This is a genomic window from Halorubrum luteum (genome assembly GCF_054652935.1).
The window spans coordinates 2,713,457-2,768,138 of the sequence record NZ_BAAIGT010000002.1 but is presented as its reverse complement, the minus strand read 5'-3'; the positions used below and the strand labels follow the sequence as shown (position 1 = coordinate 2,768,138).

59 protein-coding genes, 4 tRNA genes and 1 pseudogene (2 of these 64 cut by a window edge) are annotated in these 54,682 nt (G+C 64.3%); 26 read left to right on the top strand and 38 right to left on the bottom strand.

Going from position 1 to position 54,682, the window contains the following annotated elements:
* The 4 genes in view from ACYQ0R_RS13775 to ACYQ0R_RS13760 are tightly spaced (at most 1 nt apart) and all read right to left on the bottom strand, a layout consistent with a single transcriptional unit that may run on beyond the window.
* Positions 1-537 carry the 5' portion of a DNA-directed RNA polymerase subunit A' gene (locus ACYQ0R_RS13775; protein WP_459824825.1) on the bottom strand. It extends 2,397 nt beyond the left edge of the window, so 537 of the gene's 2,934 nt are visible here — the first part of the coding sequence; the start codon lies at positions 535-537; its stop codon lies beyond the left edge, outside the window.
* A complete protein-coding gene (gene rpoB / locus ACYQ0R_RS13770) occupies positions 538-2,367 on the bottom strand; it encodes a DNA-directed RNA polymerase subunit B (protein ID WP_459824822.1) in 1,830 nt (609 codons plus the stop codon).
* A gap of 1 nt (position 2,368) precedes the next feature.
* Complete coding sequence (locus ACYQ0R_RS13765) at positions 2,369-3,934, bottom strand: DNA-directed RNA polymerase subunit B'' (RefSeq protein ID WP_459824820.1); 1,566 nt, start codon at positions 3,932-3,934, stop codon at positions 2,369-2,371.
* Positions 3,931-4,161 (bottom strand): DNA-directed RNA polymerase subunit H, encoded by a 231-nt coding sequence (locus ACYQ0R_RS13760; protein WP_459824818.1) that lies wholly within the window; start codon positions 4,159-4,161, stop codon positions 3,931-3,933. The genes ACYQ0R_RS13765 and ACYQ0R_RS13760 overlap by 4 nt, the downstream gene beginning before the upstream one ends.
* Positions 4,162-4,396: 235 nt before the next feature.
* Here ACYQ0R_RS13760 and ACYQ0R_RS13755 point away from each other — a divergent pair.
* The 3 genes from ACYQ0R_RS13755 (at position 4,397) to recJ (ending at position 6,218) form a co-directional block, all read left to right on the top strand.
* A tRNA-Asp gene (locus tag ACYQ0R_RS13755) sits at positions 4,397-4,469 on the top strand.
* Positions 4,470-4,499: 30 nt separating this feature from the next.
* Positions 4,500-4,572: transfer RNA gene (locus tag ACYQ0R_RS13750), tRNA-Asp, on the top strand.
* 224 nt (positions 4,573-4,796) lie between these two features.
* A complete protein-coding gene (recJ, locus tag ACYQ0R_RS13745) occupies positions 4,797-6,218 on the top strand; it encodes a RecJ family nuclease (protein ID WP_459824816.1) in 1,422 nt (473 codons plus the stop codon).
* Between the two features lie 77 nt (positions 6,219-6,295).
* On the opposite strand, the gene ACYQ0R_RS13740 is transcribed toward recJ, so the two are convergent.
* The gene (locus ACYQ0R_RS13740; RefSeq protein ID WP_459824813.1) at positions 6,296-6,859 is read right to left on the bottom strand and encodes a HalX domain-containing protein; all 564 of its coding nucleotides are present in this window, start codon (positions 6,857-6,859) and stop codon (positions 6,296-6,298) included.
* 199 nt (positions 6,860-7,058) lie between these two features.
* Here ACYQ0R_RS13740 and ACYQ0R_RS13735 point away from each other — a divergent pair, with 199 nt between their 5' ends.
* The gene (locus ACYQ0R_RS13735) at positions 7,059-7,787 is read left to right on the top strand and encodes an RAD55 family ATPase (protein ID WP_459824811.1); all 729 of its coding nucleotides are present in this window, start codon (positions 7,059-7,061) and stop codon (positions 7,785-7,787) included.
* Between the two features lie 70 nt (positions 7,788-7,857).
* Here ACYQ0R_RS13735 and ACYQ0R_RS13730 read toward each other — a convergent pair whose 3' ends face one another.
* A complete protein-coding gene (locus ACYQ0R_RS13730) occupies positions 7,858-8,130 on the bottom strand; it encodes a DUF5789 family protein (RefSeq protein ID WP_459824808.1) in 273 nt (90 codons plus the stop codon).
* 180 nt (positions 8,131-8,310) lie between these two features.
* Between ACYQ0R_RS13730 and ACYQ0R_RS13725 the strand changes: the two genes are divergently transcribed.
* Positions 8,311-9,147 (top strand): PHP domain-containing protein, encoded by an 837-nt coding sequence (locus ACYQ0R_RS13725; RefSeq protein ID WP_459824805.1) that lies wholly within the window; start codon positions 8,311-8,313, stop codon positions 9,145-9,147.
* 89 nt (positions 9,148-9,236) lie between these two features.
* On the opposite strand, the gene ACYQ0R_RS13720 is transcribed toward ACYQ0R_RS13725, so the two are convergent.
* The 6 genes from ACYQ0R_RS13720 to serB form a co-directional block, all read right to left on the bottom strand.
* On the bottom strand, positions 9,237-10,124 hold the full coding sequence (locus ACYQ0R_RS13720; RefSeq protein ID WP_459824803.1) for a YkgJ family cysteine cluster protein: 888 nt from the start codon (positions 10,122-10,124) through the stop codon (positions 9,237-9,239).
* 128 nt (positions 10,125-10,252) lie between these two features.
* Positions 10,253-10,477 (bottom strand): DUF7569 family protein, encoded by a 225-nt coding sequence (locus ACYQ0R_RS13715; protein WP_459824801.1) that lies wholly within the window; start codon positions 10,475-10,477, stop codon positions 10,253-10,255.
* A 47-nt stretch (positions 10,478-10,524) separates the two neighbouring features.
* Positions 10,525-11,202 (bottom strand): uracil phosphoribosyltransferase, encoded by a 678-nt coding sequence (gene upp / locus ACYQ0R_RS13710; protein ID WP_459824799.1) that lies wholly within the window; start codon positions 11,200-11,202, stop codon positions 10,525-10,527.
* Positions 11,203-11,228: 26 nt separating this feature from the next.
* Entirely contained in the window at positions 11,229-12,320 is a 1,092-nt protein-coding gene (locus ACYQ0R_RS13705; RefSeq protein ID WP_459824796.1) for a Brp/Blh family beta-carotene 15,15'-dioxygenase, read from the bottom strand.
* Positions 12,313-13,131, bottom strand: a complete 819-nt coding sequence (locus ACYQ0R_RS13700; protein ID WP_459824793.1) for a lycopene cyclase domain-containing protein — start codon at positions 13,129-13,131, stop codon at positions 12,313-12,315. The genes ACYQ0R_RS13705 and ACYQ0R_RS13700 overlap by 8 nt, the downstream gene beginning before the upstream one ends.
* A gap of 257 nt (positions 13,132-13,388) precedes the next feature.
* Positions 13,389-14,033 carry a phosphoserine phosphatase SerB gene (gene serB, locus ACYQ0R_RS13695; protein WP_459824791.1) on the bottom strand — a complete coding sequence of 215 codons (645 nt, stop codon included), beginning with the start codon at positions 14,031-14,033 and terminating at the stop codon, positions 13,389-13,391.
* A gap of 108 nt (positions 14,034-14,141) precedes the next feature.
* Here serB and ACYQ0R_RS13690 point away from each other — a divergent pair, with 108 nt between their 5' ends.
* Both ACYQ0R_RS13690 and ACYQ0R_RS13685 read left to right on the top strand, forming a co-directional pair.
* Positions 14,142-14,240, top strand: a complete 99-nt coding sequence (locus ACYQ0R_RS13690) for a DUF7554 family protein (RefSeq protein WP_459824788.1) — start codon at positions 14,142-14,144, stop codon at positions 14,238-14,240.
* Between the two features lie 3 nt (positions 14,241-14,243).
* Complete coding sequence (locus tag ACYQ0R_RS13685) at positions 14,244-14,777, top strand: 2'-5' RNA ligase family protein (RefSeq protein WP_459824786.1); 534 nt, start codon at positions 14,244-14,246, stop codon at positions 14,775-14,777.
* Positions 14,778-14,840: 63 nt separating this feature from the next.
* On the opposite strand, the gene ACYQ0R_RS13680 is transcribed toward ACYQ0R_RS13685, so the two are convergent.
* Positions 14,841-16,235, bottom strand: a complete 1,395-nt coding sequence (locus ACYQ0R_RS13680; RefSeq protein ID WP_459824783.1) for a cytochrome P450 — start codon at positions 16,233-16,235, stop codon at positions 14,841-14,843.
* Between the two features lie 95 nt (positions 16,236-16,330).
* Here ACYQ0R_RS13680 and ACYQ0R_RS13675 point away from each other — a divergent pair, with 95 nt between their 5' ends.
* Positions 16,331-18,127: an excinuclease ABC subunit C gene (locus ACYQ0R_RS13675; RefSeq protein ID WP_459824781.1), complete on the top strand. Its 1,797-nt coding sequence runs from the start codon at positions 16,331-16,333 to the stop codon at positions 18,125-18,127.
* A gap of 64 nt (positions 18,128-18,191) precedes the next feature.
* Here ACYQ0R_RS13675 and mdh read toward each other — a convergent pair whose 3' ends face one another.
* The gene (mdh, locus tag ACYQ0R_RS13670; protein ID WP_459824778.1) at positions 18,192-19,106 is read right to left on the bottom strand and encodes a malate dehydrogenase; all 915 of its coding nucleotides are present in this window, start codon (positions 19,104-19,106) and stop codon (positions 18,192-18,194) included.
* 161 nt (positions 19,107-19,267) lie between these two features.
* On the opposite strand from mdh, the gene ACYQ0R_RS13665 reads away from it, so the two are divergent.
* Positions 19,268-19,861, top strand: coding sequence for a DUF7474 family protein (locus tag ACYQ0R_RS13665; protein ID WP_459824777.1), 594 nt, complete (start codon positions 19,268-19,270; stop codon positions 19,859-19,861).
* A 105-nt stretch (positions 19,862-19,966) separates the two neighbouring features.
* Here ACYQ0R_RS13665 and ACYQ0R_RS13660 read toward each other — a convergent pair whose 3' ends face one another.
* The gene (locus ACYQ0R_RS13660; RefSeq protein ID WP_459824775.1) at positions 19,967-20,710 is read right to left on the bottom strand and encodes a DNA polymerase sliding clamp; all 744 of its coding nucleotides are present in this window, start codon (positions 20,708-20,710) and stop codon (positions 19,967-19,969) included.
* A 306-nt stretch (positions 20,711-21,016) separates the two neighbouring features.
* Entirely contained in the window at positions 21,017-21,355 is a 339-nt protein-coding gene (locus ACYQ0R_RS13655) for a helix-turn-helix domain-containing protein (RefSeq protein WP_459824773.1), read from the bottom strand.
* A gap of 194 nt (positions 21,356-21,549) precedes the next feature.
* On the opposite strand from ACYQ0R_RS13655, the gene ACYQ0R_RS13650 reads away from it, so the two are divergent.
* From ACYQ0R_RS13650 to ahbB, 6 genes and pseudogenes are all read left to right on the top strand, one after another.
* Complete coding sequence (locus tag ACYQ0R_RS13650) at positions 21,550-21,885, top strand: hypothetical protein (protein ID WP_459824771.1); 336 nt, start codon at positions 21,550-21,552, stop codon at positions 21,883-21,885.
* A 181-nt stretch (positions 21,886-22,066) separates the two neighbouring features.
* Positions 22,067-22,675 (top strand): flagellin, encoded by a 609-nt coding sequence (locus ACYQ0R_RS13645; RefSeq protein ID WP_459824769.1) that lies wholly within the window; start codon positions 22,067-22,069, stop codon positions 22,673-22,675.
* 2 nt (positions 22,676-22,677) lie between these two features.
* Positions 22,678-23,175: pseudogene (locus ACYQ0R_RS13640) on the top strand (flagellin); the annotation flags it as partial.
* Positions 23,176-23,992: 817 nt separating this feature from the next.
* The gene (locus ACYQ0R_RS13635; protein ID WP_459824767.1) at positions 23,993-24,634 is read left to right on the top strand and encodes a DUF7500 family protein; all 642 of its coding nucleotides are present in this window, start codon (positions 23,993-23,995) and stop codon (positions 24,632-24,634) included.
* Positions 24,635-24,893: 259 nt separating this feature from the next.
* Positions 24,894-25,052 carry a DUF7317 family protein gene (locus tag ACYQ0R_RS13630; protein WP_459824765.1) on the top strand — a complete coding sequence of 53 codons (159 nt, stop codon included), beginning with the start codon at positions 24,894-24,896 and terminating at the stop codon, positions 25,050-25,052.
* Between the two features lie 73 nt (positions 25,053-25,125).
* Entirely contained in the window at positions 25,126-26,193 is a 1,068-nt protein-coding gene (gene ahbB / locus ACYQ0R_RS13625; protein WP_459824762.1) for a siroheme decarboxylase subunit beta, read from the top strand.
* Between the two features lie 44 nt (positions 26,194-26,237).
* Here ahbB and ACYQ0R_RS13620 read toward each other — a convergent pair whose 3' ends face one another.
* The 5 genes from ACYQ0R_RS13620 to ACYQ0R_RS13600 form a co-directional block, all read right to left on the bottom strand.
* A complete protein-coding gene (locus tag ACYQ0R_RS13620) occupies positions 26,238-26,678 on the bottom strand; it encodes a phosphate-starvation-inducible PsiE family protein (RefSeq protein ID WP_459824759.1) in 441 nt (146 codons plus the stop codon).
* Positions 26,679-26,775: 97 nt separating this feature from the next.
* Positions 26,776-27,579, bottom strand: coding sequence for a M14 family metallopeptidase (locus ACYQ0R_RS13615; protein ID WP_459824756.1), 804 nt, complete (start codon positions 27,577-27,579; stop codon positions 26,776-26,778).
* A 139-nt stretch (positions 27,580-27,718) separates the two neighbouring features.
* Positions 27,719-28,225, bottom strand: a complete 507-nt coding sequence (locus tag ACYQ0R_RS13610; RefSeq protein ID WP_459824753.1) for a DUF309 domain-containing protein — start codon at positions 28,223-28,225, stop codon at positions 27,719-27,721.
* 57 nt (positions 28,226-28,282) lie between these two features.
* Positions 28,283-28,609, bottom strand: coding sequence for a NifU family protein (locus ACYQ0R_RS13605; protein WP_459824751.1), 327 nt, complete (start codon positions 28,607-28,609; stop codon positions 28,283-28,285).
* The gene (locus tag ACYQ0R_RS13600) at positions 28,599-28,943 is read right to left on the bottom strand and encodes a hypothetical protein (protein ID WP_459824748.1); all 345 of its coding nucleotides are present in this window, start codon (positions 28,941-28,943) and stop codon (positions 28,599-28,601) included. Before ACYQ0R_RS13600 ends, ACYQ0R_RS13605 begins: the two co-directional genes overlap by 11 nt.
* 99 nt (positions 28,944-29,042) lie before the next feature.
* On the opposite strand from ACYQ0R_RS13600, the gene ACYQ0R_RS13595 reads away from it, so the two are divergent.
* Both ACYQ0R_RS13595 and ACYQ0R_RS13590 read left to right on the top strand, forming a co-directional pair.
* On the top strand, positions 29,043-29,291 hold the full coding sequence (locus tag ACYQ0R_RS13595; RefSeq protein WP_459824746.1) for a DUF8001 family protein: 249 nt from the start codon (positions 29,043-29,045) through the stop codon (positions 29,289-29,291).
* A 603-nt stretch (positions 29,292-29,894) separates the two neighbouring features.
* The gene (locus ACYQ0R_RS13590) at positions 29,895-31,007 is read left to right on the top strand and encodes an IS630 family transposase (RefSeq protein ID WP_459822340.1); all 1,113 of its coding nucleotides are present in this window, start codon (positions 29,895-29,897) and stop codon (positions 31,005-31,007) included.
* 873 nt (positions 31,008-31,880) lie between these two features.
* On the opposite strand, the gene ACYQ0R_RS13585 is transcribed toward ACYQ0R_RS13590, so the two are convergent.
* A complete protein-coding gene (locus tag ACYQ0R_RS13585) occupies positions 31,881-32,459 on the bottom strand; it encodes a magnesium transporter (RefSeq protein WP_459824744.1) in 579 nt (192 codons plus the stop codon).
* 16 nt (positions 32,460-32,475) lie between these two features.
* Positions 32,476-33,045, bottom strand: a complete 570-nt coding sequence (locus ACYQ0R_RS13580) for a magnesium transporter (protein WP_459824741.1) — start codon at positions 33,043-33,045, stop codon at positions 32,476-32,478.
* Between the two features lie 148 nt (positions 33,046-33,193).
* On the opposite strand from ACYQ0R_RS13580, the gene ACYQ0R_RS13575 reads away from it, so the two are divergent.
* Positions 33,194-33,826, top strand: coding sequence for a carboxymuconolactone decarboxylase family protein (locus tag ACYQ0R_RS13575; protein WP_459824738.1), 633 nt, complete (start codon positions 33,194-33,196; stop codon positions 33,824-33,826).
* Between the two features lie 388 nt (positions 33,827-34,214).
* Here ACYQ0R_RS13575 and ACYQ0R_RS13570 read toward each other — a convergent pair whose 3' ends face one another.
* A complete protein-coding gene (locus ACYQ0R_RS13570) occupies positions 34,215-35,186 on the bottom strand; it encodes a DUF7983 family protein (RefSeq protein WP_459824735.1) in 972 nt (323 codons plus the stop codon).
* Between the two features lie 135 nt (positions 35,187-35,321).
* Positions 35,322-35,537 carry a hypothetical protein gene (locus ACYQ0R_RS13565; protein ID WP_459824732.1) on the bottom strand — a complete coding sequence of 72 codons (216 nt, stop codon included), beginning with the start codon at positions 35,535-35,537 and terminating at the stop codon, positions 35,322-35,324.
* 143 nt (positions 35,538-35,680) lie between these two features.
* On the opposite strand from ACYQ0R_RS13565, the gene ACYQ0R_RS13560 reads away from it, so the two are divergent.
* The 3 genes from ACYQ0R_RS13560 to ACYQ0R_RS13550 all read left to right on the top strand — a co-directional run bounded on the left by ACYQ0R_RS13560 (position 35,681) and on the right by ACYQ0R_RS13550 (position 37,250).
* Complete coding sequence (locus tag ACYQ0R_RS13560; RefSeq protein WP_459824729.1) at positions 35,681-35,833, top strand: hypothetical protein; 153 nt, start codon at positions 35,681-35,683, stop codon at positions 35,831-35,833.
* 131 nt (positions 35,834-35,964) lie between these two features.
* Positions 35,965-36,513: a Zn-binding domain-containing protein gene (locus ACYQ0R_RS13555; RefSeq protein WP_459824727.1), complete on the top strand. Its 549-nt coding sequence runs from the start codon at positions 35,965-35,967 to the stop codon at positions 36,511-36,513.
* A gap of 17 nt (positions 36,514-36,530) precedes the next feature.
* Positions 36,531-37,250, top strand: a complete 720-nt coding sequence (locus tag ACYQ0R_RS13550) for a hypothetical protein (protein WP_459824724.1) — start codon at positions 36,531-36,533, stop codon at positions 37,248-37,250.
* Here the strand turns inward: ACYQ0R_RS13550 and tnpC are convergent.
* Positions 37,217-38,653 carry an IS66 family transposase gene (gene tnpC / locus ACYQ0R_RS13545; RefSeq protein ID WP_459820898.1) on the bottom strand — a complete coding sequence of 479 codons (1,437 nt, stop codon included), beginning with the start codon at positions 38,651-38,653 and terminating at the stop codon, positions 37,217-37,219. The two genes, ACYQ0R_RS13550 and tnpC, sit on opposite strands and share 34 nt — an antisense overlap.
* 427 nt (positions 38,654-39,080) lie before the next feature.
* Between tnpC and ACYQ0R_RS13540 the strand changes: the two genes are divergently transcribed.
* The 3 genes from ACYQ0R_RS13540 to ACYQ0R_RS13530 all read left to right on the top strand — a co-directional run bounded on the left by ACYQ0R_RS13540 (position 39,081) and on the right by ACYQ0R_RS13530 (position 42,094).
* On the top strand, positions 39,081-39,449 hold the full coding sequence (locus ACYQ0R_RS13540; RefSeq protein ID WP_459824721.1) for a calcium-binding protein: 369 nt from the start codon (positions 39,081-39,083) through the stop codon (positions 39,447-39,449).
* A 54-nt stretch (positions 39,450-39,503) separates the two neighbouring features.
* Positions 39,504-41,507, top strand: coding sequence for an SWIM zinc finger family protein (locus ACYQ0R_RS13535; RefSeq protein WP_459824718.1), 2,004 nt, complete (start codon positions 39,504-39,506; stop codon positions 41,505-41,507).
* A gap of 74 nt (positions 41,508-41,581) precedes the next feature.
* Positions 41,582-42,094, top strand: coding sequence for an ERCC4 domain-containing protein (locus tag ACYQ0R_RS13530; protein WP_459824715.1), 513 nt, complete (start codon positions 41,582-41,584; stop codon positions 42,092-42,094).
* On the opposite strand, the gene ACYQ0R_RS13525 is transcribed toward ACYQ0R_RS13530, so the two are convergent.
* From ACYQ0R_RS13525 to ACYQ0R_RS13485, 9 genes are all read right to left on the bottom strand, one after another.
* On the bottom strand, positions 42,095-43,492 hold the full coding sequence (locus tag ACYQ0R_RS13525; RefSeq protein ID WP_459824712.1) for an ATP-binding protein: 1,398 nt from the start codon (positions 43,490-43,492) through the stop codon (positions 42,095-42,097).
* 305 nt (positions 43,493-43,797) lie between these two features.
* A tRNA-Phe gene (locus tag ACYQ0R_RS13520) sits at positions 43,798-43,871 on the bottom strand.
* Positions 43,872-44,009: 138 nt separating this feature from the next.
* Positions 44,010-45,359, bottom strand: a complete 1,350-nt coding sequence (locus ACYQ0R_RS13515) for an ABC transporter ATP-binding protein (protein ID WP_459824709.1) — start codon at positions 45,357-45,359, stop codon at positions 44,010-44,012.
* Positions 45,352-46,398, bottom strand: coding sequence for an ABC transporter ATP-binding protein (locus tag ACYQ0R_RS13510; RefSeq protein WP_459825781.1), 1,047 nt, complete (start codon positions 46,396-46,398; stop codon positions 45,352-45,354). Before ACYQ0R_RS13510 ends, ACYQ0R_RS13515 begins: the two co-directional genes overlap by 8 nt.
* Before the next feature lie 95 nt (positions 46,399-46,493).
* Positions 46,494-47,720, bottom strand: a complete 1,227-nt coding sequence (locus ACYQ0R_RS13505; RefSeq protein ID WP_459824707.1) for an ABC transporter permease — start codon at positions 47,718-47,720, stop codon at positions 46,494-46,496.
* Between the two features lie 3 nt (positions 47,721-47,723).
* Positions 47,724-48,698, bottom strand: coding sequence for an ABC transporter permease (locus ACYQ0R_RS13500; protein WP_459824704.1), 975 nt, complete (start codon positions 48,696-48,698; stop codon positions 47,724-47,726).
* Positions 48,699-48,772: 74 nt separating this feature from the next.
* Positions 48,773-50,725, bottom strand: a complete 1,953-nt coding sequence (locus tag ACYQ0R_RS13495; RefSeq protein ID WP_459824701.1) for an ABC transporter substrate-binding protein — start codon at positions 50,723-50,725, stop codon at positions 48,773-48,775.
* Positions 50,726-50,736: 11 nt separating this feature from the next.
* Positions 50,737-50,985: a hypothetical protein gene (locus tag ACYQ0R_RS13490; protein WP_459824699.1), complete on the bottom strand. Its 249-nt coding sequence runs from the start codon at positions 50,983-50,985 to the stop codon at positions 50,737-50,739.
* A gap of 75 nt (positions 50,986-51,060) precedes the next feature.
* Positions 51,061-51,131 (bottom strand) — tRNA-Pro (locus tag ACYQ0R_RS13485).
* A 220-nt stretch (positions 51,132-51,351) separates the two neighbouring features.
* Between ACYQ0R_RS13485 and ACYQ0R_RS13480 the strand changes: the two genes are divergently transcribed.
* Positions 51,352-51,705, top strand: a complete 354-nt coding sequence (locus ACYQ0R_RS13480) for a cell division protein SepF (RefSeq protein ID WP_459824696.1) — start codon at positions 51,352-51,354, stop codon at positions 51,703-51,705.
* Positions 51,706-51,815: 110 nt separating this feature from the next.
* Positions 51,816-52,703 (top strand): NAD-dependent glucose-6-phosphate dehydrogenase Azf, encoded by an 888-nt coding sequence (azf, locus tag ACYQ0R_RS13475; protein ID WP_459824693.1) that lies wholly within the window; start codon positions 51,816-51,818, stop codon positions 52,701-52,703.
* Between the two features lie 11 nt (positions 52,704-52,714).
* On the opposite strand, the gene ACYQ0R_RS13470 is transcribed toward azf, so the two are convergent.
* From ACYQ0R_RS13470 to ACYQ0R_RS13460, 3 genes are all read right to left on the bottom strand, one after another.
* Positions 52,715-53,461, bottom strand: coding sequence for a DUF309 domain-containing protein (locus ACYQ0R_RS13470; protein ID WP_459824690.1), 747 nt, complete (start codon positions 53,459-53,461; stop codon positions 52,715-52,717).
* A 43-nt stretch (positions 53,462-53,504) separates the two neighbouring features.
* The gene (locus tag ACYQ0R_RS13465) at positions 53,505-54,383 is read right to left on the bottom strand and encodes a TIGR01548 family HAD-type hydrolase (protein ID WP_459824687.1); all 879 of its coding nucleotides are present in this window, start codon (positions 54,381-54,383) and stop codon (positions 53,505-53,507) included.
* A gap of 167 nt (positions 54,384-54,550) precedes the next feature.
* Positions 54,551-54,682, bottom strand: the 3' portion of a protein-coding gene (locus ACYQ0R_RS13460) for a UPF0146 family protein (RefSeq protein ID WP_459824685.1). 420 nt of this gene lie beyond the right edge of the window; only the last 132 of its 552 coding nucleotides appear in the window; its start codon lies beyond the right edge, outside the window; its stop codon occupies positions 54,551-54,553.

Here is a 54,682-nt window from a genome sequence, read left to right as displayed (position 1 = left end):
CTCGGAGTAGTCGCCAGAGAGGACGTCCTGTACCTCGTAGTACGTCGTCGGCTTCTCGTGTTTGATGTCCGCCTGCGGCTCGCCACAGAACGGACAGGTGCTCGCCTTCCGTGCCTGCCGGACGGCCGCCTTCAGCACGTCGTGGGGGTCGTCGCCGAGCTCCTTGGCGCGCTCGTATCGCTCTCGGAACTCCTCGCGCTGTCGCTCGTCGAGCGCAAGCCGTCCGCACTCGCGACACGTCGACCGGAGCAGTCGCCGAATGAGCTTCGTGAACCCGACGTGGATCACGGGTGCGGCCAGTTCGATGTGGCCGAAGTGACCGTTACAGGAGCCGGAGTGTGAGCCACAGGTCCGACACTCCAGTCCGGGATCGATGACGCCGAGCCGCGGATCCATCAACCCCATATCGATCGGATAGCCGTCGTCGTCGTACGTGTCCGCGGTGATAACCTTCGTCGCCGACATGTCCCGGTACGTCTCCGGGTCCATGAGGCCGAAGTCGATGCCGCCGAGCACTTTCGGTGTTTGTAGTGACATTTAAATCGCGTCCTCCAGTTCGAGTCGCGGTCGAATTCCTAAGGCGATCATCTCGTCGAGGAGCAGCTTGAACGCGTAGCTCACCTCGAGCTCGTGGATGTCGTCCTCGTCCCCGGTGACCGGGTCGTACACGCGGCGCTGCTCGCGGTCCTCGACGGCGACGAGCCCCGTCTTCGCGGAGACGTGGACCGTTTCGGCGTCCGACGACTCCAGGAGCCGCTCGTTGAGCACCATCGACGCGCCGTGGCCGATGATCGTGTCGCGCTCCATCTCCCCGACACGAAGGCCGCCCTCCCGGGCTCGCCCCTCGGTCGGCTGGCGCGTGAGCACCTGCACCGGACCGCGCGACCGGGCGTGGAGCTTGTTCGACACCATGTGGTACAGCTTGTGGTAAAAGATCGTCCCGACGAAGATCTCCGCGTCGATCTTCTCGCCGGTGACGCCGGAGTACATCACCTCCTTGCCGGAGGATTTGAACCCGTGCTCCTCTAGTCCGTCGCGGAGCTCCGCCTCGTCTTCGCCCTGGAACGGGGTGCCGTCGACCCGCGACCCGCGCAGCGAGCCGACCTTCCCGCCGAGCATCTCCAGGACGTGGCCGACGGTCATCCGCGAGGGGAGCGCGTGCGGATTGAGCACGAGGTCCGGGACGACGCCCTCCTCGGTGAACGGCATGTCCTCCTGGGGCGCGAGGTGGCCGACGACCCCCTTCTGTCCGTGGCGGGACGCGAACTTGTCGCCCAGCTCCGGCACGCGCTGATCGCGCACCTTCACCTTCGAGAGCTTCGAGCCGTCCTCACCCTCCATCAGCGTGACGGTGTCGACGACGCCGGACTCGCCCGAGCGCATCGTCACCGACGTCTCGCGACGCTTCTGCGGGGAGAGTCCGCCCATGTCGTCTGGCTCCTCGAGGAAGCGCGGCGGGCTCGTCTTCCCCAGCAGCACCGACGACTCGTCGACCTTCGTCTCCGGGTTGACGAGCCCGTCCTCGTCGAGATGGGTGTACGCGTCCTCGCCGCGTGCGCCGCGGACGTCCTGTGAGGGGATCTCGAAGCGGTCCTCCTGACCGCCGGGGTAGCGTCGCTCCTCACCCTCGTACGTTCGGAAGAAATGCGAGCGCGCGAGCGCGCGGTCGACCGACCCCTGGTTCATCACCAGCGCGTCCTCGATGTTGAACCCCTCGTAGGACATGACGGCGACGACGAAGTTCTGTGCCGCCGGTCGCTCGTCGAAGTTGATCTGTTCGGTCGTCTGGGTTTTCACCATCGCCAGCTGCGGGTAGTGCATCAGATGCTGGCGCGTGTCGGGCCGGATCCGGTAGTTCGCGGACGGTAGCCCCAGCGACTGCTTCATCATCCCCGCACCCATCGTGATCCGGGGGCTCGCGTTGTGCTCGGGGTACGGGATCATCCCCGCGCCGATGCCGAACACGAGCTGCGGGTCGATCTCGAGGTGGGTGTGGTCGTCGGTGACGTCCGCCTCGTCGACGGCGACGTAGATGTCTTCTTCCTCCTCGGCGTCGATGAACTCGACGTAGCCGCGCTCGACGAGGTCCTCGAACTCGATCTCGCCGCGCTCGACGGCGCCGATCTCCTCGTCGCCGAGAAGCGGTTCGCCGTTCTCGACGACGATGAGTGGACGCCGCGCTCGCCCGGCGTCCGCGTTGACGATCACTTCGCGGGTGCGTTCCTTCACCGAGACGTTCACCATCTCGGAGACGTCGCCGCGGCGGCGCGCCTCCCGGATCTGTGCCGCGAGCTCGTTCGGGTCCGGATGGGTCCCGACGAGACTCCCGTTGACGTACACTTTCGCTTCGCGTTCTGCTGTAGCCATGTTAATCGTCCGCCGTCTGTCGTTCGACGCCCTCGATGCCGGGGATCCCCTCGACACCCATCGACGCCAGTTCTCGTTTCAGCCCCTGTTCGTCCTCGATGTTCTGTGACAGCTCCATCGCCTGTGCGAAGTTCTTCACGAGTCCGCAGTTCGGTCCCTCCGGCGTTTCGGAGGGGCAGATACGACCCCACTGGGTCGCGTGGAGGTCACGCGCCTCGAAATGCGGCTGCGAGCGCGACAACGGCGACCGCAGACGACGCAGGTGTGAGAGAACGCCCATGTAGTCCGTCCGATCGACGAGCTGTGAGACGCCGGAACGCCCGCCGACCCAGTTACCCGTCGCGATCGGGTGTTCGAGCCGCTCGGTCAACACGTCGGAGCGAACCACCGTGTTGACCGTGAGCTGCCGGTTGCGCATGTTGGCGCGCTCGAGCTGGTATTTCACGTCGCGTGCCAGCTTGTTCAACGCGGTGCGGAACAGGTCACGCATCAGGTCGCCGGACACCTTCAGACGCTTGTTCGCGTAGTGGTCCTTGTCGTCCGCCTCGCGGCGCTCCAGGGCGAGCTCGAAACACGCCTCGGCCATCCGACAGAGGTAGTACGCCTTGTTGATCCGGACGTCCTCCTCGTCGACGCCCTCCTCGTGGAGGTGCGGGAGGAGGTAGCGGTCGATCACGTAGTTCGCCCGCTTCAGCTGGTAGTTTTTCCCTTGGCCGGAGGCGACGCGTTCGCCGAGCGTCTCGATCGCCTCCTCGGTGGTCTGCACCGACGCCTCCTCTAAGTTCTCCAGCATGAACTTCACGATCTCGGGGTCGTCGCTCACGCGGTGGACGATCTCCTCATCGGACTCGAGCCCGAGCGCGCGCACGAGCGTGACGAAGTCGATCGAGCCGGAGACGGAGGGGAACGACACCTCCAGTAGCCCCTCGCGGTTGCGCTCACACAGCACCAGTGCCCGATAGCCACGACGCTGGGAGAACGTCTTCGCGACCTGGATCTCGTCGCCGTACTTCGAGTCGTACTCGGCGAGGATCTTGTTCGGCGCGAGGTCCTCGCTGGTCATCAGCACGCGCTCGGAGCCGTTGACGATGAAGTAGCCGCCGGGGTCGACGGGGTCCTCGCCGATGTCGATCAGCTCCTCGTCGGAGAAGCCGGCCATGTTGCACTTGTTCGAGCCGACCATGATCGGCATTCGGCCGACCTTCGTCTCCGTGGAGTCGACGACGGTCTCCGGCTCCTCCTCGCCGCCGCGGACGATGGACATCTCCATGAACACGGGTGCCGAGTAGGTGATGTTCCGGAGCCGCGCCTCCTGGGGATACAACAGCTCCTCGGAGCCGTCGGCCTCACGGACGCGGGGCGTGACCATCCGCACGTCGCCGAGTTCGACGTACACTGGCTCTTGGCCCTCCTTGTCGCCGATGTCCGTGTCTATCGTCTCCTTCTCGTCGACGACTTCCTGCATGCCGCGGTCCAGGAAGTTGTTGAACGAGCGGAAATGGTGTTCTGCGAGCCGGTCATCCGAGAAGTACTCGCGTGATACCACGCGTCGGTCTTGCCTGTTCATGAGACGACGAGTCGGAACACGACCGCCTGATCGGTCGTTCGGGAGTTTCGTACGATCTTCACGACGTCGCCGACTTCGGCCGCATCGGGGACGGCGGGGTCCGTACGCTTGATCTTCGGCAGGTTCGTTTTCGTCACGTTGTACTCCGCCAGAACCTCCTCGACCTCCTCGGGATCGTCAAGGAGGATGTGGTCCGGGACGAGTTCGTGTTGGCTTACGTCTACCATGGGTGGTGGTGATTGAAAGAAGCTATCACGAGATACTACAGCCGATTAGCGAGGCCACCCAAATAAGGCTTGTCAAGCGCGTCCGCCGCGCACGGCTGTCGGTACCGGCAGGGCGTGCGTCATCGTAGCCCACGATATCCGAACCCAAAAGCGTATCGGGACTGTGACCGGCTCACATCCTCGCCGACGATGACAAGCCTTATTTGCCAGACACGGGTACGAACGATTGCAGTCAGCCCGGATGGTGTAGTGGCCCATCATACGACCCTGTCACGGTCGTGACGCGGGTTCAAATCCCGCTCCGGGCGTCCCCGATTTCGGGGCCGACGCTGCTGTCTGCCCGGATGGTGTAGTGGCCCATCATACGACCCTGTCACGGTCGTGACGCGGGTTCAAATCCCGCTCCGGGCGCTTCCGTCGACGCCGACTACGAACGAGGAGCGATGGCGACGAGTGAGTCCGGCGTCGACGAACGCAGACGAAGGGATTTGAATCAGGGAGTGAAGCGAGTGGAACGAGCGGAACGACCGGGGTTCAAATCCCGCTCCGGGCGTTTTCGACGAACAACTCGGCGACGGATGCTGACGCCGACCCGAAGCGTGGGTTTAACCGCGATGACGCGCCACGTTCCCGTGATGGCCGTCGCCGATCCACCGGTTCCCGACCTCGCCGATCGTGCGCGTGCGTGTGCGAACCGCCTTCGTGACGCCGACCGGGTACTGCTCGCGTCCCACATCGACGCCGACGGGCTCACGAGCGCCGCGATCGCGTCGAGCGCACTCGCGCGGGCCGGGATCGACCACGAGGTCGTCTTCGAAAAACAGCTCGACGACGAGGCGATCGCCGGGATCGCCGCCCGCGAGTACGAGACGGTGCTTTTCACCGACTTCGGCTCCGGGCAGCTCGACGCGATCGCCGCCCGCGAGGCCGCCGGCGACTTCGTCCCCGTCATCGCCGACCATCACCAGCCCGCGGACGCCGACACCGAGTTCCACCTCAACCCCCTGCTCGAGGGGATCAACGGCGCGAGCGAGCTCTCCGGCGCGGGCGCGAGCTACGTGCTCGCGCGAGCGCTCGAGGGGTCTGGCGATGACAATCGCGATCTGGCGGGGCTCGCGGTCGTCGGCGCGGTCGGCGACATGCAGGACTCCGGCGGTGGGCTCGTCGGCGCGAACGAGGCGATCGTCGCCGACGGCGTCGCGGTCGACGTGCTCGAAAGCCGGACGGATCTGGATCTCTACGGCCGACAGACGCGGCCGCTTCCGAAGCTCCTAGAGTACGCCTCCGACGTACAGATACCTGGAATATCAAACGACGAAGCCGGCGCGGTCCGCTTCCTGTCGGATCTCGATCTCGAGTTGAAAACCGACGGCGACTGGCGACGGTGGGTCGATCTGGACGCCGAGGAGCGTCGGACCCTCGTCTCGGCGCTGATGCAACGCGCAGTCGCGTCCGGCGTTCCCGCCGACCGGATCGAGGCGCTCGTCGGCACGTCGTACACGCTCGTCGACGAGGAGCCGGGAACCGAGCTTCGCGACGTCAGCGAGTTCTCGACGCTGTTGAACGCCACCGCAAGATACGAGCGGGCGGACGTCGGACTCGCGGTGTGTCTCGGCGAGCGGGACGTCGCGCTCGCGGAGGCTCGTAGCCTCCTCCGAAACCATCGTCGAAACCTCTCGGAGGGGCTACAGTGGGTCAAAAACGAGGGCGTCACCCACGAGACACACCTCCAGTGGTTCGACGCCGGATCGCGGATCCGCGAGACGATCGTCGGGATCGTCGCCGGCATGGCGATCGGCTCGCCAGCAGTCGACCGGTCGAAACCCGTGATCGCGTTCGCCGAGGAGAACGCGACGGAGCTGAAGGTGTCCGCACGCGGCTCCCATCGACTCGTTCGTCAGGGGCTCGATCTGTCCGTCGTGATGGGCGAAGCGAGCCGCGCCGTCGGCGGCGACGGCGGCGGTCACGACGTCGCGGCGGGCGCGACGATCCCCCGTGCCGAACGGGACGCGTTTCTCGCGGCGGCCGACGAACTCGTCGGAAAGCAGCTATCGTGAGGCGCTCTCGTCACGGTCCGGGCCGTCGTCTCGGCGCTACGGGCCGTCGTCTCGGCGCTACGGGCCGTCGTCGAGCGCTACACCTCGCCGATGTCGCGGAACATCGCGCGATAGTCGTCCGCCGAGAACGCCTCGCCGAGGTCGTCGATGTCGGCGTCGAGCTCGTCGAGCCGTTCGAGTAGCTCCTCGTACGACTCGTTGTTCTCGAGATGGGCGGTCGGCTTCTCCGATTCGAGCACCGCGCGCTTGCTGGCGAGCGACGCGGCTCGCTGGAGAAGATCGTCGTACTCGGTGCGCGTCAACAGCGTTTCCATGGCGGTGAGCAGGCCGTCTCTGCTCACGGGTTTGGTCAGATACAGATCGAACCCCATATCGATGATGTCGTAGTCCGGCTCGACCGCCGTCACCATCGCGACGCGGCAGTCGAACCCCTCCTCGCGGATGTATTCGAGCACGTCATCGCCGCTCCCGTCGGGGAGACGACGGTCGAGCAGCACTGCATCGAGCGTTTCGTCGGCGAGTTCGACTGCCTCAGTCGTCGTCTCGGCGACGAGGACGTCGTACCGCTCTTCGAGGAAGCCGGCGTACAGCGCAGCGATGTCCGGCTCATCCTCGACGATGAGTACGGTAGTCTCACTCACCGCCGATCACCGTCTGTTCGACGGACGACGCTTCACCGCGCATACGAACGACTTCCGGCGTGTTGATGAATAAAGCTATCGACGCACGACAATGACGGTGGTACGACGCCGTCGCGTCACAGCTACGTCGACGTGTCGCCGTCCGTCGTCACCGGAACGGCTGGTCTTTTATATACCATCGCTGCTAAACGTCGGACGAATGTCAACGCTCGTCTCTACGGGGGTCGAGGGCCTCGATTCGATCCTCTCCGGCGGAATCACGAAGCAGTCGACGGTGCTCGTTTCGGGCAATCCGGGAACCGGAAAAAGCATCTTCGGAATCCAGTATCTGTACACCGGCGTCACAGAGCACGACGAACAAGGGGTGTACGTCTCCTTCGAGGAGGATGAGGCTGATATCCGTGCGGCTGCCGAGTCGGTCGGATTCGAGGAGTTCGGCCAGCTCGTTGACGACGGACGGATCGCGATCCTCGACAAGCGACAGATGCTTCGGGAGGCTGATTTCTCGACGGCTGTCGATCGGCTACTCGACACGATCGAGGACGGCGATTTCGACCGGCTCGTTCTCGACTCGCTGTCGATGTTTCAGCTGTTCTTCGAGGACGAACAGGAGGAGCGGACGTATCTGCTGAAGTTCTCCGACATTCTCAAGGCGAACGGGCTCACCTCGCTGCTGATAAACGAACAGGGTGCGGTGTTTCCGGATACTGAAGTGGGCCTCGAGAACTTCCTCACGGACGGGAACATCTACTTCATCCAGACGCCGACGGACTCCGGTGTCAACCGGTACGTCTGGGTCGCGAAGATGCGCAAACAGGAGATCGACGCGGATATTTTTCCCATGGAGATCGGAGACGGGGGGATCACCGTCCACGAGCGGGCCGGCGGCTTCTCGATGATGGGACGATCGGACGAGCCGTCCTTCTAATCCGTCGACGATCTCGAACCGACGAGCTGCTCGTCGGTTGTGGTAGCCGAAAGCAGATCCGAGTCCGCCGTCAGAACGAGACGGGCTGGGCGTCGGTCGTCGGATCTCGGTCCGAGTAGAACCGGCGGCCGATCGCACGGTGGCAGACGCCGGCTCGGACGGTGTCGAACACCTCGTCCGGACGGTCGAAGGTCTGCTCGCCGAACCGCGCCAGCACGTCGCCGAGGCGCTCGGATCCGTCCGCGAGCTCTACGGTCGCGTTCCCGTGAGCCGCGATTATCTCGTCCGAAGTTGCCGGGTACTGGTGCCGTTCGAGCCGGTCGTCAATGCCGTTCAAGCGCATCATCGGTATGGAACCGCCGCAGGTTCTTAATGATTGTCCATGTATGACCTTAGCCGGAGCATATGCCTTATAGGTCCTTAATTGACGATCGTTTCCACATCACACTCCGGTTGCCCCTGCGGGTCGCGGCACCGCCGCTCGAACCGTCGGCGATTTGTGCGAGCCGCTCCGCCAACGCGTATGGACACCCGCTCGCCGTCCGACGGGATTGACGGGAACGGATCGATCGTGGCGGATCTCCACACACACACGACCGTCTCCGACGGAACCGCCACGATCGACGAACTCCCCTCGGCCGCTCGCGAGGCCGGGATCGACTGGATCGCCGTCACCGACCACGACCGGATCCATCCGGGCCTCGATGCGCCGGTCGTTACCCGTGACGGTGTCCGGATCGTACGGGGTATCGAGCTCCGCGTCGACGCGGGATTCGAGCGGATCGACCTCCTCGGGTACGCCGTTCGACACACCGACCCGCTGGACGCGGAGCTCGCTCGCCTCCAGGCGGACCGTCGGGAGCGTGGTGCGCGAATACTCTCCCGCGTCGAGGCGCGACTCGGCATCGACCTCGACGTCGAGCCGCGTCCCGGGCTCGGCCGACCGCACATCGCTCGCGCGATCGACGACTCCTCGGCTCCGTACGACTACGAGGACGCCTTCGACGAGCTGATCGGCGACGACGGTCCCTGTTACGTCGCCCGCCAGGTGACGCCGCTGGATCAGGGCGTCGAACTCCTCCGTGAGGCGTCTGCGATCGTCGGTCTCGCGCATCCGTTCCGCTACGCCGACGTCGACGCCGCCCTCGAGGTCGCCACGCGTCTGGATGCGGTCGAACGCTGGTACCCGTACGGCCGAGACGTCGACGCCGAGCGCGTCGACCGAGCCGCCGACGCAGCCGACCTTCTCCGCACGGGCGGGAGCGATGCCCACGACCGGACGCTCGGAACGGCGGGACTGACACGAGAGGCGCTTCGCCCGGTGCGTGCGCGGCTTCCGGACCCGGTCGACACGCCCTGAGCCGGTCGGCACGCCCTGAGCCGGTCGGCACGCCCCGACCAGTCTACAGATACGCAAGGCGAGTGCCTCGGGGCTTGTCCCGAGGTAGTTCACCATCCCGGCGTTCCGGGGGCACCCGCGTCGTCCTCGAGTCGGTGGACGAGTCGTTCGCGGTCAGGGGGGTCGAGATCAACAGACTCACCTTTCGACCCCGCGCGCTCGCGCCACGCGGCGGTCGCCCGGCCTCCCCACGAGTCCGCGTTTCGTGCGCGCTCGCGGGCGGTCGACATTCGCTCGCGGTCGACCGCCGACGAGCCCGGGCGTGAACCGACGGCCGCCCCCACGAACCGTGCCCGGTCGTCATCGCTCGCGCGGGCGGCGCGGAGTCGGTCGACGACGCCGTCGAGTTCGTCCGGGTCGGGATACGCGAACACTGTCGCCCCGATCGCCTGCGGGCCGAACGCCGGTGGCGGTAGATCCTCCGGGACTGCGGCGTCAAGCAGTCGGTCGCCGCCACCGGCCGCCTCGACCCGCTCGCACTCCGTTTCGACGCCGAGCTCCAGGTTTCGTCCGGGATACACCGCACAGCTCCGTGGGTACTCCTCGTCGCCGTAGATTCGACACTGCAGCGTCGTCGGATCGAGAAAGACGCAGGTGTCGAGCCAGCGGGCGGTTTCGGTACCGACCGGTGCGACCGGCTTCGGCGGCTTGCACAATCCGACGACGAACACCGGCCGCCCGCGGAGCGCTGCGAGCTCGACTCCATCGATCGTCACCGCGTCGTCGTCGGGTGCCGCCTCGAACAGGCGAGGGACGAGCACGTCGCCGAGGCCGCGGTCCAGCAAGTCGGCGATCTCGTCGCAAGTCAGGGGAACGAGGTCGTACGTGTCGTCCAGCGCCGGCCGTCGACCCGTTCGGTCTCCCGATCCGGCGGCTTCCGGGTCGACCGGTCGCCAGTCGACACAACATCCCGCACAGCCCTCACACCGAAGCTCCATCGTGTGATCCATGGGCACGAACGCTAAAAAGAGACACCCGCGAGGCGTCTACGCCCCTCGACGTTTCTCCACTGGCGACGGGTCGGTATCGTCGACGGCAGTTTCGACGACGTGGCCGTCGTCACCGATCAGTCGACGATGATCTCGGAGTCCGACCCGCCGCTCGTCTCGTCGTCGGTTCCGGTACCCATCTCCGTCTGATACCGCTGGATCCAGTCGGCGAAACACTCGGGGCAGAGCCGCTGTGTGTCGATGTTCGCTCGGTCGACGCTCAGCCTGACGGTTCTCGCGAGCGCGTCCGTCGTCGGCTCCCCGCAGGCGTCACAGGGCTCGTTCGTCGCCGCCTCGCTCATACCGACTCGTCGCGGCGGCGGCTCTTAAAAGTACGCGGACGTCGACGTCACGTCGTCCGAAACGCACGGTCGCCCGCGTCGCCGAGTCCGGGAACGATGAACCCCTCCTCGTTGAGATGGTCGTCAATGGCGACGGTGAGCAGGTCGGCATCCGGGAACGCCTCGCCGACTCGGACGAGACCGTCGGGGGCTGATACGGCCGAAAGCACGAACAGGTTCTCGTAGGTGGTCGCTTCGTCGACGATGTGGTCCAGGACGGCACAGATCGTCGAGCCGGTCGCAAGCATCGGATCGGCGACGATGACGGTGTCTTCCTCGCGGATCTCCGGCAGCTTCACGTAGTCGATGGTGATCGGAAACTCGCCGTCCGCGTTCATCCCTGCCTCCTCGTCCCGACCGGCGGAGATGACACCCTGTTTCGCTCGCGGGAACGCTTTTAAAAGCCCCTCGACGAACGGCGTCGCCGCGCGAAGCACGTTGACGATGACGACGTCGTCGAGCCCCTTCACGCGCTCGCCGGTCGTCTCCTCGAGCGGCGTTTCGACGGGGACGTACTCCGTCTCCATCGCGCCGTCGATGATCTCGTAGCCGCAGATCCGGCCGAGCTTGACAAGCCCCTTTCTGAACGCGACCTGCTCGGTTTCGACGTCCCGGAGTCGCGAGAGCGTGTCCTTCGCCAGCGCGTGCGTGATCAGATACGCGTCGTCGCGGTCTTCGATCGTCATCGTCACAGAGGCGGTCCGCCGCTGACTTAAAACCGGACGGAGCGGGCGTCGCGACTCTCCGCGGAGCCTTCCGACCGCCACACCCCCTGTCGCAGGTCGAGCCACGCGACGACGGCGACGTGCGGGAGGGTCATCGCCGCGATGGCGACGAGCGAGGCCGCGAGCAGGTCGCCCGCCTCGGCGACGCCGGCCGGTGCTATCGCTGCCACTGCGGCCACCACGGCGAACCCCCCAAGCGTCAGCGGTGCGGCGTCGCGAGCGAATCGTCGGAGCGCGACTCCGGTCTCTCGGTTCGCAAGGGCGATCGTGGCGCGGTCGTCGACGAGCAGGAGTCGCCCGACGTGTCGAAGCGCGTGCCAGCCCGCGAAGTACACGCCGATCGCGAACACGGGGGCCGCGAGCAGAAACCACGCCCACAGGACCCCGATCTCGCCCGTGTCCCGAAGCCATCCACGTCGATCGGCACCCTGTCGGCGAACTCGAAGTCCGCCGACACCGACCGCAGCGAGAGTCGCAACGCCCATGGCGATTCCGACGCCCGCACGCGTCGTCGGTGTGAACACCGGATCGACGGCCGCGGCCGCGGCCGTGGCGTCGGCGACGAACAGCCCCACGATCCACTCCGCGACGAGCCGATACTCGCCGGGATGTGACAGCAACGGGACACCCATCGGTAAGCCGCCGCGGACGAACAGCGCAAGCAGTCGGTCGCCGACGGTCCGCAGGTGGTCGACGCCGGCGACGCGAAGCGCGGCGACGTCACCCTGCCCCCAGTGGATCCAGGTGAGAGCGATGAATCCGACGAACGCCGCGACCGGGTCGAGAAAGAACGCGGCGACGACTGCCCCGCCGAGCACGGCATAGATGACGGAGACGACGACGACCGAGCGTCGCAGCGAGACCTCGCTCGCACGCAGGGGGACGAGATGGTCGACCGCACCGTGTGCCATCCCGATCACCAGCGTTCCGAGCGCGAACACCACGACGCCGAGCTCCACCGGAAACAGAGGGGTTACCGCACCGATCGGGAGCAACAGGGCGAGCGCGACCGCCGGATACAGCGCGAACAGTCGGTCGACCCGTCCTGCCGCTGCGGAGACGGGCGACTGCTCATCCATCACTGGCCTCGACCCCACTTTCCGTCGGCTCGGCAGTCGTCGGGTCGAGCGAGTCGACGAGGGACGTCCCCTCCGCGCGTCGCCGATCGTTCCAGTCGAGCACCCACTCGAACAGAACGAGTCCGTTGATCGTCATCAGGCTCGCCGACGCGAAAAACAGAGCCTCCTCGATCGGGAGGCCGAGCGGCGTGACTCCCGTAGTGAACTCCGGGGATATCACCCACGTTCCCATCTCGATCGCGATCCGATCGACGACCCAGAAGTACGCTGACGGCACGAGCGTCGCCGTCACCCATACCCGTGGCGTTCGGATCAGGTATCCGCCGCCGACCGCCCACTGCAGCGCCAGCACGGGCCCAACCCACGCGATGAGTCCGCCGAGATACAGATAGGAGGCGTCGAGCGAGACCAACCACAGCCCGACCGCGACGAGCGCGAGCCCGACGACAACACCGCCGATCCTCGGTCCGCGGGCGAAGTCCCCCTCGCGATACGTCGGATCGAAGCCGATTCGGTGCAGCGCGAACGCGACGATGAGCGTCTGGATGGCGAAGTACAGATACTCGCCGAGCGGGATCGATAGCGCTCGGACCAACACCGCCCCGTCGGCATACCACCACGTGCCCCGCTGGATCATGTAGCTGATCCACGGCGTGGTGTACGTGTATGCGATCGCGACGAGTATCGCGATCCCTGCGGTCGCTCTCCGCCGTCGCGTCCGGTCGTATCGGGGAGCGACGTACCAGAGCAACGCGAGCGGCGGCAGGCTAAAAACGAGATGAAACTGCAGATACGTCAACGTCGGTAGCATTGTATCACCCCATCTCCCGTCGCCATACTCCATCCTTCGCTCGCCCATCGATTAAGGATTGACCCGACGCTGTCAGGTGCTGCCGGTCGCTCCAACGTCGACCGACCTTGCCGGCTGGCACCGATATCGGGCGTTGCTCGGCCGCATCCGGGCGTTGCTCGGCCGCATCCGGGCGTTGCTCGGCCGCATCCGGGCGTTGCTCGGCCGCATCCGGACGTTGCTCGGCCGCATCCGGCCGACCCGTCACGGCCGTGTTGCTACGCTCGGGAGAGCACACGGTACCCTTCCAGCACCTTCCCGAGTCGGAACATGGAGGCGACGACGGCGTCACACGCCGACCGAACCGCTGGTTTCGGCATGAATCCGACGGAAAGCCCGGCGACCTCGAGCATCGGGAGATCGTTCGCCCCGTCGCCGACCGCGACCGTCAGGTCCATCGGCACGTCCAGCTCCGCCGCGAGCTCCTCGAGCGCGTCGTCCTTCGTGCCTTCGATAAGCGGTCCGTCGACGTTGCCCGTGAGCGTTCCATCCTCGATCGGTAGCCGGTTGGCGACGACCGTGTCGGCTTCGACGCCCTCCTTCGCGAGTGCGCGTTCGACTCCCCGTTCGAATCCACCGGTAAGGATGGCGACGTAGTGGCCGTCCGCCTGTAGCCGCTCGATCAGCCGAGCCGCTCCGGGTCTGACCGTCACGTCGTCGTACGCCGCCATCGCGTCCTCCTCGGAGAGTCCACCCAGAAGCTCCGCACGGCGGTAGAGGCTCTCCGCGTAGCTCAACTCGTCGTTCATCGCCCGTTCGGTGATCCTCGCTACTTCGTCGGCGACGCCGGCTCGCTCCGCGAGCAGCACCGTCATCTCCGAGTCCGAGAGCGTTCCGTCGAAATCGAACGCGATCAGTCGCATAGGTGACGTTCGGCCGACGATCCCTTTTAATCAGTCGTTCCGCGTGCCGGCCGATCGGGGGTGGTCCCGAGCGGAGCGTTTTTGCGACTGCCCCGTGGACGCGTACACGTGCTACGAGCCACCCTCGATGTCGACGATCTGTTGAAGATCGTCCTTGCGCTCGTGAACGTCGTCCTGATCGTGTTGTGGCTCACCGATCGGATCTGACCGATGTTCAGTCTCAACGTTCCGCTTCCACCGGCGGTCGATCGTCTCGCGGCGGATCTCCACCCGAAACTTGCGGGGTTCGATCGTATTCGAGAGCGACACACGCTCGTCGCGAAGCGCTTCGGCGCTGAGGACATCGGTGATCGAGGCCGCGGACCAGCGACGAAAGACGTCGCGCTCGCGGCGCTCCGTGACGATCTACGACCGCTTCTCGCGGAAACCGGTTCGTTCGACGTCACGATATCGGAGATAGCCACGTTCGAGACGCCCGCCCGGGGTCCCGGTCCGGTCGTGTACCTCGCCGTCGAAAGCGACGTGCTCGTTCGGCTCCACCACCGGCTGTGCGCGGCGTTCGATCCCGTACAGGGGATCGAAGGAGACGAGTACGAACCCCACGTCACGCTCGCGCGAGGCGGGGATCCGTCGACGGTCGACGCCCTCCTCGCGACCGACATCGATCCTATCGAGTGGCGGGTCCACGAGCTCGAGCTGTACGACTCGGAGTTCCGTGAGGTCGCCGGACGAATCGACCTCTGAGCGAGCGCTGCACCGTCTCCGCTCGTCCGACCGTCTCCCGTCCGACAGCTCGATCCGGGCTGCTCACCGTTCGTGAATACGCATCGGGACGGGATGGTCCGGATGCATCGTCAGTGATCCGCGCAAACTGATCTCGGGGCCCTCGTACTCCAGTCGATACGCCGAACAGACGCACGCGAGGATGATCTTCGCCTCCAACAACGAGAACGACTTTCCAATGCAGTGACGGGGGCCTCCACCGAACGGGAAGAAGGCGAACCGGGGGCGCGAGCGTCGCCGCTCGGAACGCCAGCGTTTCGGGTCGAACGTCTCCGGATCGTCGTACCAGCGGGGTGAACGGTGGATCACCCACTGGGGAAGCATCAGGGCCGCTCCCTCCGGGATCCGATATCCACCGAGCTTGACGTCGAGCTTCGGCTCGCGGAACATCGTGTACACCGGCGGATACAGCCGCATCGCCTCGTCGAGGACTCGCTCCGTCGCCGTCATCTCGCGGACGTCCTCCGTGGTCGGCTGCCCGTCCGCCGTCGCCGCGTCGGCTTCCTGCTCGACGCGGTCGCGAGCATCCGGGTGGTTCGCGAGGAGATAGAACGTGTACGTGAGCGTGAGTGCTGTCGTGTCGTGTCCGGCAAGCAACATCGTCACCAGCTCGTCGCGGAGGTTCTTCTCCGTCTGCTCGCCCCGGTCGCGCGCTCGAAGTAGGACGGACAACAGATCCATGGGTACGTCGGCGTCGGGATCGCCCGGCGGCCCACGGACGGTGACGCCGTCCGACCCCGCCAGATCCGCCGCGGGGTCCCGTTCGCTTCCGCGCCGTCTGGAAACGATCCCGTCGATCACGTCCTCGAGCGTCTCGATCGCGTCGTCGAACGCCCGGTTCTCCCGGGTCGGCACCCAGTTCGGAATCAGGAATCGTCGCGGATCCGGCTCGAAGCGTGCGCCGAGCGGTTCCAGATTCTCCTGTACCGTTCGGATCTCCTTCTCGGTAGCGTCCGCACCGAACATCGCTGAGACGATGATCCGGACTGTCAACCGAGCGATCTCCAGCTGGACATCGACGACGTCACCGTCTTCCCATCCATCGATCTGTCCCGCCGTATGCTCGACCATCGGGCCGGCGAGCGCGCCGATCCGCTGCGGATGAAACGCGGGATTTGCAAGGGACCGCTGCCGCTCCCACACCTCGCCCTCGCTCATCAGGAGGCCATCTCCGAGCAGCGTCCGGATGGCGTCGTCTCCGAACGACGGTTTACGGTATCGCTCCGCATCCTTGACGAGCACGCGTTGGATGTCGCCCGGGTTCGTGAGCATGTACGTCTCTCGTGGCCCGAGATCGAATCTGACGACATCACCGTAGCTCTCCGCGCAGCTCCGCATGAACGAGAACGGGTCGTCTGCGTACTGGCGAGCGTTACCGAACAGCGGGTCCCCGATCGGTCCCGGGGGCGTGACGGACATGTGAGCGCTGAGGGTTCAGCGAGGTTAAACGTTCGGCGGCGGCGAACGCTGTCGGGCCACAGCGTTCAAACGCGTCGGGCGACTATCCGAGCGCGATGGACGCCATGGCAGTTCGGGACCGTGCGGCAGACCTCCCGACAGAACCGGGCGTCTACCAGTTCCGAGACGGCGAGACGACGCTGTACGTTGGCAAGGCCGTCGACCTCCGCGCCCGAGTTCGGTCGTACGCTGACCCCCGATCGGCTCGAATTCGAGGGATGGTCGACCGCGCGGACGACATCGAGTTCGCGGTTACCGACACGGAGACTCAGGCGCTGTTGCTCGAGGCGAACCTGATCAAGCGCCGTCAGCCGCGGTACAACGTCCGGCTGAAGGACGACAAATCGTATCCGCTGGTCGCGTTTACCGACCACGAACTTCCCCGGATAGAGATAACCCGCGACCCCGAGGAAGGAGCGGTCGCCTACGGTCCGTTCACGAACAAGGGTCGGGTCGAAACGGTCGTGAAGGCGATCCGCGACGAGTACCGACTCCGGGGGTGTTCGGACCACAAATACGAGAACCGCGACAGACCCTGTCTCGACTACGAGATGGGGATCTGCTCGGCTCCGTGTACCGGCGAAATCGGCGTCGAGTCATACGCCGAGGACGTGCGATCGGCTCGGCGATTTTTCGAGGGAGAAACCGGGACGCTCGCGGACCCGCTTCGGCGTCGGATGGAAACGGCGGCCGAGAACGCCGAGTTCGAGCGTGCAGCGAACCTTCGCGACCGGCTGGAGGCGGTCGAGACGTTCCACGAGGAGGGGGGCTCTGCCGTCTCCGACCGCGCGGACGATCGCACCGTGGACGTGCTTGCGGCCGCGATCGAGGGGGACGTCGCCCGCGTCGCTCGGCTTCACAGCGAACGCGGACAGCTCGTCGACCGGAGCCGGCACCGGCTGGACGCGGCCGCGGTCGACGCCACGAGCTCCGCTCCGGATCGATCGGACGAAGCCGGTCAGGATACGACTACGGCGGAGCCCAACACCCCGGCTGCGGTGCTGTCGGCGTTTTGTACTCAGTACTACGCCGAGCGGGAGTTCCCGGATGCGGTGCTGCTCGCCGAGCGACCGTCGGATCCGGACGTGGTCGACTGGCTCGAGCGCGAAGGCGTCTCCGTTCGCGTCCCTGGTGCGGGCCGGGAGGCAAAGCTCGTCGAGCTTGCCCTGAAGAACGCCCGCCAGCGCGACGGCCGGGATGATCCGGTGGCGGCGCTCGGTAACCGGCTTGGGGTCGACAGACCGGATCGGGTCGAAGGGTTCGACGTGAGTCACGCCGGAGGTCGGGATGTCGTCGGCTCCGACGTTTGTTTCGTCGATGGAACCGCCGAGACGGCGGCGTATCGACGGAAGAAGCTCACGGAGCAAAACGACGACTATGCGAACATGCGTGAGCTCGTCCGATGGCGTGCCACGCGGGCCGTCGAGGGGAGAGACGATCGTCCGGATCCGGATCTCCTCCTGATCGACGGTGGTGAAGGACAGCTCTCCGCGGCGCGGGACGCGCTCGCTGAGACCGGATGGGACGTTCCGGTCGTCGCGCTCGCGAAGGCGGAGGAGTTGGTCGTGACGCCGACCGGACCGCTTCGGATCCCGGACGACGCGCCGGAGCTACATCTCCTCCAGCGCGTGCGCGACGAGGCACATCGATTCGCTGTGCAGTACCACCAGACGGTTCGCGACGAGGTGCGGACGGTTCTGGACGACGTGCCGGGAGTCGGACCGGAGACGCGTCGGCGACTGCTGCGGCGCTTCGGTTCGGTCGGAAACGTTCGCGAGGCGTCCGTCGACGATCTCACTGACGTCGACGGGATCGGGACGACGACGGCCGAACGGATTCGCGACCGGCTGTAAAAAGCGGGTGGAGATGGACCGGGACGGCTCCGGCGTGCGGTCGTCGAAGCGGTCGTGAGCGGAGTTACGCTATCTTCTCGTACTGCTCGGAGAGCTTCTCGGCGGCCGCATCGAGCAGCTCGGACTCGTACTCGTCGAGCTCCCACTCGACGATCGCCTCGACGCCGTTGGAGCCGAGCTTCGCGGGGACGCCGATCGCGGTGTCGTCGTAGCCGTACTCACCGTCGAGCACGAGCGAGCAGGGGAGCACCTCGCCGGTGTCGTTGAGGACGGCCTCGACCGTGTGCGCGACGCCAGTCGCGGGCCCCCACTGCGTTGCGCCCTTGCGACTGATGACGTCCATCGCGGACTCCTGTAGATCCGAGAGGATCTCCTCTTTCTCGTCGGCGTCGAACTCGGGATCGCGGCCGTTGACGCGGACCTTCGAGAACACCGGCGCCTGTGCGTCGCCGTGCTCGCCGAGGATCGTCGCCTCGACGTTGTTCACGGGCGCGTCGAACCGCTCGGCCAGCACGTAGCGGAACCGTGCGGAGTCGAGCCGACCGCCGAAGCCGATCACCGTGTGTCGGTCGCGGTCGCCCGCCTCGTACAGGTGTCGGTTGAGCAGATCGACCGGGTTCGAGGTGGTGACCGTGATGAAGTCGTCGTTGTACTCGGCCAGTTGGGAGCCGATATCCTCCATGATCGGGGCGTTGTCGCCGGCCAGATCGATACGGGTCTGTCCCTCCTTCCGGGGGATGCCGGCCGTGATCACCACGACGTCCGAGCCCGCGGTGTCCTCGTACTCGCCCTGCCGGACGGTGGTGTTCGAGTCGTACGCGACACCGTGGTTCGTGTCCGCCGCCTGACCGATCGTCGTCTCCCGCTGGTCCGGGATGTCGACGAACACGAGCTCGTCCGCCACGTCACGCAGTGCGAGGTTGTAGCCGGCCGCGGCACCGACGGTGCCCGCGGCTCCGACCACGCTAACTTTCGTCATGCCACGTGGAATCGCGACCGGCCGCCGAGTAAACGTTTCGGAACGGACGACACACTGCCTCGTGCGTCGATATTCGATTCGTCAAGCGTCGAATACAGCGGGGCTGGTGGCGTCCGATCGTCGCGAAAACCCTAACTCCCGGGACCGCGGACGTTCATCTCGTGCCGAGGTTTCGCTACCCGTGTCCCGGCTGTCGGACGACAAACAGTCTCCACGACGTCGACTGCGAGTTCGAGGGCGTGAACTGGCCGACGATCGAGAAGGCGTACGTGGATCTCCTCACGGTGCTCACCGCGGACCGGGACGGCGTCTCGGAGTCGACGCTTCGCGACGCGGTCGACGGGGAGTGGAGCGGTCTCCACAAGGCGGCGCTCGACACGCTCGAGCGCGAACAGCGGGTCGTCCGCGAGGACGGGACGCTTCGGCTGCTGACGGCTGCGGAGTTCAAAGAGCTCGTCTCGGAGCCGACCCGCGAGCCGATGCGAACCGTGTACGAGCACGGCTCCGTCCCCGGCTGTCACGACAACGCCGTTTTCGCGATGATCGCGTGGTACGAGATGGTCGGGCTCTCCTGGCCGGAAACGCGAGAGAACGTCATCGAATGGCTCCGTACGTCCGGCGCGTGGGACCGAGGTGGGTTCGAGGAGTCCTCGCCGGCGGAGCTCGTCGACAAGAAACGCCACGTGTACGATCAGGGATACGGCTGGAAGGAGAAGGGACAGGCGGCCAAGCGAGTCATCGAACGGCATCGCTGAGGCGGATCCGACGACGCGAGCAGTTGACCGCGAGCCGGGATGGATGATCGACTCGTGTGGGTGACGGCGCGCCAAAAGGGATCACCCCCGAGTGGAGAGACCCCGCTAGTCGCTCTGGATACGTGGCGCGAGCATGTACGTTACGCTCCCTAACCCCTCGCCGAAGCCGTAGTGGAGTTTGACGGGGAACTCCTCGCCGAGCTCGACCGTGACCTCGGCATCGCCGGGGATCGCCTTGTTCATATCTTTGAGATAATCGAGCGAGAACAGCGAGTTGGCGGGCCCGGCGGTGAGCGCGATCAGGTCCTCGCGGGTGAGCTTCAGGTCGACGTCGTCGGTGTCACCCTCGGCTTCGATGTAGAACGCCTCGTCGCTTTCGTCGACGCGGAGGCGGATGTGGTCCGAAACCATGTCGGCGGCTTTCACGCCGCGGTTGAGCTGTGCGCCCTCGACGACCATCTCCGCCGGGAGGTCGAGGTCGGGGATGTCGGGTTCCTGTCTGATCGAGTCGGGGTCGATGAGCGCGAGCGTGTACGAGAGCCCGTCGATCTCGATGTGGAGCTTGCGCGTCTCCTCGTCGAGTTCGAGGTGGATCAGGTCGCCGGAGTTGGCCATGCCGGCGATATCCTCGAGGCGGGCGAGGTTGACGCCGATGACGCCGCCATCGGCCTCGTACGATTCGAACGCGGCCGCCTCGAGCGCGAGGTCGACCATGCCGACGTTGGCGGGGTCGACGGCCCGGATGGAGAGCTCCTCCTCGTTTAAGCGGATCTTACACTCGTCGACCAGCACGCTCACCGAATCGAGCGCGTCCTGCAGCGTCGACGCGCCCACGATGGCCTTGAACATATACGACGGGATACGGCGGTATGCCCTAAAAAGGCACCCGATCCCGCTGACGAACGCGGGTGCCGTATCTTATCCGGAATGCGGATGCCGTGTCCCATCCGGCTTCACGTCGTGCGCGCACGCGAGAAGACCCATCGCCGGCTCCGCCCGGCTGCTCGGCGGTTCCGATCTTCGGTGTCTCCGGCGGACCGTCGCGGTGCTGTGGCAGTGCTGGCGGACCGTCGCGGTGCTTTGCGGTACGGTGGGCTCTCTCGCTGTTTTTTGTAGGAGGCGGGGGAGCGCCCGGTCGCTGCGTCGGGCGGGGTGTTACTGGCTCGACGAGAGATTTCGCCAGACGTCGTCGAGGCGGTTCTTCACGGCGGAGCGCTCCTCGACCTCGATCGTGACCCCCTCGCGGAAGTCGACTTCGACGCCGTCGACCTTCCGGCGGTACACTTTCACGCGGCGGTGCTCGTCCGACAGCGGGCGGTCGTGAAGCTCCAGCAGGTCGGCCTCCTCGAGCTCGTTGATCCGGCGGTAGCAGGTCGCGATCGGGACGTCGAGCTCGTCGCTCAGGTCCTGGGCGGATTTCGCCTCGCCCGTCGCGCTCAAAATGTCCGTGTTGTACTTGTTGCCGAGCACCGTGATCAGGTCGTCCCCCGCCATTCTCGTTATCGTATTTGATTGTTAGACCTAAAAGTATATCGGAGCGCGGACGCCGGGGCAGACGCTCGGTGAGTCCGCGTCAGACGCCGCCTGCGCGATCCGTTTTCGGTCATCCGTCGTCGTGGATCGGTCGTCCTTATCGTTGCTGATACTCAAGGGGAGAGGTTTATGAGCCATCTATCGTGAGGTGGTGTATGGAGCTGATCGAGGGGTTGTATCTGTTGACGACGACGGTTCTCGCCGCTGCGGGGTTGACGCTGCTCGCGTTCGCGCTGTCGGCGTATCACGACTCCGGGCGGACGTCGATGGCGTGGCTCGCGGTCGGGTTCGGGCTGCTCGTCGTCGCCGCGGTGACGACACCGATCGCGGCGTTTCGGACGGGGTTCGCGAACCCGGAGGCGCTGCTGCTGGTAAACACCGGGCTGTATGCGGCATCGACCGTGCTCGTTGCCGGGAGCCTTGCCGTCTACGAACCCGGAACGCGGGAGTTCGTGATCTCGGATACGGATCTCACCGAGTTTCAGAACTGATAACGAGATCGAGAGAACGCGGTTTCTATCGAAATTTTTGATTGTGAAATAAACGCCAAAATCGCCAGACGACAGCTTGTTATCAGTTCGGATATTTGGCCCCGAGCCGTTAAGTAGGAAATGGCCATCTCATCTGGTAACGCCCGCCGGGCAGGCCGGGGGCCGAAGCAGAACGAAACCAATGTTCGAACGCATACTCGACGAGGAAGAGCGCGGTCAGGTTGGTATCGGCACGCTCATCGTGTTCATCGCGATGGTGCTGGTGGCGGCGATCGCCGCCGGCGTGCTGATCAACACCGCCGGGTTCCTCCAGACACAGGCGGAGGCAACGGGCGAAGAGAGTACGGCGCAAGTGAGCGAGCGGCTCGACGTCGTGAGCCAGTCGGGCGTCATCGCGGATGACGCTGCCGGCTCCGGCGAGAAGGGCATCGGCACGCTCGAGTTCGTCGTTGCGTCCGCGGCCGGCGCGAACAACGTCGACCTCGACGAGGTAACCGTCGAGTTGGTCGGCGCTGACGGCCAGGAGACGTTCGAGCTCGGCGACGACGACCCGGCCGACGTGAACATCTTCACGAATGGGAACGACAACGTCCTCACCGACAACAGCGACCGCGCGGAAGTGACGGTCGATCTCGAGGACGCCGGTGTGTTCGACGACGCCGGCTACGAGCTCAACGAGGGCGAGGACCTCACCGTGACGTTCACCACTGCGGCCAGCGCATCGACGACGACCGAGATCCGCGTCCCGACGACGCTCGTCGGTGACGACGGCGACTCAGTGAGGCTATAACAATGTTCGAGTTCATAACTAACGACGACCGCGGTCAGGTGGGCATCGGTACCCTCATCGTGTTCATCGCGATGGTGCTCGTCGCCGCTATCGCCGCGGGCGTCCTGATCAACACGGCAGGGTTCCTGCAGTCGCAGGCGGAGGCAACGGGCGAGGAGAGTACGGATCTGGTGTCCGAGCGGATCGAAGTGATGAGTTCGGTCGGGATCGTCAGCGGTGATACGGAAACGCTCGATGAGATGCGCATTACCGTGACTGGCGCGCCCGGCGCGGACGACATCGACCTGACCGACACGACGATTCAGGCGGTTGGCCCCGGCGGACAGGAGAACTTGGTGTTCACTGATAGGGCGTTTGAGTTGGATCGGTCTGATGGGCCTAACGAGGCCCGTCTGCAGCAGACCATCCCAGACGATGTCGAAAGCGTTCAGGTGTACATTACCAATATTGATGATGTGGATACCGTTGGCGAGCTAACTGTGAGCACTGATGGCACAGGTGATGACGTGACCGTTGAAGCCGACAGCCTTGATCAGGAAGCAGTCAACGAGGTCGATATCTCCGGATTCGATCTTGAAGCTGGTAACACGATTACAGCAGATTTAGACGGCAATACTGACACTACCGACGTGGAAGCACTCGAGTTAGACGGTGTTGATGAGAGTGACGTTACGGACGACGAGGTCGCGATTCAGCCAGATATCCGTGCGGATACCACGGACATCGAGGTCGCATACGGAACGGAGAGTACGAGTGACGCGGACTTCTTGCTCGTGTCCGTCGATGACGGAGAGGATGAGACTCTCATCGATGCGATAGACGTCGACCCAGATGTAGACGAAGTGGTTGAAGAGGTCGAGCTGACCGACGTCGACGTCGACGCTGATGACGACATCAACGTCCAACTTTACCAGGGTGACCAGTTATCAGACGACACAGTTGGCGCGGAGGAAACCACCAACGTTGACGAGGCCCTCGGTCTCAACCAGATCGAGAAGCTCAACCCCGGTGAGTTCGCGGTCGGCTCCGACGGCGCGTTCCGTTCGGGTTCGGAGGCCGTCCTCGACGGGCAGAACCAGTACACGGTGCTGCTGAACCCCGGATCGGGCGCGTTCGAGGATGACGGCGCGTTCGGCGAGGGCGACGAGGCGACGCTCGACATCGTTTCGCCCGCGGGCGCGACGACCCAGGTCGAGCTGAACGCCCCCGACCTGTTCAGCGAGGACGGCGAGGCAGTCCGGCTCTAACGAGCCACGCACAGTGCGGTAATCGGCTTCCCCCGGAACACCTATTTTTCGGCGCGCGCTACCACACCCCATGAGTGACGACGACGTCCCGCCGGCCGACCCCAACGACCTCGACTTCACCGACGACGAGCGCGTCGCCGAGATCGACGAGGGCCGCTACGTCGTCGGCACCGACGGCCGGCCGAAGGTCGACCGCGCGCCGCGCGATCTCGACGACGACTCCGGATTCACCGCCGCCACCCCGGAAAACGCCGCCGCCCGCGCGCCGACCCGCGCCGACCCCGGGCAGCAGGCCGGCGACGCGAACGCTGGCGGGCGGAGCGGTCCGGGCGCGAGCGGCGCGAGCGGCGGCGGCGACGTCGACCGCCAGGCGGTGAGCCGCTGGCTCGCGACCTCCTTCGAGGACGACGGGTTCACCTACGGCCTCGACGCCACGCTCCACGCCGAGGGGTCGACCACCCGTAACCGGATGGTGTCGAACGACGTCACCGCCACCTTCGACACGCTGATCTCGTGGTTCGCGAGCAACGCCGGCACCGACGCGTCGCCGCCGGAGGCGCTCGGCCTCCTCCTCGTCGCCGCCGACACCCCCGTCGACATCCCGCCGATCGCGATCAAACGCTTCGCCGCGAGCCAGGGGCTCTCCGCGAACGACTCCATCGGCGACCTGATCGACGCCGCCGAGGACGCCGGCGGGTTCCGGATCGACTGAGCACCGTTCCGGGTTTATAAGCCAGATCGGGTCGAGAGGCGCGGCACCTCATACGGGTGAATGGGTGGATCTATGACACTCAGCCACGACGTATCACAACACAGTGTGTTACTACCTCCCAAACAGAATCTGGGCGTTCATTCATTTGTAGAGTCTTTTTTATCTATTTCGTTTAGCGATATCGGCGAGCACACCAATCACCACCTAGCTAACTCCGCAACTATTATGTGTATGTCCATCTTGTATTCGGTGTTCACCGATGACGTCCAAATCCGTGACGGCTGCGCTGACGCTGTATCGCTCCCGCACGCTGACGCTCGAACAGGCCGCAACGATCGGCGGCTGCACCCCCGAACAGCTCGCGTCCAGCGCGCAGGCGTTCTCGCCGACTCCGGACGACCACGCCCCCGACTCCTAACTCCGGCTCCGTCCTCGTCGCGACGTCGACCCGCGCCGAAACCCGTAGGTAGCTCCACCCCGTATCGATGCCAATGAGTCTGGACGCCGACTGGCGGGCCGGCATCGACGCAGTCGACGCCGTCCTGATAGACGAGTACCAGAGCGGATTCCCCGTCGAGCCGCGTCCGTTCGCGCGGGTCGCCCGGGAGATCACCGCCGAAACGGGCGTCGACGTCGACGCCGACGACGTGCTCGAGCGCGTCCGCGACCTCCGTGAGGCGGGCGTGTTCCGGCGATTCGGCGCGGTGCTCAACCCGCCGGTGATCGGGTCGTCGACGCTCGCGGCGGTGCGGGCCCCCGACGACCGGTTCGACGAGGTCGCCGCGGTGATCAACGGCTACCGACAGGTGAACCACAACTACCGGCGCAACCACGAGTGGAACCAGTGGTTCGTCGTCACCGCGGGCTCACGCGAGAAACGCGACGCGATCCTCGCCGAGATCGAGGAGCGAACCGGCTGTACGGTGTTGAACCTCCCGATGCTCACCGACTACTACATCGACCTCGAGTTCCCGGTCGTCAACGACGACCGCTTCGCCCGGGAGTCGGCCGAGGCGCGACGCGTCTCCGCCACCCGCATCTCCGAGAACGCTCGCGAGGATCTCACCCCGCTGGAGGCGAACCTCCTGCTGGAGATCCAGGACGGGTTCCCGCTCTCGGCGACGCCGTACGCGGACGTGGCGGCCGCGATCGACGCCGACATCGACGACGTCGTCGACGCGGTCGACCGACTGCTCGCGGACGGCTGCATCAAGCGCGTCGGCTGCGTCGTCAACCACATCGTCACCGGGTTCCGGAACAACTGCATGGTCGTCTGGGACGTTCCCGAGTCGAATCTGGACGAGCGCGGGGAGGCGGTCGGCAGCCTCCCGTACGTCACCCTGTGTTATCATCGCCCCCGACGCCCCGACCAGGACTGGGAGTACAGCCTGTTCACGATGATCCACGGTCGCGAGGCGGAGGCGGTCGACGCGAAGATCGACGAGCTGGCCGCCGAACACCTCCCGTACGACCACGAGCGCCTCTACTCCACGGAGACGCTGAAACAGACCGGCGCACAGTACGAGTCGTTGGTGACGAGCGACGACGCCGACCCCTGACGCCGATCGTCCATCCGCGTCGCGATCGTCCATCCGCGTCGCGATCACCCGTACGCAGAGTCACGAGCTTCGGTGCGTCGAACCACGAAATACGTCGCCACCAGTCCGATGAGCAGGATCCCGAACCCTCCGGCGGCGGTAAGGGCGTCGATGGCGGTGTCGAACTCGTCGATCCGGAAGCTGATGATCTCGCGGGCGATGGCGATGATCGCGGCTCCGATAACGATCCTGACCACCGGCTCGTCGCGGGCGTACGCGATCAGCGTCCGATGCACCTCGACGATGATCAACAGCAGGAGGACGGTGTCGAGGAGTTCGACCACGGCGACCGGGTCGGTGAACTGCCCGGTCGTCAGGAGCTCCCACAGGCCGAGCAACAGATCGAACACGCCGATGAGAAACAGCAGTAGCGTGAAGTAGGCGGTCGCGAGCACGAGCCACCGCATCGCGACGACGGACGGCTCCGTAACCCGCGACAGATCCATCTCCGGCTTCACGTCCTCGCGTTGGGACACGAGGCTACTGAATCTTTCCCGGCGAACGGTGCCCGACGGACGGCGGAACGCGAACTGGGCCGATCCGTCACTCGATCGCGCCGACCCGCTCGGCGACGTAGCCGAACTGGTCGCGGTAGCCGTACGGCGACAGCAACACGGGATAAAACGGCTCGTCGGCGAACATCGCCTCGCCGTCGACCGCGGCGAAGCGTTCGCCGGTCTCCACGCGCTGGAAGTTGCGCGCGAACACCTCGTACGTCTCGGCGTCGGGCTTCGGGATTCGGTTACGGAGCCGGAACACGTCGACGTCCTCGCGTCCGCCGGCGTCGACCACGTCGTCCGCCCCCGGCGCGGGCAGCGCGCCCGTCGCCGCGAGAAACGCCCGGGTCAGCCAGTACGCGTTGTCCGCGGCCCCGTCCGTGCCCTGCAGGCCGGCCTCGACCTCGATCGTGTGTGGATGCTCGATCAGACGGCCCTCGGTGAACTCGTCGGTTTGAATGATCACGTCGACGGGAAGATGCGGGACGACACCACGGCTCACCTCGTCCATCGAGTCGACGACCGCGAACGGGTCGGCGTACGACTGCGTCGAGTGGATAGAGAGCGTGGTACAGCCGGTGAGCTCCGCCCGGAGGCGACTCGCGAGCCGCTCCTCGTGCGTGTCGGCGTCCGGATCGCCCGGGAACACTCGGTTGAGATCCGTCTCGAGGTAGCGCTCGTCCGCCGACAGCGCCGCCTCGTTCGCGACGATCAGCTTCACCGGTCGTGCCACGTCGGGATCGTCGCTCACCACCCGTCTGACCGCCCGCGCACCGCAGGGCTCGTCGCCGTGGATCGCGCCGACGACCGCGACCTCCGGCGGCCCGTCTCCCAGCTCAAAAATCTCCATACGGATCCGAAACACCTCGGCGGCTAAGTGGCGTTCGGATTCGGGACGGTCCTCGCCGGTGTCGGGTGACGCTCGTGCCGGCAGCGGAGCCGATGACTGTCGACGGTGACGAGATCGACGGATAGATCCGACACGACGGTCAGGGACCGTGTTCGAGCCGCTCGGCGTACTCGTAGTCGGCCGGATACGCCTCAGGGCGCGCCCCGTCGATCCGGATCTTCCACCCGTCGATCGCGGTGGGGTCGTCGAGCGCTGCGCGGAGCTGCTCCCGGATCTCGGCGACGTCGACGCCGTAGAAATCCTCCGGGACACCGTGGAGATACTGGAGCGCGGTCTCGAACAGCGACCGCATTCCGTCGTCGTTCTCGAAGTCGACGCGCTTGTACGCGCCTGCAGCGACCTGTACCATTCCGTGGAGGAACGCCGACTCGGTCGTCCCACGGCCGTAGTTGTACCACTCGTCCTCGAAACAATCGTGTGATTCGTGGTACGCGCCGTCGTTGTACAGCCGCACCCCGTGTTCGGTCGCGCGGCGAAGCGTCGCGTGCTCCCAGTAGCCGCTGGCGATCCGCTCGCCGGCGGCGTTCCACCCGGTCGGGTTCCCGAGCGGCGGCGCGACGCCCGGGTCGCGGGTGTGTTCGTCCATGCTCCCGCGTGGGTCGGGAGCGTGGTTAAATGTGCCCCCGACGACCCGAACCGGGCGTTAGAAGTGGCCGGCGGACTCGGTTTCGTGCTGGAGCTCGCCACCCCGTCCACCCTCGACGGTCGAAGAGCCCTGGTCGCCGGTCGAGGGCACCTTTACGTGCACCTCCGTCACTTCCTCGAAATCCATGATCAGGTCGCGACGGATGTTGTCCGCGGTGACGTTGGAGATGCCACACCCGGAGCAGCTTCCGCCGAGCTCGACGACGACTTCACCGGTCTCCTCGTCGGCCTCGCGAACGACGCTCGTGCCGCCGTGCATCTGAATGATCGGCATCTGTCCGACCATCCACCGTTCGATCCGGTCCGCGAGGCTTTCATCGCTCATGGCTACCCCTTGGGGCCCGAGCCTTTGGTAGCTTGCGGTCGGTGAGCGGCGGACCGTCGGTCACAGCGCAGCAGCGGCTCGGCTGCGGGCGGTATCGATTCGAAACGATCGTGTAGATCGTCCCTAGCACGCCGCCGTACGCGACGCCGACCCCCACCGACTTCGGGGTTGAACCCACGAGCGACGGCTTCGCCGTACCGATCCCGGCGAAGACGACCCCGAGAGCCGCCGAGTGGAACATGTGGATCGCCCAGCCGGTCGCGAGACTCGCTCCCAGACCGTACATCCCGGGGATCGCTCCCTCGATGATCGGCGGCATCATCATCGTCATCATCACGCCAAACACGACGCCGCCGGCGAGGCCGCCGCCGACCCCCGCAGCTACTCGTTCGGTCGATTCGGTCTCCGCTGTCTCCGTGACGGTGTTTCACCAATGACCGTCGAATCGATCCGGGTGTCTCGCAAGGAGTTCCGCTCCGGAGAGGTGCTCGACCGCCTCGACGACGGTCAGCGAGTGTTCGTGACCGTGGAGACGTTCGGGGTCTCGCGAGACGTCGCGCTCCGCAAAAACGAGAATGGGTACGTCTGTGACACCGGCATGAAGCTGCTGACGTACGAGGACCGCGACGGGATGCGACAGTGTATCGATCGACTGCGGTTGACGGTTCCGGACGACTCCTAGCGGCGGTCACTGGCGATCAATAGAGGATATCATAGAACAGCTCACGCCGACACACGCACTGCTCGGTGCAGCCATGGCGACGATCGATGTCGGGCGTATATTGCGCAGTGTGAGTTCGAGTAGATGCTTATAAAGGCGTACTTAGCGCTGCGAGGAGTGGTATATAAATGAGCGGTGAGGCAGAGACCGACTTGGAAGCCCCAGCCGCGACGGCTCGCGCGGCTCGCTGCGGTCCTCAGTCGCTCACTGCGTTCGCTCCTTGCGGTCCTTACGTCGCCGGGCTTCGCCCTCGCGACTGCCCCTTCCAGTCCCGCCCCGCACCGCAGCCTCGGACCACCCCAGCCTCGACCGGAGGGGCCGCCGGAACCGCTCGGCGGCCCCTCCGGTCTCCCTCGCGCGCTCGCTCGCGGGCCGCTGGCCCGCTCGCGGCGCGCGCCACCGCAACCACACCGCAGAGCATGATTTATATATCAGGTGACGGCGGGCGGTCGGCGCGCGCCTCCGAGCGTCCTTTTTAGAGCGCGAGGAGCGCGTGCGAGGGACGCGGTGAGCGCTCGGTAGTGATTCGGCAAAGTTATTGAGGAGAAGAATCTCTTTCGTGTAGTGACTGGACGAGAGAAGAAAATCGTGCGGCACCTGAGTGAAGAGGATCTGGATCGGCTCCTCGGTGAGGCGGACGATCAGAAGGAATTCGAACGCCTCGTCTTTCTCAAACGGCTGTACAAAGGTGCCACGCTGAAGGAAGCCGCTGATGACGTCGGGAGATCTGAGGGCACCGCCACGAACTGGGTCACTCGCTGGAACGAAGGAGGCCTCGGTAAACTTACTCCGAACTTCGGGGGCGGTCGGCCCCCGAAGCTCGACGAAGACCAACAAGACGAACTCATTGACCTCCTGCGTGAAGGTCAACCGTGGAAAAAACAGGAGATCCAGCACCTTCTCGACGATGAGTTCGATGTCGAATATCACCCACACTACCTTCCGGAATTTCTAGACAATCTCGGCCTTTCCTACGCCATTCCTCGGACAAAACGGCCTGATCGACCCGATAACGCCGAAGAAATCCTCGACGAACGCGTTGAGTACGCGTTCGACGAGGATGCTCATGACCAACCACACAACAAGCGCGAGAGTGACGATGATGACGATGAAGAGGAGTGGAGCTCCGATGAAGATATCTGCACTGATGGCGGGACTGTGGTGGGGTTTTTCGATATCTCGCATCCACAACCCTGGGACAATTCTCAGCGACTGTACACGGTCGATGATCCACATATCACCCGGCCGCTGGTGAAAATCGATACACCAGCGGCCGGGTTCTATGCGCTCAACGGAGAGAGCGTGCTGTCGTTCCCACCGAACCAGAAGAAAGAACAGATCTGCGGCTGTTTCGAGGAGATCCGCGAGCAGAATCCCGGCAAGCGGATTCTGCTCGTCTTGGACAACTTCTCCTCACACGTCTGTAAGTACACGCGCAAGCGTGCTCACGAACTTGGGATTGATCTGGTGTTCTTGCCGGTTGGCTCCCCGGATCTCAACCCAATCGAACCTGTCTGGAAGAGTCTCAAGTGGGAGTCTTCGCCGCTGATCGTCAACGGCGAAGACGAGTACCGGAAACGCCTTGACCACCTGTTCGATCAACTGACCGAGAAACTGAGTTTCGCTGCATCGTGGATCGACAACCACCTCAGTGGATTCCTCAATAAGATTCGCTAACTACTAGAGAGCGCGAACCGCGAGGCTGGGGAGGCGTGAGGTGCGGTTGCGGTGCGGTCGGGTGGGGTTGAAAGGGGCAGCCGTGATCCCCGCGAGCGGAGCGAGCGGGGGCTCGGGAGACGCAGTCTCCCGGTGGGGCGACGCCCGCCGCTGTAAGCACCACAGGGAGCGAGCACCGCGAGCGACCGAGGAGCGCAGCAAGGCGCGCGAGCCGTCGCGGCTGGGGCTTTCAGATCGTTCGTCGCGGAGCTATCGCTCTCGCGACTCACTTATAAATGAACACCAACCCCTCCACGGTATCGCTTATAAACCTCTCATCCACCCTCGTGAGCGACGTACGCCCGACATCGATCACGACGCACGCAGCGTCGCACGGCTGATACGGGTGTGAGATCGTGAAGTACCACGGGCGCGGTGGCCCGTGGCTTCCGTGTTTAGGGCCGCACTGCACCGGCAACGGAATTTAATCGCCCTCGCACTCCCACACTTCGTGTGTGTGGTCGTGCCCGGGACGGGTAAACACCCGAACACGTAACGTGTCCGTGAGGGTCTGGGCCTCCACCAGCCCACGACAACTCCCGTCTCACCGCCGTAGCGGGTTTTGAGAGGAGTCGCATTTTCATCCCTGCCGAACGACCAGCGAAGGAATTGAGCTCTTCAACTCCATACTTTGAGGGGTCGTTTTCTGGTCGTTATCAGTGTGTTATCCCCCAAGCACTTGAATTTGTGTGATATTGGGACGCGCTTCACCCACGGGCACGGTGGCCCGTGGTACTCGCGCTATCTCTTTTTATAGAACACCACCACGACAACAGTTCGATGACACGCTATCGATGGACTCGAAAGGCGCAGGTGACTTCACTCGCCGCTCGACTAGAACCCAAGCACCAGCGAGGAGACGCCGATGAAGATCACCATGCCGAACACGTCGACGACGTTGGTGACGATCGGGATCGTTGCGTCGTCGGGATCGACGCCGAGACGGTAGGAGCCGTACGTCGCGAGGATGCTGAACACGACGGCGACGACGGCGACCGACATGCCGCTGGTCAGCGAGATGAGAAGCAGCGTCGACAGTCCGAGCGCCGCACCGATCAGCTGGCCGATAACCCACGCGCCCACCGCGAGCGCGGTGAAGATCGACGCCGCGAGCGCGAACACCGCCGCGATGTTCGCCCACAGCACCCGATCGCGGTAGTCGAACTTCGTCACGCCCAGATGCAGTCGCGTGGAGAGCCGAGAGCTCAAGATCGCGCCGAGATTCCCCCCCATGTCGACCATCGTCGGCACCATCACCGCGAGCAGGCCGTACTGTTCGAGGAGCTCCTCGGCGTCCTCCAAGGTGATCCCCGCCCACAGGACGATGATACACAACACGATCAGAAGCGGGAACATGTTGCTCACGATGCTTCGCGTCTCCCACGTCCCGAGCGAGCCACTCGGTGCGACCATCAGCGCATCACCTCCATCAGAGCATCACCTCGATGATTGTGACGGCGAGAAACAGGAACGCCATCCCGAAGATGTCGCCGAGCGTGGTGACGATCGGGCCGACGAGGTTGTCGGGGTCGTAGCCGATCTTGTAGCCGGTGAAGATCAACAGCAGCAGCCCGAAAATGAGGACGACCGACGTGAGCACGCCCGCGATGAGCATGATTCCGACGAGCTCGACGAGCGGGGCGGCCTCGCGCCCGAGAACGGTGAGCGCCCCCCACGAGATCACCCCGATGACGATCGAGATGCCGATTCCGTTGATGAAGGAGGCGGTTACGGCGTTGACGAGCCGGTCGTTCCACTCGAAGCGAGGTTCGATCAGCCCCTGATGGAGGCCGCTCGATATCCGACCCCCGAGCGCGCCGTACACGTTTCCGCGCGTCGCGAGGAACACGGGAACCATCACGAGCAGTCCGGGGAACCGTTCGACGCTCTCGAGCATCCCTTCAAGAACCAGGCCGGCGAACAGTCCACCGCCGAGCGCGACGACGAGAACGGGGAGAGCTTCCCGGTAGATCGACCAGAAATCGCTCCGGACTCCCATGGGTACAACTGACAGATATTTCTGTTAAAGGTATCGGACTCCCCTGCGGTCCGTCGCTCGTCACGAAAGTATCCTGTGCGTCGCGAGCGACCGCCCGGCGTGACAGGAGGTCGTCGGGCTTTACTTCCCCGGAGGTGATCCTCGAGGCATGGCACGCATCGAGTACGCCGACCCGGATGATCTCCCGCCGGAGAAACGTCCGCTTCTCGACACGCTCTCGGACCGTGTAGACGATGAAGCCGAAGGCGACGACGCCGGAAGCGACGACGCCGGAAGCGACGACGCCGACACGGGACCGGAACACTCCCTCGAGGGCGGCACGCTGAACGTGTACCGCACGATGGGACGAAACGTCGACCTCCTCGAGGCGTTCCGGACGTACGGCTCCGCGGTGTGGTCCGATGGCGGACTTACCTCCCTACAGCGTGAGACCGTGATCCTCTCGACGGCAGTGCACGCCGACGCCGTATACGAGTGGCAACAGCACGTCCGGGTCGCGCTCGACGAGGGGATGGATCCGGACCGGATCGTCGCCATCTCACGGGGCGACGTCGACGAGCTTCCTCCGGAGTACGCGGCGATCGTCGAGTACGTCGAGGCGTTCGTCGACGGGACGGTCGACGACGACACTCACGAGACCATCGCCGCACATTTCGACGAGGAGACGATCCTCGGGATCGGGATGCTTGCCGGCTGCTATCTCGGGCTCGCTCGACTCCTGCAGGCGCTGTCGGTCGATCTCGAAGCGTCGTTCGTCGGATGGGAGCTGGAGGATCTGTAGTCGACGACCGGAACGAGCGCGGGTCGGATTCGGCAGCGTCACGGTCACGCGGTCGCCGGCACCGAGCGTCGTTCCCGAACACCCACGACAGCCGATCGTCGCCGCCCCGAAGTCCTGCTTGACCGCGAGGCTCTCGACCACCAACCCCGTGAACTCGCGTCGAAGCCTGCGCTCGACCGCCGGATCCGTCGACATCAACCACGATACGTGCGCCGGGGACTTCGGTCCATCGCCGCACGCAACGATTCGTTCGCGGTCCCCGAACTGGGAAGTCTCGCTATCACCACCCTCGTCGACCGATTGACCGCCTCCCCCCGCGCCGTGACCGACCGTGACCACTCATCCGCACGGCTCTCTCGGTCGAGGGAGTCAATGATCCGGCTCACGGTCAGCTCTGCAACTGTGATCCGGTACTGAAACTCGTGAGGTCGTCGATACGGTCTTCGAGTGCTTCGATTTCTCGTCGCAAATCGTCGCCCTCTTCCTCTTTATTCGCTGCCAGGCGGTCTTTCAGTCCCTGAAGACGCGACTCTTTGACGTCCGCGTCGACCTCGGCTTTGCGGACGTACTCGCTCTCGTCGATCTCGTAGACGGCTGACTCCGAGAGCTCCGTCACCTCCAGAGCCTCGTCGACCTTACTCGAATCGACGGCCGTCACACGTTCCCGATCGATCCCTTCGTCCTCCAACACGGCAAGGACTTCCTCGTCGTTCTTGAGCGATCGGCTGCGGCGTGACGTTCGCTGGACGGACCCGTACTGGCCGTGGACCGGTTGGTCGTGATGTAGTCTGTCGAGCAACACCTCAGCGACGTCCTGCCGGAACTCATTGGCGTTCCGCTGGACGTCCGAGCACAACGTGTAGAGATTCACGAGCGCGTCGGTCTCCAGTTCGGAAAGATCGGACACGTCGTGACGTTCGAGCGCGTCGACGAGGAGTAACGCGTCCGAATACACATCTACTCCGTCGGGTTCAACGCGTTCGCTTTCGTCCGTCGCTGTCTCGTTACTCACTAGTTGCGTGGCAGTCGCGCCTTCTGTTTCAGTGATAGTCCCCGCCTGTTCGTCGATCTCGAAGCGGGGGTGGAGGCTCAATACGGCGGGATACGGATCTGCGTCTGGTGGCAGGCGGTCGAGGTCGAATTCATTGTTTGCTTCCTGTATCCGACGGTAGAGCGTCTCGAACTGATCGCGCTGTAGCGGCCGCGTGTCCCCTGTCTCGGTGAACCTGACGACGACACGGTGTTCCTGCACGTCTGTGATCCGGAACCGGTCGTGAGAGTGTGGTGTGATGAGTTCCGCACCGCCAGACAGGTCGTCGAGTTCGTCGAGCAACGTGTGCCAACTGACGCTGAACGGCATGGATACCGCTATGCCACCATCGAATAAAAGGGTCGGGTGACCGACGAACTCACTGGGCCAGACCGGGAGAGCCGTATCCATATATGCGGTCCCGTCCCTATCTTCCCACAGTGGACGAGTTCGTCGAGTGGGTTCTCAACGCAGGACCGGGACTACTACCACGACCAGATACAGTTCCAGCGAGCCGGCCGCGCTGGCCGGGGGACGGAACCGAGTCTCGTCGCGCTCGTCGCCAGCGAGGACCAACTTGATCAGTACGTCATCAAGCACCCGCAGGAACTGTTCGAGCAGACACCCGAGCGGGCCGTCGCCAACCCATCGAATCCGCACCTCCTCCAACTGCACGCTCACGCTGCGGCCGTCGAACCGCCGACGAACGGTATTTCGGCCCGACGTTCCCCGACATCGTCAGCGGCCTCACCGAGGAGAGCGAACTGTCCCGACGGCAAACAGCCGATGGCCTCGAATGGCAACGAACCGCCAGCGGACGAGCGGTGAATCCCTACAACCAGGGGCTCCGAACGATCACCGAACGCACTGTCGTCCTTCAGGTTCGAGGCGGTCAGTCCGACGGACTCGGGGAACTCCCGCTGGACGCTGCGCTTCGGGACGTTCACCCGGGCGCGATCTATCATCATCAAGGCTAGAACTACGAAGTCCAGTCAGTCATCATCAAGGCTAGAACTACGAAGTCCAGTCAGTCGACCTGGACCGCGACGTGGCGTGGCTCACGCCGACGGAGAGTGACCACCAGACCCGCGTTCAGTACGAAGAGTCGATGACTATCGAGGAAGACGTTGCCACCAAACCACTGGCGACCCGCGACGACGTTACGGTCCACTTCGCGGACGTGACTCGGCGCAAGCAGGTCACCGGATTCCAGCGGCGTGACCACCGAACAGGCGAGATCCTGAGCGAGAAGTCGCTCGACCTGTCCGAGACGACACTGTCAACGCAGGCGTTGTACGTGACACTTCCGCCGGGACTCGAACGACTGATGCAGACGATGTCCGGCTCGTTCGAGGGCGGACTCCACGCCGTCCAGCACGCCCTCGTCGCCACGTTCCCACTCGTTATCCTCTGTGACCGTCGGGATGTCGGGAGCGTCTCGACGACGGACCACCCGCAGGCAGAGACAAGTGCGCTGTTCATCTACAACAGCTACCGCGGTGGTGTCGGACTCGCTCGTAATGGATACGAACGCATCGAGGAACTGTTCCACCACACGTGGGAACTGCTCGCCGATTGCGGGTGTTCGGGTGCTGGAAGCACGGACATCGACAGATCCAGCACTCAACAGCGAACAGTTCTGGCGTGCACTCGATAATCTCGAAGAGCGATACGATGAGTGAGCCAACAGACCGATTTGTGATCGAGATTGGAAGTGGGACAGTGGCGCACATCATCGATATGGACGCGAGTACGTCGGAGGATGACAATCGCTTCTCGCTTGGCCCCAGTGCTCCGGGAGAGAAGATGTGCAGTAGAAGCAGCCGGCATCCGCGATACCGACGCGTCCCGTTCTCGGAGTTCGTCGCCCAGAACGAGATCGACAAAGACGGGTTCGAGGACGAGGCACCGGACGAAATCTGCTCGTATTGCTGGTCGAACACACGCGACGCACTGTCAGACGAACAGGAGCGGGCTGCCGACGGCGTATCCGAGCGGATTGGCACTGTCGGGTATCGGCTCCGCTGGAAACAGAAGGGCAGAGCGCGAGACGAGTGGTACGATATCGTCGTCAGACCCGAGACGACGATGGCAGAACTCGACAGGCTCGTGTGTCGGTTCACCACACTCGATGACTTTCACCTCCGGATGTACGGGCTCGAAGACGAGTATCTGGATTCCAGTCTCAACGTGCTCCCCGACCACCAGTACGAGCAGGCAGGGGACCGGTCAGACACGAAAGCCAGCGAGATGACGGTTGCGGAAGTCGCCGAGCGTGGCACACTCTGGGAAGGCGACAGGCTCAGCTTGGTCTACGACTTCGGGACGCCATCGCACTACTACTGTATCGTCGTATGTATTTACCCCGAGGACGCAACAGCGGGCACTGCCTGAGTTCGTGAAATCATCTCATTGTTTCGAGCGATTCGCTTGAATTCTTCGTAGGGATTACGTCCCTGCTGGCGGCAGGTCGCCAGCAGGGACAGCAGCGTCTCATGCACGAACATACCGCGGTCGTTCCGGAGCGTTCCAATGATCTTCCGGAGAACCACCGGCTCACGAAGCGCGTTTTCAGCCGCGTTGTTCGTCGGAGAGACCGCTGGCTCACCGATGAAGGTGAGCCAGTGGTCGAGGCCTCCTTCGATCTTCCCGAGTAGTGTTGCCACTGGTCCGTCGGGCACTGACCGCTCTATCAGCGACTCAAGCTCTCTCCGGGCCACGTGCTGGAGTTCTGCTCGCTCACGAACTGTCAAGTCGCTCTCCAGTCGAATCTGGAGAGCGACGTACAGCTGTTTGAGAGCACGGTGGATCGGTTCGCCTTCCGGTTGCTTCTCAGCGGCGTCTTCAGCCTCCCGTAGAATATGCGCCCAGCACCGCTGGAGGTTGCTGCTGAAGGCCGGATACGCCGTCCAGCCATCACAGACGACCGTTCCCGCGAAGTCCTCGCCGAGGACTTCTGCGGGAACATCGCTTCCTCGACTCTCCCTGACCGCGTACAGCGTATGTTCCTCGGTAGTGAACGTCCAGATCCACGCCTGTTCGCCGTCACGTTTGATTCCAGTCTCGTCAACGTGGACAACGTCGGCTTGCTGGATCTGGTGGCGGATCTGCTCGTACTCACAGCGACCGGCGCGCGCAGCGCGCTCGGTCGCGTGCCATGCAGACGCGCCAGACAACTCCAGTCCGTGGAGCTGTTCGAAGCGGTCGCCGATCTTCCGGTATGGAAGACGGTGGTCGTACCGAGAGAGCGCTGCCTGTGCGATGACGTTCACCCCGAACTGCCCCTCATCGGGGCAGTCGGGGTGTGAGGCGACGGTTTCAGCTCCACAGGAGTGACACTCGTAGTGGTGCCGGTTGTACTGAGTGACTTCCGGTGGCTGTGGGTCAGGGAGTTCCTCGACGAGTCGGGGGCTGACGCCCGCCGACTCGTCGAACGCCTCACCACAGTCTGGACAGCAGTCACAGGTGACCTCGATTTCTTGATCTGGATCGGGAGCGTCGCGCCATTCCGGGTCATGTCCGGACTTTCGGCCGGGCGTGCCACCGTCAGTACGGGGCTGTTCGTCGTCCTCGTCCCCGTCGGACGAGGACGACTCCTCTTGCTCCGACTGGTCCTTGCTCGGCGGTGTATGTGGTCCTTCGTACCATCGGATCTTGGCTCTGAGGCGCTTGTTCTCTTTACGGAGTTGCTGATTTTCTTGCCTCAGTTCTTCGTTCTCCTGCTCAAGTTCATCAACGCGGTTTTCGAGGGCAGTGATCCGCTCAAGCAGTTGCTTCACTTTCTCATCAGTAACCATCAGAACCCCCCTCGGCTAGTGCAGAAGACACGGGACGGTCTCCCTGCCGGAGACCGTCCCTCGGGGAATACCCTGTCGTCTGCATTGCTCTACTACGAGGTCAGGGGCAACTTACGAGAGAGTGGCGAAATCGTTCTGGGGGTAAACACGTACCTCATCAGTAACCATCAGAACCCCCCTCGGCTAGTGCAGAAGACACGGGACGGTCTCCCTGCCGGAGACCGTCCCTCGGGGAATACCCTGTCGTCTGCATTGCTCTACTACGAGGTCAGGGGCAACTTACGAGAGAGTGGCGAAATCGTTCTGGGGGTAAACACGTACGTATCGTCAAAGAGGTGTACGAACCCGATGAGATAGACGGAGTTCTCGACGACAGCAACGTGATTTCGTCGACCGAGACAGCCGTGATTGTCCGGGAGAAGCGACCATGACCGAGGAGACAGACGAACAGCGAAACAGACGCATTCGGCGGGAGGTACTCACCGACGCCTATACCCCAAGTGAGCGGGCGATCAGCTGGTGCTACTACCTCGAACGCGAGATGACCGTTCCATTCCAGGCGCGCTGTATCGAGGAACGAACGATCTCACCGCTGCGAGAGGGCGAAGAAGTGCCTGTCGTCGGAATGACGGACGAGATCGTCAGCAGCAGTGAGATGTTCGTCCTCGTGGAGTGGATTGACAGGAGATTTGGCGTGCCCCTATCACAGCTCGAGGTTCTCGACGCGGACAGCGATACCCGGGACGCAGTCGACGACTGGCACTACTGGAACGGCGACGGCGGCCGACTGGACTGAATGTGCGAGTAGCGCCACGTTTTCAGTGCCCAGCACAGTAGTCGTCGGCAACACATGGACTATCCGAACCGGGAAGAGATCCGGTCGCTCTGTACCGAACAGTCCTTCGAGCGGGGTGTGAACTACTATCATCAAGATCGAGTGGAGGACCTCGACATCGACGGTGGGGAAATCAGAGCCACCGTTCGCGGCTCCAACTACTACGATGTGGCTATCGACATCGCGGACGATACCGTCCGCACCCGCTGTAGCTGTCCGTACGACTACGCCGGAGACTGCAAGCACATCGTTGCGGTCCTGCTGGCCGTCGAGGACCGCGATACCGATGCGGACAACGAGACTGACGCCGGGCCGGATAGTACTCTTTCTGAGACGGTAGATATCGACGAACTGATCGCGGACATGGCAGCCGACGAGCTTCGATCGTTCCTGCTGGAGATCATAGAGGACGACCCCGACATCCGCGACCGCCTCGTCGCGTTCGCAGGTGAGGACACGGGCAAAACCGTCTACGACTACAAGCAGGAGATCGGCCGACTGTTCGACAGTGCTGCCGGCCGCGGTGGGCTGATCGAATACGACACGCACGTTGATTTCTCGCAATACTACGAGCTCGCCGAGACACACCGCGAGCGTGGCAACGTCGAGACGGCGACGGACATCTACCGGGCGATTGCCGAAGCGATCCGCGAGAACCTGAACCGGATCGACGACAGCGGCGGGTACCACGGTCGTGAGTTGGAACGGGCCATCGAGTCATATGCCGAGACAGTCGCGGAACACGTCGACAGCCACGAACAGAAGCGACCGTACATCGAGTACCTCTGTGACGCGTTCGTCGAGGCCGACCACGGCTTCGTCAGCGATTACCACGACGATGCACTGCGGACACTGTGTACGACGACTGACGACCTCGAATATTGGCTGGATGCACTGGACGAGCGCGTCTCAAACATCAGTCTCGATGCAGTGGCCGGAGGTGAACTGACATCCGCTGGGGCTGGCGACCGACAAGATCCGTCCGCCAGCGATGACCACGTCGAAGCATCGGCGGACGAGCAATCGACGGAAGAACCGACGGAACATCACCAAGAACGAACGGACGAGGTTCTTTACGCCTCCGATTTCACCGATGGGCCGCTCACTCCCGATGATTTCACAGGTGGGGTCCCCGATGTCGACCATCCTGCGGTCGGGACCCTGAAACTGGAGTATTTCGTTGGCGATGCCTTCGAGGAACTGCGTGTCGACGACCCGACGACCGTCGAGGCACACACCGCAGATGTCGAACCGACCGAATCGAGTGCTGGGGAGACAGAGATCACGTCCTCACTTCGTGTCCGGAGTCTCATCTCGACGTACATCTATATTCTCGAGCAACTCGGCGAGGAAGCGGTCCTGTCGGCACTGTACGAGGAGGTCTATCTCGAAAGCGCTCGCTTCTGTAAGCAGTACGCCGAGCGGTTGATCGAGGCGGGGAACGAAAACCGGGCAATCGAGGTGCTCGAAGACGGAATCGAGACGTTCCGGTCGACGGCTGACCTTCGCTGGCTCGCTGCCGACCTCTACCAAGAGCACGACTCAGACGCGTACCGTCGCACGCTGAAAGATCTCTTTCTCGACCATACCGAGTGGGCAGCCTACGACGACCTGAAAGATGTCTGTGACGATCAAGAGTGGCAGTCACTCTACGAGGAGTTCGAGCGACAGTTCGCGGACGACCGGCAGAAGCTCATCGCCATGTACGTCCACGAAGGTGACCTCGAAAAAGCGTTTGCGGAACTGAAAGACAGCGACGATCTCTCCTTGGTGCGCCGGTATCGGGATCCGGTCGCCACCGTCGATCCGGTCGAATACTTCGAGTGCCACCGCGAACTGCTCGTCCCGTTTGCCGCTGGCGAGACGGGACGGCGTCACTACCGAACGATCGCTGACCACCTCGAAGAGATGCACCACCTCGTCCCCGAAGAGCGGTTCGAGGAGTTCGTCGACTTCCTGAAGGAGAAACACTCGAACCGCCCGGCGTTTCTCGACGAACTGGAGAAGGCCGGGTTTTGAGCGACGCCGTACTGTCATCGAGGAGTGTGGCTTCGGCGAACATTTACCCGTGATACCGAGCCCAGCCTCAACCGATGACCGAGCGACGAGAGCGGCGTCCGATTCCGACGACGGTCCTGCGGGACACGCGCGAACAGCGTCCGTGGACGTTCGAGACGCTCCCGGTCGAGACACGAGATGTGACGCTCTCGACGGGTGACTACACGGCCCCGAAATACTGTACCCACGACCCGGAACTCGACACGTACCGCCCTCACTTCGCGGTCGAACGCAAGTCCGGCCACGACTTCCTCACTGCGATCACCTGGGAGCGAGACCGATTCGAGCGTGAACTACAGCGAGCAGCCGAGTGGTCACAGCCACTTCCCGTGATCGTCGAGTCATCCTGGCAAACGCTGCTCGGTAATCGCGGGTGCATGGCGAGACGGGACATCCATCCCGCTCAGGTCGTCGGGACGGTCACGGCGTGGGCCCGCCACTACAACGTCGCGTTTAATTTCGTCGAGACACGCCGACGAGCCACGCTGTGTGCGTTCCTGTTGCTCGTACGGCACAGTCTGGCGCGACGACTTGCAGATACTTCGTAATCACTCACTGTCACCTGGCACGATTTCGCTGGGTGTGAACAGTGACACGTCGTCGCGTTCCGCAGCCACCTCGTGCAGGCCATCGGAAACCCCGGATCGACAGAAACAGCAGTACTGCTCCGTCCGGTCGCTTCCGTTGGATGGCGACCACTGGACCTCCGATGCTGTCCGTTCGAGGTCGGCCAAGTCTCCCTCTGTCATCTCGCGGTTAGTGTACTTACACTCTCCTGCGACGAGTGTCCCATCACTCGCGAGTCCCACGACATCGAGTTCGTGTTGCTTGTGCCACCAGTAGCCGATGCCATGGTATGTCTTGGGGATCAGTGACGGAAGCGCGTTCTGACAGACTCGCTCGAACATCGTCCCAATGTAGTCGGTGAAGGTCGGTTCGACCATCTCTTCGTAGGCGTCCTCGCCGAGCTGGACGAGCTCTCCCTGCTGGCCGTAGACGTACCGGAACCAGAACCGGAACAGCGGTTCCTTCAGCCGGTAACGACTCTTCCGCGTCGAGTTAGGATTGGCGGTCACGGGAATATCGCGTTCGACGAGACGTAGTCGGCGGAGCTTCGAGAGGTACGAACCCAGCGCGTTGGAGTTGACCCCGGCGAAGCCAGCGATTTCGTTGGCAGCCCGCTTGCCGGTCGCGATTGCCCGGAGAATCGTGTAGTAGGTCTGCGGTTCCCGGATTCCGAACTCCGTCCGCAACAGAAACTCCGGTTCGTTGTGAAGAACACCATGTTCTGAGAGTACTTGCGACTGAACGTTCTCGGCTAGCGAGCGGGATGGGTCGAGCGCCTGAAGATAGTACGGCGTTCCGCCGAATACACTCCAGGCTTGGATGATATCATCCGGGTCGTCACCAGGGTAGAACTGCCGTGCATCCGCGAGGTCAAGTGGCGGAAGGTCGATGGTCGCCGTCCGGCGACCGTACAGCGGACTCCCTCCGCTGAGAATCTTGTCTTCCATGATGCTGATCGACGAGCCGACGAGCACGAGTGTCGTGTCCGTCTCCTCGAGCTGCGTGTCCCAGACGCGCTGTATTTTCGACGGGAGCGAGTCGTCAGATTCGACGAGATAGGGGAATTCGTCCAGGACGACGATTGCGTCTTCGCGACCGAGTGCCCGGAGCAATGCCTCCCAGTCGCGCTGAATGTCCTCCAGGAGTGGAAACGTCTCGCTGGCCGTGTCGACGAAGTTAGCGAGTTGTGCGGCCGCGGTCTCCTCGGTTGCCTGCCAGTAGACGGCGTCCGCACGTTCCCGGACTGCCTCGCGAACGAGCGCACTCTTGCCGAGTCGTCGTCTCCCGTAGACGACGATCAGTTCGGCACTGTCGTTCTCGAACCGCGAGTTTAGCAATTCGAGTTCGTCCCCGCGGTTGACGAACCGCTGGCTGGCCATACCTCCCGTTTCACCCCGACAATCATTATTCTTCTGATTATCTAAATCGTGACTTTACTAATGCCGATTTTAGAATTGGGTCGAGCAGTCCCGGACCCCGTGGTCGAGAGAACAGTCATGGTATCGACGGCGGTCCCACTTTTCACGCGACGCAACCGAATGAGCAACGCGACCGAGTGTTGCGAGTCTTGAAAAGTGGGACCTCGTCACGAGCGAAGTGAAGTAACGGCGGTTCAATTCGACAATAGAATCCCGTGATGTCGAAACGTACTCCCAGCTCACAGGCATGTGAACCGTGAGTATAATGCCGCCTCCCGGATTTGAACCGGGGACAGCTCGATCTTCAGTCGAGTGCTCTCCCAGTCTGAGCTAAGGCGGCTCGCATTCCGACCAAGGCCGATTCGGGACAAAAGGATTTCGAAAGGCCGTGGTGAATGGGGGACGGCTCGTCGACAGCGTGGACCACGAACATCGGCTCCCCCGACGAATACGCGTCCGATCCGACTACGCGAGACGGTCAGCCATCATCGGAGCGTCGCCCCGGCTCATCTGAGCGTCGCTCACCGTCGTCCTCGTGCAGCAGGCACGCGGATCGGTGTCCGTCGCCGTGGTTCGTGTACTCCGGGACCGTCGTCTCACATGGCGTCCGGAAGGTCTCGTCGAGAACGGCCGTCGCGTCATCGGTCGCGCCGTCGACGATCGCCTCGATCGCGTCCGCGAGCGCCGCTTCGGCGTCGTCATCGCCAAGCTGCGATGGGAGATCGAACTCCGTGCGAAGCTGCTCGTGGACCGCCTCGTCGCTCGGCGTTGCGTCCGCGGGCGCGACGTTGTGACGGAGCTCGTCGGGGTCGATACTCCCCGCGGCAGCCCGCTGTCGGAAGTTCATCACCGAGAGCCACTCCTCGCGATCGAGCGTCAGGTCCGGCGGCCGAATCACCCGATGACAACGCGTGTGGAACCGACAGCCGCTCGGCGGATCCGAAGGGCTCGGAACCGTACCGGTGAGCGTGATGCTGCGACGACGGTGACGAGGGTCGGGAGTCGGGATCGACGAGAGCAACGCCTCGGTGTACGGATGTTTCGGGTCGGCGAAAACGTCGTCAGTCTCACCCACCTCCACGAACTCGCCGAGATACATGACGGCAACCCGGTCGCAGATCGCTTTGACGACGGACATGTCGTGGCTGATGAGGACGATCGAGAGGCCGAACGCCGCCTGTAGCTCGTCGATGAGCGAGAGCACCTCCGCCTGTACCGACACGTCGAGCGCCGACACCGGCTCGTCCGCGATCACGAGATTCGGGTTCAACACGAGCGCCCGAGCGATCGCGATCCGCTGTTTCTGACCGCCGGAGAACTCGTGTGGATATCGCTCGTAATCGTCAGCGGAGAGACCGACCCGCTCCAGAAGATCCTCGACGATCGTCCGCCGCTGCTGCCGGTCGTCCATCCCGTGAACCTCCAGCAGCTCCCCCACGGCCCGCCCGACCTGCTGACGGGGATTAAAGCTCGAAGAGGGGTCCTGAAAGATCATCTGTGCCTCCCGTCTGAAGCGGCGGAGCTCGCTCCCCTCGAACGCGGTCACGTCGTTCGGGTGGGGCCCCTCCTCCGGACGGTCTCGCGGCTCCCGTCGACCACCGTTGAAGATGACGTCCCCCTCGGTCGGCTCCTCGAGACGGATGATGGCGTTGGCCGCGGTCGATTTTCCACATCCGGACTCGCCGACGATGCCGACCGTCTCACCGCGATGAACGTCGAAGCTGATCCCGTCGACCGCCTTGACTTTGCCGACCTCCCTGTTCAGCAGCCCCCGCTTGAGCGGGTAGTACTTCTTCAGGTTTCGGACGGACAACAACGGATCACTCATCGACGTCACGCTCCATCACGGGCGCGTCGTTTCGGACCGTCCGTTCCTCGAAGCCGGACTGGTAGTACACACAGGAGACCCGGTGTCCGTCGGCGACCTCGATCTCGGGGGGCTGGTCGCCGGTGTGACACGTGGCGACGGCGTGGTCACACCGGTCGGCGAACCGGCACCCGTCGGGCGGATCCGTCGGATCGGGCAGCGACCCAGGTATCCCTCCTTTCGTCCCACCGTACTCCGGGAGACAGGCGAGAAGTGCCTGCGTGTACGGGTGGGACGGCCGCTCGAAGACGTCGTACACCGACCCCCGTTCCATCACCTTGCCGGCGTACATGACGATCACCCGGTCGGCGATCTCGGCGACGACGCCGAGGTCGTGGGTGACGAACAGGATGCTCATGCCGATCTCTGCCTGCAGTTCGGCGAGCAGGTCGAGAATCTGGGCCTGCACGGTTACGTCGAGAGCGGTGGTCGGCTCGTCGGCGATGAGCAGGTCGGGATTTCCGACGAGCGCCATGGCGATCATCACCCGCTGTTTCTGCCCCCCCGAGAACTCGTGGGGATAGTCCGTGAACCGGGCGCTGGCGTTGTCGATACCCACGCGGTCGAGCAGGTCGATCGCTCGTTTGCGGGCCCGTTTCTCGGGGACGTCCTCGTGAACCCGGATCGCTTCGAGGAGCTGCCAGCCGATCGTGTAACAGTGGTTCATCGCCTCCTGCGGGTTCTGAAAGACGTGAGCGATGTCGGCCCCGCGAACCTCTCGAAGGGCGTCCGGCTGAAGCGCACGGAGGTCCGTCCCGTCGAAGCGGACCTCGCCGCGGATCCGACCCGGAGGCTGGTCGATGAGCCTCGTGATCGACTCCGTCGCGACGGTTTTGCCGGAGCCGGACTCGCCGACGATACACACCGTCTCCCCGTGACCGACCTCGAACGTCACCCCATCGACGGCGCGGAGGATGCCGTCCTCGGTGTCGAACGTCGTCGTCAGCCCCGTCACCTCGAGCAGCGGCGTCTCATCGTTCGTTCCGCTACCCCCATCCATCCCTCCGCTCGTCGCCGTTCCGTCGACCGCGACGCCGGGTGATCGCTCGTCCGCGGGCGTCGGATGGTCGGACGGAGCATCGTCTCCGGGCATCGTCATCTATCCGCCTCGGCTTCGGTTTCGGGATTGATCGCATCAAGCAGTGCGTCGCCCACGAAGTTGAACGCTAGGATCGTAAAAAACAGCGCGAAGCCGGGCACGAGAACGACCCAGGGGGCGAAGTCGATCGCCGTCCGGCCGGAGGAGATGAGCTCGCCCCACGTCGGCACCGCGGTGTCGCCGATGCCGAGGAACGCGAGCTGCGCTTCCGCGAGGAGAAATCCCGGGACGATGAGCGTGAGCTGTGTGATGATGCTGCTGGCCGTGTTCGGGACCACGTGGCGGCGAACGATATGATACGTCCCCGCGCCGCTGATCCGCGTCGCTTTGATGAACTCCGCTTCGGACACGGACAGCGCCTTGCTGCGGACGTACCGCGCCGTCGCCCCCCAGCCGAAAAGCGAGAACACGAGAATGAACATGCCGAGGCCCGCACCGTAGATGTAGAGAATGAGCAGGAAAAAAAGCAGCGTCGGAAACGACAGCACGACGTCGACGAACCGCATCATGAGCTCGTCGATCCACCCGCCCGCGTAGGCGCTCACCGTTCCGAAGGTGATCCCGATCATCGCGACGATGGTGGTGGTGATGAACGCGATCTGCATCGTCACTGTCATGCCGTGGATGACGGCCGCAAGGACGTCTCGACCTCCACGGTCGGTCCCGAGCGGATGGGCCCACGAGCCGTGACAGCGTCCGTTCTCGACGGAGCCGAGACAGTCGTTCAGATGCACCATGTCGACGGACGTGTACACCGGCGGCTGGTAGGCCGCGAGCAGGTTCTGCTCGGGCATGGGAACGAACAGCGGTCCTGCGACGCCGCCGACGAAGACGACCACGAGCCATCCGAGGCTTACGACCGCAGGCCGATTCCGCGTAAACTCCCGCCAGTAGTACCGGGTCATCCGCGGATTCTGGTACAGCGGCAACACGACGTAGGCGACGAACAACACGATCGTGAACGCGAACAGGAGCTCGATCGATGACGGGTCGAAATCGATTCCGAGCGTCGAAAAGACGCCGTGAATCCCGAGATCCTCGCCGAGTCGGACGAACGTCCGTTCCCGCGCGCCGACGAGGAAGTGGTCGTACAGCCCGAGAAGAACGACTGGGGTCCCGGCCACAAGGAGGAGCTTGAGGTTGAGCGAAAGCGAGACGAGCGTCGCGTCCGTCTGCTGCTCCCAGTCGATTTCGTCGAACGTCGTTGGCTCGTCGTTCGTCATGTGTTATCTGTCGTCGTAGCTGATCCGCGGATCGAGTATCGTGAACACGATGTCCTCGATGAGGTTGCCGATGACCGCGATGAAGGTGAAAAACAGCGTCGCTCCGAGGACCAGGTTCGTGTCCTGATTGATGAGCGCGTCGAACGTCACGCGACCGAGCCCGGGGATCCCGAACACGATCTCGATGAGCAGCGACGACCCGAGGAAGATGACCAGGATCTGGCTCACGAGCGTCGTCGACAGCGGCACCAACGTCGGCCGCATCACGTGGTACGCGTACGCCCGGATCGGCGACACACCCTTCGCTCGTGCAGTTTTCATGAACGCGGCGTTCTGGAACTCCGCCGATTCGTTCCGCGAGACCCGCATCACGGCCCCGATCGAGCCGGTGACGAGCACGAACACCGGAAGAAGCAACTGGTGTGCGTTCGCGAGGCTCATGACCGGGACGTCCGGGTCGTAGGAGACGGGCACCCACTCCAGATACACGCCGAAGATAACGAGCAGAACGATCCCGAAAAAGAAGTTCGGGATTGCCCAGCCGAAAAAGGCGAACCCGGTGGCGAGGTGATCGCGCCACGAGTACATGTTGGCTGCCGAGTACACCCCGACGAGTGGGCCGATGATCAGCGTGAGGATCGTCCACGGGATCGAGTACTGAGCGGTGTAGTAGATCCCCTCCCACAGCGCCTCCGTGACCGGCTGGGCTCGGTTCTGCGACCACCCCCACTCGAACGTGTACACGCCCTGCAGGAAGTCGGCGTATCGAACGTACAACGGCTCGTCGAGCCCGCGGAGTTCGCGTTCCCGCTCGGCAGCCGCGGTCGGATCCCCTCCCTGGAGCGCCGCCTGCGTGGCCGCCTCGGAGATCGACGGGTTCGGCGCAAGGGCGATGAGCAGAAAGGTGATCGTGACGATGATCCACGAAACCACCACCGCCCAGCCCGTCCGTGCGAGGACGTATCGTCCGATCCCCATCGATTATCTCACCGTGTGGTCGTCGTCGGTCATGACGGGGTGATCCGTACGTGGCGGTCGCTCAGCTCCATAGCCTATCGTTTGAACCAGCCGGCGAAGTCGAAGCCGCTGGAGAAGTCGGCGATCGGTCCGCGAAGGTCGGGGTTGTACCCCTGAATCTCCTCGCTGAACGACAGCATGATGTACGGCTGTTCCTCGTTGAGCGCGGCGAAGAGATCCCCGGCGGCGTCGTTCAGCTCCGCACGAGTGTCCGCGTTCCGCATCCGGTCGAACACGGCTTCGGCGTCGAACTCGGGATAGTAGCCGACGGGGTTGTAGGCGGTCGCCGGACCGTCGAAGAACACCGCGTTCGTCAGCGGATTTCGGGGGTAGGTGTTGAGCCCGAAGACGGTGCCGAAATCCCACGCCTCATCGGACGTGACGCGACGCGGGCCGGGGTTGTTCGGCGTCGGCTGCTCCCAGCGAACCTCCTCGCCGTCGATCGTGTCGACGAGCTCCGTCTCGTCGGTCGCCGGCTGCGCGCTCCAGTAGTTCTCCGAGAACGTCGTCCCGTCGATCGCGTTGATGTTGAGAGTGAACCCGAGGTTCGTCTCGAACTCGTTCCGGTAGAACTCCGCCGCGAGCTCCTGGGTGTCCGATGCCGCGTTGTAGTAGAGCTCGAGTTCGACCTGATTGCCGTCGGGGCCAACGAGCGTGTCGCCGTCGTACGAGTACGCCTCGTCGATCCGGTCGAGCGCCGTCTCCGCAAGCTCCCGGGCCGAATCCGGCCCGTACACGCCGTCACCGGGGACGCCCCACAGCGTCAGATCCTCCGTGCCGGGAAACCACTCGGAGAACTCCGGCTGCCAGGTGAAATGTTCGTTTCCGAAGCCGCGCAAGATCCCCTCGATGAACTGCTCTTTGTCGATCGCGGCCGCGATCGCCTGACGGAACTCCGTGACACGGAACAAGTTGCCGGGACCGAAGGTCCATCCGTTATCCCGCATGTTCACCGAGAGGATGGTGTTGAACGGCGTCGGCTGTAACACCACCATCGTCTCGTCGTCCTCGATGAACTGCTGGCCCCTGTCCGGAGGCAGCTGGACGTTGTCGGTTCCCCCGGTTTCGAGTGCGGCGACCCGACTCGATTCCTCGGGTATGATCTCGATTCTCGCCTCCTCGAAGTAGGGGGCGTTGCTGAGGAGCGAGCGGTCGTCGTCCCGCTCGCCGACCGCCCGAAGGTAGTACTCGTCGTTTCTGGTATAGCGCGTTCCGCCGTCCCGGATCCACTCCTCGAGCGTGTACGCACCGAGGTTGCCGGCGAACGACAGGTCGAGCAGCTCCTCGTCCTGTTCGAGCCCCTGAGCGTCCTCCGCCTCGACGTAGGGCTCGAGCAGCTCCCTCGGGATCGGGTACTCCAGCGGGGCGAACGTTTCGGGCCAGATGATGTTCGGGTTTTCGAGGGTCGCACGCGCCTGCAGCTCGCCGGTCCGTTCGAGTTCGACTCCGTCCCAGTCGGCGCTGTTCGCGCTGGGAGCCCACTCCCCTTGATGGACGTTCCGGACGTAGTACACGTAGTCGTCGGCCGTGTACTGTCCGTACGGGTCGCTGAACTCGAGATTCTCCCGGAACTCGATGATCCACGTCTCCCCTTCGTCCTCGGTCCGAATGTCCGAAAGGAGGAGCGGGAACACCTCGTCGTTCGCGTCGAACGTGTATCCCTGATCGAGCGCGTAGCTGATCGCCGCTCCCGCACCGGACTCGGTGTTGAAGATGGGGTTGATCGTGTCGAACGCCGACGCCTGCGTCGCGTGATACTCGCCCTCGACCGCGGGCGGATCCCGACTCAGATCGAGGGGTTCGGGCTCGGTCGCGGTCGGTCCGGGGTCCGCATCGGGGTCAGCGTCCGCGTCGGGGTCAGCGTCCGCGTCGGGATCGTCGGTAGCGCATCCCGCTACGGCCGTCGCCCCGGCGACGCCGAGCGCGTGCAACCACCGGCGTCGACTCACGCGTCCCGCATCGTGGAGTTCGGCAGCGTGTCGTGACATGGGTGTTCGTGTTATCGCCGCGACGCCGTGGGTGCGTTACAACCGTGGTGGACGGCGGATTCATGCAGCGGTCGTTCCGCGTCACCGGTCAGCTCCGGGCCCGGGTCACCGGTCAACTCCGGATTCGGGTCGAACGAACATCGGTAGAGCCGGCGTCGCGCGTCCCGCCGCAACGGGTCGGACCCGGCGTCGACGACGAGACGGGACGCGGCTTGCGGCGTCGTGTCCGTGTCTTCGTGTTGTCTCTCGAACCGTGACATATAGGCACATACCGTCGGGGAGAAATATCGCTTGCGGTCGGCACACGCGGAGTCGGAGACGGCTGGCGCAGAAAGTGGGACCGCCCGGATTCGAACCGGGGTCACGGGCACCCAAGGCCCGGAGTATACCACTAACCCACGGTCCCGCACTCCTACCTATCCGGATGACCGTGTAAAGCGTTTCGTTCCGGATCCTCGAAGCGTGTCGCGCCGGGTCCTCGAAGCGTGTCGCGCCGGACACCCGAGTCGTCGCCCGCGAGCAGCCCGTCAGCGACACCATCGGTGGTCGTCAGCGAGCTCGAACGCCGCGTGACGACCCGGCGTGTCTGACGTAAGAACTAATGTCCAATCGCGGCTGATGTGCGTATGGGCATTATGAGCAAGATCCTCGGCGGGGGAGCGAGCCGGTCGGTCGACGACTACGTCGAACTCGACATGGACGACTTCGCCGAGGCGAGCGCGGAGAGTGGTATGCAGGTACACATCGCGGAGATCGGCGACCAGAGCGACGTCATCCCGATCAAGGACGCGGTGTACGACGGTGACTTCGTCATCGCCGACATCACCCGCCACTCGACGTCGGACCGGACGATCGAACACATCATCGACGAGCTTCGCCAGGTCGCACAGGAGGTCGACGGCGACATCGTCCAGAAAGGTGACGACCAGATCGTCGTGACGCCGACGGGTGTCCGTATCTCCCGCCAGAAGCTCTCATAAGGGTTGCACTGCCGGAGTTGGCGACTACCACGGTTCGGCGATCCGCCCGGCTGCACCGACGGATCCCGAACCGTGCGATATATGCCCGTCACCGTTCCATGATCGGGTGAATGGACGAGCCGGTGCTGCTCACGGGCGCGGGCGGACGGGTGGGACAGGCCATCCTCCGCGGGATCGGCGACGAGTACGACTGGCGACTGCTCGACCGCGAGCCGATCCCGGCCGCAAAAGTACCCGACGGCGTCACCGACGCGGACCGCTACGTTGCGGACATCACCGACGAGCGCGCCGTCAGAAACGCGATGGACGGCGTCGGCGCGGTGATTCACCTCGCAGGTGATCCCCGAAAGACCGCACCGTGGGACTCCGTGATTCGGAACAACATCGACGGCACGCAGGTCGTGATGCGCGCGGCCGCCGACGCCGGCGTCAGGAAGCTGGCGTTCGCCTCCTCGAACCACGCGGTCGGCGGCTACGAAACCGACGACCGGACGCCCGACATGTACCGCACGACGGACGAGTATCGGCTAGACGGCACCGAGCTCCCGCGCCCGGGAAACCTTTACGGCGTCTCGAAAGCGACCGGCGAGTTCCTCGGTCGATTCTATCACGACGAGCACGGCATGAGCGTCGTCTGCGTCCGGATCGGCAACCTCACCAAGGACCACCCACCACGGGAGTACGAGCGTGGACAGGCGATGTGGCTCTCCCATCGCGACTGCGCGCATCTGTTCGACCGCTGTCTGCAGGCGGAGTACGGCTTCGAGATCGTGTACGGGATCTCGGATAACGACCGCAAGTACTACGCTATCGACCGCGCACGCGACGTGCTCGGCTACGATCCCGCCGACAACTCCGCCGACTACACGTTCGAGGGCGTCCCGAAACAGGAGATCGACGACGGCGGATCCGACGACGGCGGATCCGACGACGGCGGATCCGACGACAGCGGATCCGACGACACGGGGTCAGTCGACGTGCCGACCGACGGTGCGTGAGCGACGAACACTCAAAACAGGTCGTCGACGTCCCGACGCTTCCTCGCCGCGCGCTCGACGTGGTCGCCGAGCCGGACGGCGACCTGTCGACGTGTATCGGGTTCGCGGAGGAACCCGATCAGGAGCTCCGCGAACCGCGTGCGGCCGGTGCCGCGCTCCTCGCGAGCGAGCTCGACGGCCATCGCCACGACCTCGGGATCCACGACGTCGATCGCCTCGGCTAGCGCGGGAGCGGCCGCGAGCGTCGCCTCGAACTCCAGGTCCGCGAACCGGACGGCGGTCCCGTCGATCCGAAACGCGGGCGGTTCAAACGGCGCAGGACGACCGACCGACGCAGCTGCCTCGGACGTGTGTGTCCCGGCCCCGGACGCGTGCGTCCCGGCCTCGTCCGGCGTCGACGCATCCGCGATTCGCCGACACCAGCGCCGGAGCGGTTCGAGCTCGAGCGATCGGTGGCGGTCACCCAGGCCGTCGAGATAGGACACTGCGCCCTCCGCACAGCCGACCGCGCCGGAGCCGTTCCCGGCTCGGGCGTGATGTGTCGCGGCCGCGACCTGAATGAGCCCATGGAGCAGTCGCTCGTCGGCGGCTTCGGCACCGTCGGCGTCCCGGTCGAGCGGCAGCCACGCGGCCTCCCACGGTTCGTGGGCGGCGAGCCAGTACCCCTCGTTGAACAGTGCCGCCCCCGCACGGAGCGCAGCCTCGACCGACGGGTCGTCGCCGTCGGACTCGCCCGGCTCCGATCCGGAGTCAGTCATACTCCTCGTTGTCGACGCGGCGAGAAAAGCCCCCCGGGGGCGCTCACTCGACGCGTCCCGTCTCCAGCAGGTCGGTGAGCTCGTTGACGTTCTCGACGACGACGTCCGCGTTGACCGTCTCGAACGCGCGTCGCCCCTCATCCCCGGTCAACCCGCCGGTAAGGACGCCGACGCCGTAGTACACTCGGCTCGCGTCGGCGTCGTCCGCATGTCGGGCGGTCCGGACGTCGTCGAGGGTGTCGCCCGCGAACGCGATCCGGGTCGCGTCGAACCGCTCGGCGAGCGTCACGAGCGCGCGTGGATGGGGCTTCCCCTCCTCCCAGTCGTCCATCGTGAATCGGTGGTCGTCCGGCACGTCGAGTCCGGCCCGTTCCATGGCGATGTCGGCCTCCGCGGCCGGACGACCGGTCAGGATGCCGACGTCGAACCGGTCGACCAGCTCGTCGATCGTCGACTCGTCGATCAACACCGGCTCGTCGTGGATGTATCCGTCCGTCGCTATCGGCGGGGTCCCACCCTCCAGCTCGCGGTACAGCTCCTCGCCGAGGTACAGCGCCTGAAACACGTCGCGGAGCCGCGAGCGGTCCCACTGGTCACGAACCCGTGCTTGCGGGACGCTCGGGAGCTCCGCGACGACGCGCTTTGCGGCGTCGAGCCCACCGCCCTCTGCGGCGATCCGGTCCGTAAACTCGTCGACGTCGACGTGGAGTCCCTCGCGACGGGCCAACACGTACAGCGCCGCGGCGTACGTCAGCTCCCAGTCGTTGTTGAAGCCGCCGGCGTTTTTGAACGCCTGTATCGCATCCCGGCGTATCGTCCGCCCGTACACGTGGTCGACGGACTCGATGATCGCTCTGCGATAGGAGTCCGCGACGTCGACCACCACCCCGTCGATGTCGAGAACGACTGCGTCGACCTGCATACACGGGTCGGCGACGCCGAACGGAAAGAGCGTTCCGGGTCGTCGTCGAGACACGGACCGGATACACAACCGGTCGGGGTGGATATCCGGCGACGCTAGGTGTCGATCCCGGTCGAAAGCGTCGACCGGATGTCGGCGTAGCTGGGATCCCGCGCCGGATTCGAGCGTCAGTCCACGTCCGTGCGACCCGGGCGTCGTCTCTCATCCTCGCGATCCCGAGCGGCGTACAGCGTCTCGGCTTCGATCTGCCGGCGTCGGACCGCAACGACGGGCGCTTCGAAGCCGAGCGTCGTGAACCA

Bases quoted from the DNA above. Each gene is read 5' to 3' on its own strand.
- ACYQ0R_RS13725 (WP_459824805.1), top strand. From the start codon at position 8,311: ATGGACACCCGCTCGCCGTCCGACGGGATTGACGGGAACGGATCGATC.
- ACYQ0R_RS13580 (WP_459824741.1), bottom strand. From the start codon at position 33,045: ATGGGAGTCCGGAGCGATTTCTGGTCGATCTACCGGGAAGCTCTCCCC.
- upp (WP_459824799.1), bottom strand. From the start codon at position 11,202: ATGACGATCGAAGACCGCGACGACGCGTATCTGATCACGCACGCGCTG.
- ACYQ0R_RS13510 (WP_459825781.1), bottom strand. From the start codon at position 46,398: ATGGATGGGGGTAGCGGAACGAACGATGAGACGCCGCTGCTCGAGGTG.
- ACYQ0R_RS13550 (WP_459824724.1), top strand. From the start codon at position 36,531: ATGAGTGAGCCAACAGACCGATTTGTGATCGAGATTGGAAGTGGGACA.
- azf (WP_459824693.1), top strand. From the start codon at position 51,816: ATGGACGAGCCGGTGCTGCTCACGGGCGCGGGCGGACGGGTGGGACAG.
- ACYQ0R_RS13680 (WP_459824783.1), bottom strand. From the start codon at position 16,235: ATGTCCGTCACGCCCCCGGGACCGATCGGGGACCCGCTGTTCGGTAAC.
- ACYQ0R_RS13505 (WP_459824707.1), bottom strand. From the start codon at position 47,720: ATGACGAACGACGAGCCAACGACGTTCGACGAAATCGACTGGGAGCAG.
- ACYQ0R_RS13530 (WP_459824715.1), top strand. From the start codon at position 41,582: ATGACCGAGCGACGAGAGCGGCGTCCGATTCCGACGACGGTCCTGCGG.
- ACYQ0R_RS13540 (WP_459824721.1), top strand. From the start codon at position 39,081: ATGACCGAGGAGACAGACGAACAGCGAAACAGACGCATTCGGCGGGAG.
- ACYQ0R_RS13735 (WP_459824811.1), top strand. From the start codon at position 7,059: ATGTCAACGCTCGTCTCTACGGGGGTCGAGGGCCTCGATTCGATCCTC.
- ACYQ0R_RS13500 (WP_459824704.1), bottom strand. From the start codon at position 48,698: ATGGGGATCGGACGATACGTCCTCGCACGGACGGGCTGGGCGGTGGTG.
- ACYQ0R_RS13535 (WP_459824718.1), top strand. From the start codon at position 39,504: ATGGACTATCCGAACCGGGAAGAGATCCGGTCGCTCTGTACCGAACAG.
- recJ (WP_459824816.1), top strand. From the start codon at position 4,797: ATGGCCGTCGCCGATCCACCGGTTCCCGACCTCGCCGATCGTGCGCGT.
- ACYQ0R_RS13600 (WP_459824748.1), bottom strand. From the start codon at position 28,943: ATGATGACGATGATGATGCCGCCGATCATCGAGGGAGCGATCCCCGGG.
- ACYQ0R_RS13730 (WP_459824808.1), bottom strand. From the start codon at position 8,130: ATGCGCTTGAACGGCATTGACGACCGGCTCGAACGGCACCAGTACCCG.
- ACYQ0R_RS13610 (WP_459824753.1), bottom strand. From the start codon at position 28,225: ATGGACGAACACACCCGCGACCCGGGCGTCGCGCCGCCGCTCGGGAAC.
- ACYQ0R_RS13620 (WP_459824759.1), bottom strand. From the start codon at position 26,678: ATGGATCTGTCGCGGGTTACGGAGCCGTCCGTCGTCGCGATGCGGTGG.
- ACYQ0R_RS13515 (WP_459824709.1), bottom strand. From the start codon at position 45,359: ATGAGTGATCCGTTGTTGTCCGTCCGAAACCTGAAGAAGTACTACCCG.
- ACYQ0R_RS13720 (WP_459824803.1), bottom strand. From the start codon at position 10,124: ATGGAGCTTCGGTGTGAGGGCTGTGCGGGATGTTGTGTCGACTGGCGA.
- ACYQ0R_RS13615 (WP_459824756.1), bottom strand. From the start codon at position 27,579: ATGGAGATTTTTGAGCTGGGAGACGGGCCGCCGGAGGTCGCGGTCGTC.
- ACYQ0R_RS13605 (WP_459824751.1), bottom strand. From the start codon at position 28,609: ATGAGCGATGAAAGCCTCGCGGACCGGATCGAACGGTGGATGGTCGGA.
- ACYQ0R_RS13465 (WP_459824687.1), bottom strand. From the start codon at position 54,383: ATGCAGGTCGACGCAGTCGTTCTCGACATCGACGGGGTGGTGGTCGAC.
- ACYQ0R_RS13760 (WP_459824818.1), bottom strand. From the start codon at position 4,161: ATGGTAGACGTAAGCCAACACGAACTCGTCCCGGACCACATCCTCCTT.
- ACYQ0R_RS13570 (WP_459824735.1), bottom strand. From the start codon at position 35,186: ATGCCGTTCAGCGTCAGTTGGCACACGTTGCTCGACGAACTCGACGAC.
- ahbB (WP_459824762.1), top strand. From the start codon at position 25,126: ATGAGTCTGGACGCCGACTGGCGGGCCGGCATCGACGCAGTCGACGCC.
- ACYQ0R_RS13705 (WP_459824796.1), bottom strand. From the start codon at position 12,320: ATGGATGAGCAGTCGCCCGTCTCCGCAGCGGCAGGACGGGTCGACCGA.
- ACYQ0R_RS13645 (WP_459824769.1), top strand. From the start codon at position 22,067: ATGTTCGAACGCATACTCGACGAGGAAGAGCGCGGTCAGGTTGGTATC.
- ACYQ0R_RS13595 (WP_459824746.1), top strand. From the start codon at position 29,043: ATGACCGTCGAATCGATCCGGGTGTCTCGCAAGGAGTTCCGCTCCGGA.
- tnpC (WP_459820898.1), bottom strand. From the start codon at position 38,653: ATGGTTACTGATGAGAAAGTGAAGCAACTGCTTGAGCGGATCACTGCC.
- ACYQ0R_RS13715 (WP_459824801.1), bottom strand. From the start codon at position 10,477: ATGAGCGAGGCGGCGACGAACGAGCCCTGTGACGCCTGCGGGGAGCCG.
- ACYQ0R_RS13660 (WP_459824775.1), bottom strand. From the start codon at position 20,710: ATGTTCAAGGCCATCGTGGGCGCGTCGACGCTGCAGGACGCGCTCGAT.
- ACYQ0R_RS13765 (WP_459824820.1), bottom strand. From the start codon at position 3,934: ATGAACAGGCAAGACCGACGCGTGGTATCACGCGAGTACTTCTCGGAT.
- mdh (WP_459824778.1), bottom strand. From the start codon at position 19,106: ATGACGAAAGTTAGCGTGGTCGGAGCCGCGGGCACCGTCGGTGCCGCG.
- ACYQ0R_RS13490 (WP_459824699.1), bottom strand. From the start codon at position 50,985: ATGTCACGGTTCGAGAGACAACACGAAGACACGGACACGACGCCGCAA.
- ACYQ0R_RS13685 (WP_459824786.1), top strand. From the start codon at position 14,244: ATGTTCAGTCTCAACGTTCCGCTTCCACCGGCGGTCGATCGTCTCGCG.
- ACYQ0R_RS13675 (WP_459824781.1), top strand. From the start codon at position 16,331: ATGGACGCCATGGCAGTTCGGGACCGTGCGGCAGACCTCCCGACAGAA.
- rpoB (WP_459824822.1), bottom strand. From the start codon at position 2,367: ATGGCTACAGCAGAACGCGAAGCGAAAGTGTACGTCAACGGGAGTCTC.
- ACYQ0R_RS13480 (WP_459824696.1), top strand. From the start codon at position 51,352: ATGGGCATTATGAGCAAGATCCTCGGCGGGGGAGCGAGCCGGTCGGTC.
- ACYQ0R_RS13650 (WP_459824771.1), top strand. From the start codon at position 21,550: ATGGAGCTGATCGAGGGGTTGTATCTGTTGACGACGACGGTTCTCGCC.
- ACYQ0R_RS13655 (WP_459824773.1), bottom strand. From the start codon at position 21,355: ATGGCGGGGGACGACCTGATCACGGTGCTCGGCAACAAGTACAACACG.
- serB (WP_459824791.1), bottom strand. From the start codon at position 14,033: ATGCGACTGATCGCGTTCGATTTCGACGGAACGCTCTCGGACTCGGAG.
- ACYQ0R_RS13495 (WP_459824701.1), bottom strand. From the start codon at position 50,725: ATGTCACGACACGCTGCCGAACTCCACGATGCGGGACGCGTGAGTCGA.
- ACYQ0R_RS13470 (WP_459824690.1), bottom strand. From the start codon at position 53,461: ATGACTGACTCCGGATCGGAGCCGGGCGAGTCCGACGGCGACGACCCG.
- ACYQ0R_RS13555 (WP_459824727.1), top strand. From the start codon at position 35,965: ATGACTATCGAGGAAGACGTTGCCACCAAACCACTGGCGACCCGCGAC.
- ACYQ0R_RS13635 (WP_459824767.1), top strand. From the start codon at position 23,993: ATGAGTGACGACGACGTCCCGCCGGCCGACCCCAACGACCTCGACTTC.
- ACYQ0R_RS13575 (WP_459824738.1), top strand. From the start codon at position 33,194: ATGGCACGCATCGAGTACGCCGACCCGGATGATCTCCCGCCGGAGAAA.
- ACYQ0R_RS13525 (WP_459824712.1), bottom strand. From the start codon at position 43,492: ATGGCCAGCCAGCGGTTCGTCAACCGCGGGGACGAACTCGAATTGCTA.
- ACYQ0R_RS13700 (WP_459824793.1), bottom strand. From the start codon at position 13,131: ATGCTACCGACGTTGACGTATCTGCAGTTTCATCTCGTTTTTAGCCTG.
- ACYQ0R_RS13630 (WP_459824765.1), top strand. From the start codon at position 24,894: ATGACGTCCAAATCCGTGACGGCTGCGCTGACGCTGTATCGCTCCCGC.
- ACYQ0R_RS13585 (WP_459824744.1), bottom strand. From the start codon at position 32,459: ATGGTCGCACCGAGTGGCTCGCTCGGGACGTGGGAGACGCGAAGCATC.